Raw genomic sequence first — 57,671 nt, forward strand, 5'->3', positions numbered from 1 at the left:
CGGCAGGCCGATTGGTCGTGCCCGCCGTTGCCGTCCTCAGCCGCTGGCAGGACCGCCGTGCGTTAGAGCGGTCCGTGCAGCCACGGGCCGGAAATCGCCAGCGTGATGCCGGGCGTCTGCACGTTGACGAACAGCGTGCGGCCCGACGGATCCCAGCAGGCGCCGCAGAACTCGCTGTCGCGGTGGTCGCCTTCCGGCACCGACTTGCCGGCGCGCGCGATGTCGCCGGCGGTAAGCGCGATGTTGTTCTTCGCGAAGTAGAACGACTCGCCGCCGCGGGTGAGCCCGATCAGGCGCGAACCCGGCCCGTAGACGTCGGGGCTTTCGCCGCCGTCCTCGCACAGCACCACGCCGCCGCGCGGGCTGACGGTCACGTTGTCCGGGTTGTGCGCAGCCAGCTGGTTTCCGCTGACGAACAGCGCGCGCATGCGCTGCGATTCGAGGTCGAGCACCCAGACCGCGCCGTTGCCGCGACCCCTGCGGCCGGTCGCATCCATGCCGGTCGCCGTGTCGACGATGAACATCCGCCCGTTCGCGTACCAGATGCCTTCGCCACGGGCCATTCGCAGCGCGCCCTCGCTCCAGGCCTGCGCGAACGGGCCGCTGAGCGTGTCGGTGGCCGAGACATCCGGAAAGCCGGCGGGCGCCTGGACGGTGCCGAGGTCCGGATCGGCGATGTCGACCCATTCGAGCGCGACTTCGGTGCCGATCGTCGCCATCGTGAGGTCGGCATTCGGGCGGCCGCGCGCGCGCGCGGCCTGCAGGCGGCCGCCGTTCTCTAGTGAGCCCGGACGGCCGCCGCGGTCGTTCGGAATGAAGCGGTACAGCGCGGACTTGTTGCGGTCGTCCTCGGTCAGGTAGACCACGCCCGTGCGCGGATCGATCGCGACGGCTTCGTGGCTGAAACGTCCCAGCTGCACCAGTGGGCGGCCGGTCGTGCGTTCGGTATCGGGATGCACTTCGAACACGTAGCCATGCCTGCGGCCGGTGCTGGACACCGCATCGGTCTTGATCTCCTCGCAGCTCAGCCAGGTGCCCCACGGCGTCGGGCCGCCGGCGCAGTTGACGAGCGTGCCGCCGAGGCTGGCCTCCATCCCGCGGAACTCGCCGTCGCGCCAGTACAGCGTGGTGGTGCCGCCGCCCGCGCGCGCGCCGTTGCCGAGGTCACCGGTGTCGTACATGCCCGGGGCAAGGATCGGCCTGCCGGCGCCGACCTCGTGGTTGCGGATCAGCACCATCTCGGCGCCGCGCCCCCGGCCGCGCAGGATCAGCGGCGCCCGGCCACGGCCATGGGCGCTCATGACCGCCATGCCGTCGTGGCGGCCCGGGCAGGGCTGGCCGTCGGACATCAGGTCGCCGGTCCAGCCGAACGACTGGTAGCTGAAGCCGTTCGGCAACTGCAGCAGCGGCAGGCCGGTGGTCTGGTCCGCAACTGGCGCGAGCGGGCCGTACGGGCTCGGGATCGGCGCCATGCGCGTCGGGTCGCCGGTCGCGGCGAGTGCCTGGTTCGCGTACAGGCCACCGAGGCTGCCGATCGCGCCAACGGCCATCGCGGCTGCGCTGCCTTTCAGCACCTGGCGGCGGGAGAGGTCGAGTTCTGCCATTGTTGCGGCTCCTGCGGGCTGGGGGAGTCGCGACCGTAGGCGCGCTGCATAACCGCCGTATGACGCTGCGATGTCAGCCGGAGTGGCGGCAGCTAGGATGGCGCCATGAAAGCGAAGCTGATCGCCGTCGGCGAACGTGCGCCGGCCTGGGTGGCCGAGGGGTTTGGCGAGTACCGCAAGCGCCTGTCGCACTGGCTCCCGATGGAGCTTGTCGAGATCGAGCCTGGCCTGCGCGGCAAGGGGCGCGATGCCGTGCGCGCGACCAGCGACGAAGGCGCGCGCGTGCTGGCCGCGCTGCCAAAGCAGGCCACGATCGTAGCGCTCGACGGTCGCGGAAGGTCGTGGTCGTCCGAGCAGCTTGCACAGCGGCTGGAACACTGGCGGACGCAGGGGCGTGACCTTGCCTTGCTGATCGGCGGCCCGGAGGGACATGCGCCGGATGTGCTCGCGCGTGCCGACGAATCATGGTCGCTCGGGCCGCTGACGCTGCCGCACATGCTCGTGCGCCTGGTCGCGGCCGAGCAGCTGTACCGCGCTGCCGCGCTGCTCGCGAACCATCCCTACCATCGCGCGTAGCGAACGAGAGCCAGGCCGTGGTGGGCGCTGCTGTTGCAGGAATCGGCGGCGTCGCGGCGGGTCGTCCGGCCGCGCGGAGCGTCGGCGCTAACCGTACGAACCTCCGGGACGATCGCCCCGCGGTGATGCGTTACCGCTGCATCGATGCCTCAGCCGGCGAGCCGTCGGCGGCTTGTGCGGTCGCGAGCGCCGGTGCCGCTAGGCTCGTCGGCGGGTGCAGCGCGAACGGCACGCCTTCGCGCTGCAGTTCGTGCGCGTCGAACCAGCTCATCGACGCCGCCGGCGTGGCGCTGCCCCGTGCGACGACGTGTTCGGGAAAACCGGCGGCGCGCAGCACCGCGTCGGTTTCGCGGTCGTTGTCCGCGTTGATCTGCTGCGTCATCGCCTCAGGGAACATCAGCGGGCCGTCGAGGCGGCTCTGGTGCAGGCCCAGGCGCGAATCGGCGGTCATCTCGCGTGCGTCGGCGGCGGCCCACATCAACGCGCAGGCGCTCGCGCACTGACCGGCGACGCGGATGCTGATGCCGCGTGCATTGACGAGCCTGGCCACGTGCAGCGCCTGGCGCCGGGTGCCGCCGGGGCTGCGCACGATCAGCCGCCGCACGTCCGGATGCGAGTCGAGCATCGCGCGCACGCGCGCCTCGAAGCGCGGGCCCATCGGGCCGCTCACCTGCAACGCCTGCTGCGTCGCGTCGTACTCGACCATGGCTTCGGCCGGCCGCGTGTCCGCAGGCGTCGCACTACCGGCGGCCGACACGACCGCAGGCGCGGTGATGAGCACTGCCGCGAAGGCGGCGACGAAACGGAACGAAAGCATGGGCGCCGGAACGATGTGGAGCGTCGCGGCCATCGTGGGCGATCGTTCTCGGAACCGAATCGCGGTGCGCGTGATTCGGGAACGGCGACATCGAATGCAGGGTGTTCGCCGTCGCAGTTCTCTCGTAAGTGTGCGACGCAAAGCCCATGCTGAACCCGTGCCATGCGCGAACGCGTCATCCCGGCCAAGCGCGGCCCGGGCGAAGTCGACACGCAGACCGCCGCCAGCACGCCAGCGGCAGTCGGTCATGCGCTCCGGTTAGTGTTCGAGCACGAACGCGACCGGCACCCTCCCCAGCGCAGGCACGGCGCGACCGTCGCGCATCGCCGGCTGGAAACGCCAGGCGCGCTGCACGTGCCGCTGCGCTGCCCGGTCGAGTGCGTGATGGCCGCTGCTGGTCGCCACCGCAACCTCGACCGGATTGCCGTCGATATCGACGTGCACATCGAGCACCACCGTCCCCTGCAGCCGCTTGCGCAGTGCATCGCGCGGATACGGCGGTGGCGGAGCTGTGAGCGCGCGCAGCGCGGCCCCGGCCGTGGGCAGATCACCGGTGCCGCCGCTTTCTTGCACGGCGTCGGCAGGCGGCACGCCCTCGACATCGCCGATCTCCGCGTGGATGTCACCGATCGCAGCGGGCGTCGTTTCGAATGCAGGCACGGCGATGCGCGGCCGGGGGTCGGGCACCGGGGAGGATTGGGTCGGTCGGGTCTCGACAGGCTGAGGCTCGGGCGGCGGTACGGGTCGCGGCTCGAGGCGGCGGATCTCGACGACCTCCAGCTCGTCGCGTGGAGCCTCGTCGGCGATGCGCGGTGCAATCGGCACGAGCAGCAGCAACATCACCAATGCGTTCAACGCGATTGCGCCGCATCCGGCGCCGATGCGTGTGGCGTCGAGCGCCCGAGCGGAACGGATGGAACGGGTCGGGAAGAACAGCGTCTGGGCCATGCAACACCTCCGCGGGTCGTGTGCAGACTCGAACGCGCGAGCGGACGCGGCGGGGTTGAGGCGGACAAAAGAATTTTGAATTGAAAGCGAGTCAGTGGCGCGCCGAGGACTGAGATCGCCGTCGCCGCATGCAGCTCGTGGCGTTGGCATTGACAGGCGACGCAGCAGCGCCGCGGCAGGCGCTTTCAAGGCGGGCGACTCACCCCAGTCATGCACGCCGCTCCAGGATCAATACGTCCTATGCCTCACGCCGCAGGAAAAAAGCACAGCTTCCTGCGCACGAGGCAAGGCGGTGCTGGCGCACGCGGCCCCGCGCTCGACGCTGTCAGCAGCACGGCGCCGCGGATGGCGGCGCCGCCGCGCGGATGGCCGCTCCAACGCGGCACCCGCAACGCATGCGGCCGTTGCCGGCCCGCATGCATCCGCCCTGATCACTCGTCGGTGGGGTTCGGCGTTACTGTGGGGTTGCGGTTCAACCCACCGGCCTCGGGATTCGGCAGGTGGCCGAACTCCGCACCGCGCGCGTCTTCCAGATGCTGCGGCACGTCCTCCTTGCTGCGGGGGTTCGCGTCGTCATAGCCGGGGTTCGCGCCCGGGCGCGGATCGACGGGCGGGGTGGTGGATTTATCAGGGGAGTTCATCGATTACCTGCCAAGTTCGAATACAACGTCGATGTTCTTCGCCAGCACGTTCTCGCCCGGTGACACCGGCGTGTCGGCCATCGCTTTTTCCATGCGCATGTCGGCCATCGGTACCGGGCCAGGGATATCGATGCGTCCGCCTTCGCTGATGCTCACGATCCGGCGCACCCGCATGCCGAGCGCTTCGGCATACATGCGGGCACGGGCCTGGGCTTTTTCGAGCGCACCGCGCCGCGCCTCGTCGAGTGCCGAGTCGCGGTCGGCGATGTCGAAGCTCGGGCCGTTGATCTGGTTCGCGCCGGTCGCAACCAGCGCATCGAGGATCTTCCCCAGCCGCGACAGGTCGCGCACGGTCAGCGTCACGTTGTTGCTGGCCTGGTAGCCGGTGATCGTCGGCGGCGCGTTCTCGGCGTAGCGATACTGCGGGTTGAGGTTGATCCCGCTGGTCTGGATGTCGCGTGCCTCGATGCCGGCGGCCCGGATGGCCGCAACGACCTTCCGCATCTGCTCGGCGTTGTCGCGCATCGCGGCATTCGCGTCGCCGGCCTGGGTGACGACGCCGGTCGAGATCGTCGCGATGTCGGGTGCGCGTCGCACCTCGGCCTGCGCGGACACCGACAGCAGCGTGCCGTCGGTGGTCGGGACCGCAGTGCCCGAGGGCGCCTGTGCCTGGGCGGAACTCATGGCGGTAACTCCGAGTGCAATGGCGAGGACGAGGCGGTGCAGCGGCTTTGGCAACCGGAACATAGGCACTCCGAAGGTGATGGAAGGGTCTGGCCCGTCCGGTGAACGGGCCGTGAGCCCTGACGGGGTTACGAAAGGTGCATGCTCGGGCGTGGAGTCAGCGCAGGTTATGCTTCCGCCGATGCTCTACCTTGCCTCGAAATCTCCACGCCGCCGCGAACTGCTGGCCCGACTGGGCGTCGAGTTCGAAGTGCTCGATGTCGACGTACCCGAGGTGCGCGGCGTCGACGAACCGGTGTTCGATTACGTGCGTCGTGTCGCCATGGAAAAGGCCGAAGCCGGGCTACGCCAGGCCGAGGACGACGCGCTCGTGATCGGCTCGGACACGGAGGTCGCGCTCGGCGGGCGCGTGTTCGGCAAGCCTCGTGACGGTCAGGACGCGCTCGAGATGCTGGCCGAGCTGTCCGGGCGCACGCACCACGTGATCACCGCGGTCACGCTGGCCGGCCGCGTGCGCGTGACGCATGCGCTGGCCGTGTCCGAAGTGACGTTTGCCGTTCTGACCCCGGCCCAGATCGCCGGTTACGTCGCTACCGGCGAGTTCGAGGGTAAGGCGGGGGCATACGCGATCCAGGGCGCGGCCGAGGCATTCATCCGCCGACTTACCGGCAGCTATTCCGGCGTGATGGGCCTGCCGCTTTATGAAACCGCGAAGCTGCTCGGCGATGCCGGGCTTGGTCCGCACGCGGAGGCCGAGCCGGCATGAGCACGCGATCCACACGGCCGACCGCCGAAGCGGCATCGACCGCAATAGCGGGGCCGCATGACTGAAGAGATCCTGGTCAACGTCACGCCGCGCGAAACGCGCGTGGCCGTCGTCGAAAACGGCATGCTGCAGGAGCTGCACATCGAGCGCGGCTGGCGCCGCGGCGTGGTGGGCAACATCTACAAGGGCAAGGTCCAGCGCGTTATGCCGGGCATGCAGGCCGCGTTCGTCGATATCGGGCTGGAGCGCGCGGCGTTCCTGCATGCGGCCGACATCATCAAACCGGCGCCGGTGCCCGAGGGTGAAAGCGACGAGGCGCCGCTGCCGCCGCAGCCGACCCGGCCAATCGCCGAGCTGCTGCGCGAAGGCCAGGACATCATCGTCCAGGTCGTCAAGGATCCGATCGGCAGCAAGGGCGCGCGGCTGACCACGCAGCTCAGCATTCCCTCGCGCTATCTGGTGCTGCTGCCGCGAACGCGCGTCATCGGCGTGTCCGCGCGCATCGAGAACGAGGCCGAGCGCAGCCGCCTGAAAACGCTGGTTGCTGCGCTTGCGCCGGCGGGTGCGTACCTGGGTTACATCGTGCGCACGAACGCCGAAAGCCAACCCGAGGAAGCGCTTGCCGAAGACATCGCCTACCTCAACCGCGTCTGGGCACTGATCGAGGAGCGCTCGGTGAGCGCGCGCGTTGGTGGATGCGTTTACGAGGATCTGAGCCTGCCGCTGCGCGCGGTGCGCGATCTGATACGGCGCGATGTCGAGAAGGTCAAGGTCGACTCGCGCGAGACCAGCGACCGGCTGAAAGCGTTCGCCGCGCAGTACATGCCCGGGCTAGCGGAGAAGATCGAGCATTACGCCGGGGCCCGCCCGATCTTCGACCTGTACGGCGTCGAGGACGAGATCCAGCGCGCGCTGCAGAAGCAGGTGCCGCTGAAGTCGGGCGGTTACCTCGTGATCGACCAGACCGAAGCGATGACGACGGTCGACATCAACACCGGTTCATTCCTCGGTCAGCGCAATCTTGAGGAAACTGTCTACAGAACGAACCTCGAGGCTGCGCAGTCGGTCGCGCGTCAGCTTCGGCTCCGCAATCTAGGCGGCATCATCATTATCGACTTCATCGACATGACCGATGCCGAGCACAAGCGGCAGGTGCTGCGTCAGCTCGAAAAAGCGCTCGCACGCGATCATGCCAAGACCACGGTCTACGATTTTTCGCCGCTGGGCCTGGTCGAGATGACGCGCAAGCGAACGACCGAGAGTCTGGAGCGGCAGCTCAGCGAGCCCTGCCACGAGTGCGCCGGTCGTGGCACGCTGAAGACGCCTGAAACGATCACGTACGAAGTCTTCCGTGAAATCGTGCGGCAGGTGCGCCAGTTCGATGCGCAGCGGCTGCTCGTGATCGCATCGCCGAAGGTGGTCGCGCGCATCACCGAGGACGAGTCGGCCGCGGTGGCCGAGCTCGAGGAGTTCATCGGCAAGTCGATCCGCTTCCAGGCCGACGAGCAGTACGCCCAGGAGCAGTTCGATGTCGTGCTGCTCTAGGGCGGGCACGCTGAAGCGCAATGCGCGTGGATACGGAACCGCAGGCCGCCATGTGACTGGTCGCGTTTCCGGGTGCGGGCGTTCTGCCGCACCTTCGAGCGAAGGCTGATGGTCCTGCTTCGTCGCCACTTGCGCCTCGTTCGCCGCGGGCTGGCATACGCGCTGGTGTCGACGCTGATCCTGGTTGCGGTCGTACTGGCGGTCGCCAACCAGCTGCTGCCGCTTGCCGAACAACACCCTGACCGCGTTGCCGACTGGCTCAGCGATCGATCCGGCCGGACCGTGCGGTTTGATGGGGTGCAGACCGACTGGACCCGCCGCGGGCCGGTCCTGACGCTCGACAACCTGCGCGTGGGCGAGGGCGCGAGGTCGTTCCTGGTTGGCGACACCGAAATGCTCGTGTCCGTCTACGCCGGCCTGCTGCCGGGCCAGCCGCTATCGGAACTGCGGCTGCGCAATGTCGATCTGACGCTGGAGCGTCTGCCGGACGGCCGTTGGCAGGTCCGCGGCCTGCCGGGGCAGCAGCAGGCCACGGGTGATCCGCTCGCCGCGCTCGAGGGCCTCGGCGAGCTGCAGGTCATCGGCGGCCGGCTCGCCGTGCTCGCGCCGGAGCTCGGCATCGAAGCGCGGATTCCGCAGGTGGACATGCGCCTGCGCGTCGATGGTGATCGCGTGCGCGCCGGACTCAAGGCCTTCGTGCGGCCCGGCGGGCAGCCGCTGGACGCCGTGCTGGACCTCGACCGGCGCCGCGGCAACGGCGAGGTGTACGCGGGCGCGCCTGACGCCGATCTAGCCGACTGGTCTTCGTTGCTGCACGTCGCGGGCGTGTCGGTGCGTGACGGCAGCGGCCGGGCAATGGCTTGGGCCAAGCTGCGTTCGCACCGCGTCGAGCAGGTGACCGTGGACGCGGCGCTCGAGGACGTGGTGCTTGCGGGCGCAGCACTGGACGGCGCCGTGCCCCAGGTGCGGTACGCAAACGTCGAGGCCCGGGCGCGCTGGCGTCAGGGACCGGAGGGCTGGTCGCTTCACGCACCCCGCTTGCGCATCGGCGACGCCGAGCGCATGCAGCAGCTGGACGGGCTGGGCGTGGCCGGTGGACGCAAATTTGCGCTGCAGGCCGCGCGGCTGGACGCGGCGCCGCTGGTCGAGCTGGCAACGCTCAGCGACCGCCCGACGCCCCAGTTGCGCCGATGGCTGCGTGCGGCGCAGCCGCGCATGACGTTGCGTGACATCGAAGTCGCCGGCACCTCGGCCGCCTCGATGCGCGTGCAGGCACGTATCGACGGCTTGGGCTTCGCGTCGGTTGCGGGCGCGCCCGGAATGGACGGGCTGGCGGGCCGCTTGCAGGGCTCGCAGGAAGGCTTCGCGCTGCAGCTCGACGGGTCCGATCCGATGCGCTTCGACTGGCCGCGCGCGTTCGATGCCCCACACGTCGCCAGGTTGCGCGGCGAGATCGTCGGTTGGCCGGATGGCGACGGTTGGAAAATCGCAACGCCGGCGCTTCATGTCGACGGCGAGGGATATGCACTCGGCGCACGCGGCGGCCTTGCGTGGCAGGGTGATGGCTCGCGGCCGCGCATCGATCTGGCCGTCGAGGTCGAAGAAGGCTCGCTGCCGGTCGCCAAGCGCTTCTGGGTGCGCCACGTGATGCCTGCGCCGCTCGTGCAGTGGCTGGACACCGCGCTGGTCGGTGGCCGCATCGAGCGCGGGCGCGCGATCGTTTCAGGCGATCTCGACGACTGGCCGTTCAAGGATCACAACGGCCGCTTCGAGGCATCGGCGCATATCGCCGGTGCGACGTTGAAGTTCCAGCCGGAGTGGCCCGCGGCGGAAAACCTCGAGGCCGACGTGCATTTCCTGGGCGACGGCTTCACCGTCGAGGGGCAGGCACGCATCGGCGATGTCCACGTTCAGGCGCTGCGTGGCGGCATCGATCATTACAAGGGCGGCCAGCTGCTCGTGCAGGCCGAGGCGCGCACCGATGCTTCCCGGCTGCTGGCGCTTCTGCGCAACAGCCCGCTCGAGCGGCAGCATCGCGAGACCTTCGCGAACCTCACGGCAAGCGGCCCGGCGGCCGCGACGTTCCAGCTGACCCTGCCGATCCAGCGCGGCGCGAAGGTCGGGATCGAGGGCGCGATCGCGCTGGAAGGCGCGAAGCTGGCGGACCGGCGCTGGAACGTCGCCTTCGACGCCGTACACGGCCGCGCGGAGTACTCACAGGCCGGCTTCCGCGCAGATGACCTCGCCGTGCGTCACGACGGCCAGCCCGGCCGGCTATCGCTGCGGGCCGGCCGGCCGTACGTGCGCGGGCCGGGACATGTTTTCGAAGCCGCACTGGATGCGAGCGTGCACGCGGACGAGCTGATCGACCGCGCACCGGCCGAGCTCGCATGGCTCAAGCCCTATCTGGAGGGCCGCTCCGCATGGAGCGTCGCGGTCGCCATCCCGGAGGGCGGCGGCGGCCCAACGTCGCTGCGGCTGACCTCGAACCTGGTCGGCACGTCGCTCGGTATGCCGGCGCCGTTGCGCAAGCCCGCTGGAGCGGCGCTCGCAACCGTGGTCGAGGCACCGTTGCCAGTCGGCAGCGGTGATGTGCGCGTAACCCTGGGCCAGCTTGCCGCGGTGCGGGCGCGCAGCCAGGGTGGGCAGACCGGTGTACGCGTCGTGCTCGGCCCGACCGGCGCCGTCGAGGCCCCGCCGGCGAGCGGGCTGATCGCAACCGGACGCGCGGCGAACCTCGACGCGCTGGACTGGGTCGCGCTCGTGCGTGGGGATGGCCAGCGTGCCAGTGGCGGCAAAGGCGGGCTCCAGCTGCAGCGCATCGATGTCACCGCGCAGCGACTGGGATTGTTAGGCGGAGTGTTCCCCGATGCGCGCGTGACGGTCGCACCGTCGGGCGCCGGCACGGCCGTGCGCGTCGATGGCCCGGCGCTCGAGGGCGCGCTGACGATTCCCGAGGCGGACGGCGCCGCGATTACCGGGCGGTTCGAACGCGTGCACTGGCGCAGCGCGAAGGCTGCTGGATCGCGCGGTGCGGGCGCCTCGAGTGCCGCGCCGGCTTCGACTACCGGCGCTCCGGCCTTGGCGACCGCCAGCTCGCCTGCGGCGAAGGGAGCGGTCGATCCCGCCGCCATCCCGCCCCTGTCGTTCGACATCGACGATCTGCGCGTTGCGAACGCAAGGCTGGGTCAGGCCCAACTGCGTACCCGCCCCGTCGGACCGGGCCTGCGCATCGAACGGCTGCAGGCGCGCACCGCTGGCCAGCGAATCGACGTTACTGGCGACTGGACCGGCCGTGGCGCGAGCGCGCGCACGCGGCTCGATGCCGCACTCGCAAGTAAGGATTTTGGCGCGCTGATGACCGGGCTGGGCTTCGGCGGGCAGCTCGGCGGTGGCGAAGGCTCGGTCAAGCTCGCCGCGGCCTGGGACGGAAGCCCGGCCGACTTCGGCCTGGCCTCGCTGGACGGCCGGTTGCAGGTCGACGCACGTGATGGGCGGCTGCTCGAGGTCGAGCCCGGCGCGGGCCGTGTGCTCGGACTGCTGAGCCTGGCCGAGTTGCCACGCCGGCTGACGCTCGACTTCCGCGACTTCTTCTCGAAGGGGTTTTCGTTCAACACGCTGGCCGGCACGGTGGTGTTTGCCGACGGCAACGCGCGCAGCGACGATCTGCGCATCGACGGGCCTGCCGCTTCGATCGAGATCGAGGGCGTGGCGAACCTGCGTACCCAGCGCTTCGACCAGACCGTCGAGGTCAAGCCCAAGGCCGGCAACCTGTTGACCGCGGTCGGTGCGCTTGCAGGCGGCCCGGTTGGCGCTGCGATCGGCGCGGCCGCGAATGCGGTGCTGCGCAAACCGCTGGGCGAAATCGGCGCGCGCACGTACCGGGTAACCGGGCCGTGGCGCGAGCCGAAGGTCGAGGTCGTCACGCGCGAGCAGAGCCGCGTGTTGTCTTCCGCCGAGCCCTCCGGTTGAAGCGCGCCACGCGCACCGCCAGATAGGTACGGTGGGTATCCGCCCATCGCGCGAATTGCCGCCACCGTCACCCCGCATCGGCTGTGATCCGGGCGTGTACGTCGACGGTCGACGACGCGGCGCTGCCGCTGTGAATCCTGCTTCCGAATCACCAACCACGGCTTACCGATGACCCTTCCGATCCAGCTCGCCGAATCCCGCCTCCTGCTGCCTGCCGGCCTCGACGCCGGCGACCTCGACCATGCGTTCGGCGCATTGCTCGGGCCGGGCATCGACTTTGGCGACCTCTACTTCCAGCACGCACGACGCGAGAGCTGGACCGTCGAGGACGGCATCGTCAAGGACGGCGCGCACTCGATCGAACAGGGTGTCGGCGTGCGCGCGATCAGCGGTGAGAAAACCGGGTTTGCGTATTCGGATGAGATCAACACCGATGCGCTGCTGGCCGCGTCGAAGTCCGCGCGGGCGATCGCGCGTGAGGGCAACACGCAGGCGCCGGGGCAGCTCGTGCGTGGCGGCGGGCGCGCGCTGTACAGCGCCGACGACCCGATCGATGCGATGCGCAACGAGGACAAGGTCGAGGCGCTACGGCGTATCGACCGGCTCGTACGCGCAGCCGATCCGCGCGTGAAGCAGGTCGTGGTCAGTCTGTCCGGCGGCGTCGACACCGTGCTGATCGCGCGCAGCGACGGCGTGCTTGCCGCGGACGTACGTCCGCTCGTGCGCTTCAACGTGCAGGTGATCGTGGAGCAGGACGGTCGGCGCGAGTCGGGTTACGCCGGCGGCGGCGGGCGCTACGCGTATACCGAGCTGTTGGGCGAGAAGGCCGAGCACCTCGCACGCGAAGCGTTGCGCCAGGCGCTGGTCAATCTCGAAGCGGTCGACGCCCCGGCGGGCATCATGCCGGTGGTGCTCGGCGCGGGCTGGCCCGGCGTGCTGCTGCACGAGGCGGTCGGCCACGGGCTTGAGGGCGATTTCAACCGCAAGGGCACCAGCACCTATTCCGGCCGCATCGGCCAGCGCGTGGCGTCGCCGGGCGTGACGATCGTCGATGACGGCACGCTCGAAGGCCGCCGCGGTTCGCTGAACATCGACGACGAGGGCACGCCGACCAACTGCACGACGCTGATCGAGGACGGCGTGCTGGTCGGCTACATGCAGGACACCCTCAACGCGCGCCTGATGGGCATGGCACCGACCGGCAACGGCCGGCGCGAGTCGTTCGCGCACCTGACGATGCCGCGCATGACGAACACCTACATGCTCGCTGGCCCGCATGACCCGCAGGAAATGATCCGCTCGGTGAAGAAGGGCCTGTATGCCGTTAATTTCGGCGGCGGGCAGGTCGATATCACCTCGGGCAAGTACGTGTTCTCCGCGACCGAGGCCTATCTGATCGAGGACGGCAAGATCACCGCGCCGGTGAAAGGCGCGACGCTGATCGGCAACGGTCCGGAGACGATGCAGAAGGTGCGCATGATCGGTAACGACCTCGCGCTCGACGAAGGCGTCGGCGTGTGCGGCAAGGACGGGCAGAGCGTGCCGGTCGGTGTCGGCCAGCCGTCGCTTCTGATCGACGGGCTCACTGTAGGCGGCACCAAGGCCTGAGGGCCGCGCCCGGTACGAAACGGCCTTGCGGGGCGTGCGACGAGCTAGGAACTGACAGGAGACGGCTGGAGAGTGACAGGCAAAGCGCGAGCGACGGTCTGCAGGCGGCCACCGGTGGCGAAGGCGATTAGGCCGTGGCGCCAGTTGGCGAGCGGCCGCGCGGCGAGTCGCGTGTCGCGCTCAGTCCGAACCGACCCCGTCTTCGTCCCCTTCGTCCGACGCGTCGTCGGCATCGTCCGAACCGCCCGCCGTGATCAACAGGCGCAGCTCCCGGTACAGCTCGCGGTACGCACGCGGCGGCTTGTTGCGCGTGCGCTCGTCGATCGAATTACGCACGAGCTGGCGGATGTGCTGGCGGTCGGCTGCCGGGTGCTCGTCGAGCAGCGCGGCAAGCGCAGCATCGCCCTCGTCGATCAATCGCTCGCGCCAGGCCTCGACGCGGTGCATCGCAGCGACTTCGCGGCGCGCGGCATCACCGTGTTCGTCGAGCGCATCGCGGATCGCCTCCAGTGTCTCGTCGTCCTCGCGTCGCATCTGCTTGGCCAGGTAAGCAAGCTGGCGCTTGTGCGCGATGTGCGCGGTGATGCGCCGGCATTCGCGGATATGCGGCAGCAACGATTCTGGTACAGGCAGTTTGGCAAGCTGCGCATCGGTCAGCGCAACGAGCTTCTGCCCGAGTCCGAGCACTTCCAGCGCTTCGCGCCGGTTCTGGCTGCGACTGGAGTCGAGGAATTCGCCGGTTTCTGGGTCTCTGCCGCGCATGCTGTGGGCCTTCACATTGAGAAATCCGGCCAGGGATCGCCGGTAGCTGCGAACGGACTCGCATGATCGAAAGGATAAGACATTGGACGTGACTACCCCCGCATCCACGGCCTCGGCATCGATCGCGTTCGGCGATCCCCAGGCGCGGCTCGACGCGCTGGCCGACATTTCGCAGCGCCTGCTCGAACGCTGCCGCGAGCGCGGCGCGACGCAGGCCGAGGTGTCGTGCTCGGAAGAGGCCGGCCTCAGCGTTAACGTGCGCATGGGCGAAGTCGAGACCGTGGAATCCACGCGCGACCGCGGCATCGCGGTGACCGTCTACTTCGGCCAGCGCAAGGGCAGCGCCAGCACCGCCGACCTGCGCGAATCCAGCCTCGACGCGACCGTCGAGCAGGCCTGCGCGATCGCGCGCTACACCGAGGACGACCCGGCCGCCGGCCTCGCCGATCCCGCGCTGATGGCGACCGACCTGCGTGACTTCGACACCTGGCATCCGTGGGCGATCGACGCCGACCGCGCGGTCGATCTGGCGCTTGCGTGCGAGAACGCCGGGCGCGAATCGGACAAGCGCGTGGAGAACTCGGACGGCGCGTCCGTAGGCAGCCACGAAAGCCTCGGCGTCTATGCGAACTCGCACGGGTTCATTGGCCGCGAGCGCACCACCCAGCACACGCTCGGCTGCGCCCTGATCGCCGGCCGGGGCGACGACATGCAGCGCGACGGCTGGTACAGCGTGGGCCTCGCCGCGGAGGATCTCGAAGCGGCGTCGGCGATCGGACGCAAAGCGGCCGAACGCGCGGTGTCGCGTCTGTCGCCGCGGCAGGTGCCGACCGGTGAGTACGCGGTGCTGTATTCGGCCGAGATCGCGCGATCGCTGATCGGTCACCTTGTCGGCGCGGTATCGGGCGGAGCGCTGTACCGGCGCGCGAGCTTCCTGCTCGACAGTGTCGGCACGAAACTGTTCCCCGAATGGTTCCAGATCTATGAGCGTCCGTTCCTGCGGCGCGGCCTGCGCTCCAGTGCGTTCGATGCCGAAGGCGTCGCGACGCGCGAGTCCGCGCTGGTCGAGAACGGCGTGCTGCAGCGTTATGTGCTCGGCAGCTACTCGGCGCGCAAGCTGGGTCTTCAGACGACAGGTAACGCCGGTGGCATGCACAACGTGCACGTCGCCGCGAACGCAGGCGATTTCGAATCGCTCGTGAAAACGATGGGCCGCGGGCTGCTCGTCACCGAACTCATGGGGCAGGGCGTCAATACGATCACCGGCGACTACTCCCGCGGCGCGGCGGGCTTCTGGGTCGAGAACGGTCAGCCGCAGTACCCGGTGGACGGCATCACGATCGCCGGCAACCTGCGCGGCATGTTCGAAGCGATCGAAGCCGTCGGCAGCGACGTCGACCCGCGATCGCACGTGCGTACGGGCTCGATCCTCGTCGGCCGCATGACGGTTGCCGGCGAATAGCCCCGTACCGTCTGCGACGGGGCCATGCCATCAGTTGGCTTGCCCCCGTCGCGCATGAGCGCAATATCGGGGACAGGCCGGAGTGGTTCCGGCGGAGGGCTCCGAGATGCATCCGATCGATTCCGCACTGCAGGTACAGCCTGCCGAGAATGAGCGCCTCTGGGCCGCGGGAGCGCACGTGCTCGCGCTGCTGCTTGCGCTGATGACCAGCTGGATCGTCGGCGCGGCCGGCGTGTTGGGCGGGCTGGCCGTCTATCTGGTCAAGCGTGACGATTCGCTGTTCGCGGCGGACCACGCGCGCGAGGCGATCAACTTCAACCTCAGCATGTTCCTGTACACCTGCGCCGCATTCCTGATCGGCGGCCTGCTGATCGGTGCCACCGTACTGACGCTGGGGCTGGGCATCATCGTGACGCTGCCGGCGGGCCTCGTCCTTCTGGCGGCGGTCGCCGCGATCGGCGTGCTGTGGCTGGTCTGCAGCGTGATCGCGACGATCAAGGCGTTCAACGGCGAGCCCTACCGCTATCCGCTGACGATTCGCATGGTGCGCTGACCCTGCAGTGCCGCCTCGCCGTGGTCGAGCGCGAAGCGCGCGTCTTGACCTCGACGCATGTTGAGCGGAGATTGAAATTTCCCACCTGCTGGAGCCGTGCCGTGAGCGAGTACAACGATCCACCGGGCACACCGCCGCCGTACGAGCCCCAGGCTCATGCGCCGAGCAATGCAACATCCGCCGAAGCGCGTCAGTGGGCGATGTTCGCGCACCTGTCAGCGCTCCTCGGGGCCGTGCTGACGGGCGGGTGGGGATGCTTCATCGGTCCGCTGATCATCTGGCTGGTCAAGAAGGACGCCATGCCGTTCGTCGACGACCAAGGCAAGGAAGCGCTGAACTTCAATATCACTGCCGGGGCGATTTACCTTGCGCTGATCCTGCTGACGCTTATGACCTTCGGCATCGGCGTCATCATCGCTGTGCCGATCGGTGTCGTCGTGTTTGTCGTATGGCTGGTGCTGACGATCATCGCCGGCGTCAAGGCGAACGAAGGCGTGGCCTACCGGTATCCGCTGACGTTGCGGCTGATCAAGTAATGAGCGGAGAGCACCGTTCGAAGGCCCGGCATGTCCGGGCCTTCGTCGTTGAGGGCAGGCTCAGTTCGCGCGACGGATCGCGTATTCGCCCAGCGCGGCCAACGGTGCCGCGCGCTCGCCGAATGATGCGAGCGCGTCCGTCATCGCATGGCCGAGTTCGTCAAGTCGCGCGCGTGCCTCCGTCATACCGAGCAGGCCCGGGAACGTGGCCTTCGACTGCGCCGCGTCCTTGCCCGGCGTCTTGCCGAGCGTCGCGCTGTCGCCTTCGACGTCGAGAATGTCGTCGCGCACCTGAAACGCCAGGCCGAGCGCGGCGGCGTAGCGGTCGAGCAGGGCGAGCCTTGCCTCGTCCGCGCCGCCCACCAGCGCGCCCATGCGCACGGCCGCGCGGATCAGCGCGCCCGTCTTTAGTGAATGCAGACGCTCGAGGTCGGCCACGGTCAGCGTTGTCGCCGCGCCGGTCGCATCCAGATCCAGTGCCTGCCCGCCGCACATGCCGCCTGCACCGGCTGCTTCCGCCAGCGTGCGCATCAGTTGCACCGCGACCACCGGCTCGACCGGAGCGAGCGAAAGCGCCTGGAACGCAAGCGATTGCAGCGCGTCGCCCGCGAGGATCGCGGTTGCATCGTCGAACGCCACGTGCACGGTCGGCTGGCCGCGCCGCAGCGCGTCGTCATCCATGGCCGGCAGGTCGTCGTGCACCAGCGAGTACGCATGGATCAGCTCGACCGCGACCGCGGCTCCGTCCAGCCGGGCCGCATCGGCGTCGAACAACGCGCCGGTGGCGTAGACCAGCATCGGCCGCATGCGCTTGCCACCGAGCAGCACCGCATGGCGCATCGCCGCGTGCAGGCGTTGCGGTGATGTATCGGGCGAGGGCAGGGCGACGGCAAGCGCGGCGTCGACACGCGCGCGCCAGGACTCCATCGATGCCTCAACCATCGGTCGTGTTCGGACCGGCCATGCCCGGGAACGGAGCGCGGCTCGATGGATCCTGCGGATCGCTGAGCATGCGTACGCGCAGTTCGGCCTGTTCGAGCGCGGTCTGGCAGTGCCGGTACAGGCCGACGCCGCGCTCGTACGCGGCAAGCGACTCCTCGAGCGTCATGTCGCCATGCTCCATGCGGTCGACGAGTTGCTCGAGCGCAACCAGCGATTGCTCGAAATCGCTGACGGACGCGGCCGGAGCGGGCGAAACGGGAGTCATTTTGCGTGGCATCGTCGAAGTGTGAGCGGCGCAGTGCGGAGGGTCAATCGACCGCATCCGACGGCGGCTGCCAATGCAGCCGCGTCCGATGGTCGCGCAACCAGGTGTCGAGCCGGTGCGAAACGACGAGGTCGCCCGCGGCCAGCAGTTCACCTTCGTCCGTCGATAGCAGCGGCAGGCGCTCGCGCAGCCAGGGCGGGACGCCGAGGTCCTGCAGCACGTGCTTGAGCGCGTGGGAGTGGCCGCGCCCCGGCAACACGATGCGCTCTCCGCCGGCCCGCGCATGCACGATGCAGCGGTCCGGCAGCAGGACGTCGCCCAGCAATCGCAGCTGGCCGCCATCGGGCAGCGCAAGCGCGTCGCGTCCGTCCCACCGTACGCGCCAGTCGAGGGGCAGCGACGCGCGGGCACGGCCCGCATACAGCAGATCGCGCCAGCGGCGCAGCTCCGTGCCCGACCACGCAACCCGCGGGGCCGCGTCCGCTCGCGCTTCAAGCAGCTGCGTGCCCGCCGCCATCGCGAGATGCGCAGGGAGCGGTTGCAGCTTCAATTGCCGCAGCCACAGGCGCAACACACGCGAGCGACGTGCAGGCGCGAGGTCCTGTAAGGCGTCGACACGCAGCACCTGCGCATCGAGCGTGCGCGCGGCCGCCAGCGTACGCGCGTCTTCTTCGAGCAGCAGATCGCTGTCCTGCCGGCACAGCGCCGCGCTTCGCGCGAACGACGCGGCCGCGTGCGGCCAGCGTTCCTGCAGCAGCGGCATCAGGCGGTGGCGCAGGAAATTGCGATCCATCGACAGATCCGCATTGCCGGGGTCGTCGATCCATTCCAGGTGGTGCCGCAGGGCATATGCGTGCAGTTGCGAGCGCGGGATGTCGAGCAGCGGACGCACCACCGGTGCATCGCCGAGCAATCGCATCGCAGGAATCGCGGCGAGCCCATCGACGCCGGATGCACGCAGCGCGCGCAGCAGGAACGTTTCCGCCTGGTCATCGAGATGGTGCGCAAGCGCCAGGCATTCGCCGGGCCGCAGCTCCGAATCGAACACCGCGTAGCGTGCATCCCGCAGCGCCCCTTCGAGCCCACTGCCGTTGTGCACCACCCGGACGCGGCGCACCGCGAGCCGGACGTCGAGCCGTGCACACAAGGCGGTGCAGCGCCGCGCCCAGTCATCCGCATCCGGATGCACGCCGTGGTGCACGTGCACTGCGCGCAGGCCGCGTTCGCGCACCTGCGCTGCCACCGCCAGCAGGTGCAGCAGCACCACCGAATCCATGCCGCCGCTCAGGCCGACGCAGACCGGGCCGGGCGGCAGTTGCGCGATCACATGGTCGGAAAGGGCAGGCGCAGGCATCGGCGCGATGGTGCCATGCTGCGGCGTCCTGCCGGTGCTTTCGGATCGCCCAAAAAAAAGCGGCCTGCGCGATGGATGCGCAGGCCGCCGGGTACCGCATCGGTGAATCAGAACTTGTGCAGCACCTTCACCGAACCATCGACCGCAGCGTCGCTGATATAGCCGACCGCGTTCGGGTTGGCGGCGAGCTTGGCCTTGACCTCGGCATCGCTGCCGACTTCGACCGGCGCCTTCGCCTTACCCGTGAAGATCAGGCGCGACCAGTAGGTCGTCAGTTCCGCGCCGACCTTGCCGAGCACGGTCTTGTCGAACGCATCGCGGGTCGCGCCACCCTTCTGGTAGATCACCTGGGCATTCGGGTCACGGCCGAGGAACACGCGCTTGGCGGCTTCCGCGTCCATCGGTGCAGCCTTGCTGCCCGAGGCGGCGACGACCGCGCCAGCATTCGCTTGGGAGGCGGCCACAAGGGCCAGCGCACCCAGCATCAAACGAAACGATTTCATGTGCGTGCTCCGATCAGAACGTGAAGACAAGGCCGGCGGAGACGAGTTCGGCGTCCCGGTTGCCAGCAATCTCGGTCTCGACATCGGTGTAGTCGAGCTTCAGCGCGACGTTGCTCGCAAAATCCCAACGCACGCCGACGCTCTTGAAGGTTTCGTCAAGCTGCTGGCTGGTGGCCGCCGCGGCGACCGGCAGGAACAGCGGGCTGCGCATCGGGATGCCGGTGAGTACCGACAGGTCCGCACCCGCCGTCTGGCGCCCGTATGTGACGTGCGGCATGACCGTGCCGAAGCGGCGGCCAACGGTGGTGTACCAGTCGGTGCGGTCGATGTTCTCGAGCACCGAATCCTCCACTTCGATTTCCGAGTACTCGGCGACGACGAGCCAGTTGGCCTTGTCGATGCGGAAGCCGACGCTCTTAAACGTGCCCGGGTCGTCGTTGTAGTCGAGCCGGTCCGCCAGCGCGTTCTGACGGAACATGCGCAGGCCGTTCGTCACCTGGTCCAGTACGCTGCCGGTGATGGTCACCTTCGCGGTGAGGTAGGCGGCACGCAGCGACAGCCACTCGTCGTATTCCACGTCCCACGACACGCCACGCAGGTGGCTGAGCTCGCCTGCGAAGCGGTTCTCGGCGATGTTCGCGTCGCCCTCGAAGCGGCCGTACAGGAACTGCGCCTGCGAGAACCACTTACCGAGGTAGGTGTTGTGCGACAGGCTGATGCCATCGGCGTTCGACCACGGCTGGTTGTACATCGCCACCGGCGGGCGGATCCACGGATACGCGTAACCGACGTCGAGGAAGTCCGAATAGCGGTAGAACGGGATGCGCTGGCGGCCGATCTTGGTCGAGAAGCCCTTGCCCAGCTGGATGTTCGCGTACGCCCAAGCGAGTTCCGGCCGGAAGTCTTCGGAGCCTTCGGCGAGGATCTGCGCCGTCGCGGTGACGCGCTCGTTGAGGTCGGCGTCGATCTGGATCGCGAACAGCGACTCTTCTTCGAAATCGACGGTGTCGGTGTAGGTTCGGGCCGGGAAGCGCTCCGAACTGTCCAGCGTCGTGCCCGCGACGATCTGGCCAAAACCGCTGACGCGGACCTCGGCGTGGGCAGCAGTGCCGAAGCTGAGCGCCGCGGCGAGCGCGACGGCAAGGGATGTTTTCACGCAACTCTCCAGGATCAGTGCAAGGGGGCGACGCACCGGTTCCTGTCGAATGACCGCGTGCCTCGTGGAGAGGTTTTCGGCCCACGTTGACAAAGCTTTAACGCAAGCTGGCGTAAGGCGCGCCCGGCGGGCGAACGCACTGTTCCAGAAATTGTTTCAAGTTCGCTTCAGGCCGGCCGTTACCGCGGTCACTGCGGGCCCTCATGCGCCCGCTGCCCGTGCAGGTCGCCCTCATGCTCACCGCTGTCCGCAATCTTCCCCACGCGCTGCTTGCGCAGGCCGTCCGGCCGCTGCGTCAGGTATCGATCCGCGCGAAGGTCATGCTCGTGCCCGGTGCGGCGCTGCTGGGCTTCGTGATCTACGCATTGTTCAGTGTGATGGTTGCGCGCTCGAATGCAGCGACGCTCGAGGGCTTCTCCAGTCGGACGCTGCCAGTGCTGAACGGCCTGTCGACCGCGCGCGCCGAGCAGGTCGACGTACGCGCACTGTTTACGCAGGCACTCAGCGACAGCGATGAGTTCCTCGTCGAGGACGCAGTCGAGAAGAGCACGAACGTCAAGACCGTGCTCGTCGGTCTTGCCGGTACCAACCCCGAGCTCAAATCCAGCCTCAACCCGCTGATCGCGAAATGGGACGCGTACGTGAAGCTGGCAGGCGAGACGGTGACCGCGCAGATCGCAGGCGAGATCCAGATCGAGGCGCTGCAGGAAAAGGCGCAGGCGATCCAGGTCGCGTACGCGGATTTCAGCAAGGGCCTGGCGGAACTCGACAGCGCACAGCAGAAGGCGTTTACCGCGGCGATCGCGGAAGCCTCGCGCTCATCGCAGCAGGCCGCGATGTTCGGTATCGCGCTGGTCGTGGTGCTCGCGGTGCTGGTGATCCTGGCGTCGATCGCGGTCGACCAGGCGATCCGCGGCCCGATCGAAACGCTGCGGCGCGTGATCGGCGAAGTGTCGGCCGGTCGCTTCTCGGTCAAGGTCGAAGCCGAAGGCAAGGACGCGATCGCGATGATGTGCCGCGACTTCTCGGCATTGCTGGGCAATCTCAATGCGGCGATCGCCGAATCGAACCAGGTGCTCGGCGCCGTGGCGCGCGGCGATTTCACCCAGCGGGTGCAGGCCGACCTGCCGGGCGACCTCGCAACGCTGAAGCAGGGCGTCAACGCGGGCGCCGACTCGGTGGCGCGCACGATGCACGCCCTCGATGAAGTGATGGATGCGATCGCACGCGGCGACTTCGCCGCGCGCATGGACGCCTCGATTCCGGGCGAATCGCGCGGCAAGGTCGACGCGGCGATGAGCGGGCTGCAGAGCGCGCTTGGGTCACTGCGCGGCACGATGGCGCATGCGGCAGCGGGCGACTTCACCCATCGAATCGAACTCGACCTGCCGGGCGAGCTCGACGATCTGAAGCAGTCGGTGAATCGCGCGCTGGCTTCACTCGACGAGGCGTTTACCGAAATCCACGAGACCACCGCGGCGCTGGCGGCGGGCGATCTCACCCGTCGCGCGCATGGCGAATTCGACGGCGCGATCGCGGATGTGACCGAAGCGCTCAACAGCGCGCTGGATCACCTGCAGGACGCGCTGCGCGGCGTCGCGATGGCGGCGGACGAGGTGGGCGCAGGCGCACGCGAGATCGCCGACGGTAACGCCGACCTGTCCTCGCGCACCGAACGGCAGGCGATCGCGCTGGAAAGCTCCGCCGCGAGCGTCGGCCAGCTGGTCAGCGCAGTGCAGGCCTCGGCCGAGAACAGCCGCCAGACCCGCCAGATCACGCGCTCGGCCCACGAGCGGGCACGCGACGGCGCCGACGTGGTGCGCGGCGCGGTAACCGCGATGGCGTCGATCACCGATGCCACGCGCCGCATCGCCGACATCATCGGCCTGATCGACTCGATCGCGTTCCAGACCAACCTGCTGTCGCTCAACGCGGCGGTCGAGGCGGCACGCGCGGGCGAGCAGGGCCGTGGCTTCGCAGTGGTGGCCGCCGAGGTGCGCACGCTCGCGCAGCGCACCACGCAGTCGGCGAAGGACATCCGCCAGCTCATCGCCACCGCCGGGCAGCGCGTCGACGACGGCAACCGCCTGGTGACGCGATCGGGCCAGTCGCTCGAGGAGATGGCGGGCTCGTCCGAAGAGATCGCCGTTCTGTCGGCGCAGGCGTCCGACTCGATCGAGGCGCAGGCGCGCAAGCTGCACGATGTCAGCAGCGCGATCAGCCAGCTCGAGGAAAGCAATTTGCAGAACAGCACGCTGGTCGAGGAGGTTGCCGCGGCGAGCGCGTCGCTCAGCGATCAGGCCGCCCGCCTGCGGAGCTCGGTCGCGCGTTTCAGGCTGGATGCCGAACCCGCGTCGGTGCGCGGCGCTATGGCGCCGGGGCTGCGCGTCGTCGCCTGAAGAGGCGCGGCCGCACTCCGGTTGGCAGAAACGCAACGGCGGCCCTGAGGCCGCCGTTCTGCTGTCGGGCATCGGTGTCCAGGGCCCGACGATGACGCTCGCCTCTGGCGAGCGCCCGAGCGCTTACGCCACCTCGTACGCGCCGTAAGCGCGCAGGCGCCGGTAGCGGCGCTCCAGCAGTTCCCCGACCGGCAGCGGTTCCAGCGCGTCGAGCTCGTTGAGCAGCACGCCTTTCAGGCGCTTGGCCATCTGCGTCGGATTGCGGTGCGCACCGCCGAATGGCTCGCGCACGACCTTGTCGACCAGGCCCAGCGAATGCAGCCGGCGCGCGGTCAGGCCCAGCTGCTCGGCCGCGTCCTTCGCCTTGTCGGCGGTCTTCCACAGGATCGAGGCGCAGCCTTCGGGCGTGATGACCGAATACGTGCTGTATTCGAGCATCAGCGTGCGATCGCCGACGCCGATCGCGAGCGCGCCGCCGGAGCCGCCCTCACCGACCACCGTGCAGATGATCGGCACCTTAAGCTCGGCCATCTCCATCAGGTTGCGCGCGATCGCCTCGGACTGGCCGCGCTCCTCGGCATTGATGCCGGGCCACGCGCCTGCCGTGTCAATGAACGTGATCAGCGGCAGGCCGAAACGCTCGGCCATCTTCATCAGGCGCAGCGCTTTCCGGTAGCCCTCGGGCCGCGGCATGCCGAAGTTGCGCTTGATCTTGCTCTTGGTGTCACGGCCCTTCTGGTGGCCGATGATCATCACGCTGCGGCCGTTGATGCGGCCCAGGCCCCCGACGATTGCCTGGTCGTCGGCAAACGCGCGGTCGCCGGCAAGCTCCTGGAACTCGTCGCAGATCACGCTCACGTAGTCGAGCGTATAGGGGCGCGCCGGGTGCCGGGCGAGCTGCGAGACCTGCCAGGGATTGAGGTCGCGGAAAATCTGCGCCGTGCGGATCCGCAGCTTGTCGCGCAGTCCCTGGATCTCCTTGTCGACATCGAGCGCCGAGCCCTGACTGGCTTGGCGCAGCTCCTGGATTTTCGCTTCCAGATCGGCGATGGGCTGCTCGAAATCGAGGTAGTTCGGGTTCATGCGTGGGCCGTGGGCCGGAAAGGGCGGCAGTGTAACGCGGGCACCCCGGCCAAGCCGAGAGGCAGTGATGTGTGGGTGAAACCGGGCAGTCGCCCGGGCGTCCCGTGCTCAGCTCGCCCAGGGCTTGGAGAGGGCGAGTTTCACCGCGCGCACGCCGGGCATCGCACGCAGGGCGCCAACGAGTTCGGCATCGACGCGGACCGAGTTTTCGCCGTCGAGATCGAGCATGCCCGCCGCGCCGTCGCGCAGCACGTCCAGCCGCAGCGGCGTCGGCCCCGGCCGGTGGCGTGCAAGCCGTGCGTCGACGCACTGCCACGCCCCCGCAACGCGCAGGTCGATCCGCAGCGACAGCCGCTGCGCGTGCTTTGCGCAGACCTGGTCGTAATCCCAGCAGCGCTGCGCCTTGAGCGCGAAGCCGCCGCTGAATGCGTCCTCGCGCAGGCCGCCCTGGATGATCAGCAGCCGGTCGCGCGTGATCAGCGATGCGAACTCCTGATAGGTCTCGGAAAAGAACGCGCATTCGAGGCGGCCGCGACCGTCCTCGATCTGTACGAACATCTGGCTGTCGCCCTTCTTGCGCAGTCCGACGACCTGACCGGCGACGACCAGTTCCAGTTCCGGCCGCCAGCCGCTGCGCGCCGATTCGGGGCGGCTCTCCCAGATGCGTTCCAGCTCGCCGAGGTCGTAGCCGACCAGCGCGCGTACTTCATCGCGGTAGGGGTCGAACGGGTGTCCGCTGAGGTAGTGGCCCAGCGTTTCGCGTTCACCGTTGAGGATCTGCACCAGCGGCCATTCGTCGGTCTCGGACAGGTCGAGGTGCAGCGCCGGCGCTTCGGTGTCGAAGCCGCCGAACAGGCTGACCTGGCCCGCGGCCTTTTCCTTCGCAAGCTGCTCGGTCGCCTTGAGTACTTCAGGCAGCTGCAGCATCAGGCTCGCGCGATTGCACCCCAGCGCATCCAGTGCACCGGCCTGCGTCAGTGCCTCGAGCGCGCGCCGGTTGAGCTTGCCGCTGTCCACGCGCTGGCAGAAGTCGAGCAGGTCCTTGAACTCGCCGCCGCGCCGCGCCTCGACGATCGCCTCGCAGGCCCCGCGGCCCACGCCCTTCACCGCGCCCAGGCCGTAGCGGATCGTCTTTGGATCCTTCGCCTCGAACATGTAAGCCGACTCGCCCACCTCGGGCGGCAGTACCGTCAGCCCCATCACCCGGCATTCGTCGAGGAAGCCGACCACCTTGTCGGTGTTGTCCATGTCCGATGACAGCACTGCAGCCATGAACTCGGCCGGGTAATGGCACTTGAGCCAGGCAGTCTGGTACGCGACTAGCGCGTAGGCGGCCGAGTGCGACTTGTTGAAGCCGTACTCGGCGAATTTTTCCATCAAGTCGAAGATCGAACTGGCGGTGCGCGCCTCGATGCCGCGCTCGGCGCAGCCGGCTTCGAACTTCGCGCGCTCCTTCGCCATCTCCTCGGGCTTTTTCTTGCCCATCGCGCGACGCAGCATGTCCGCGCCGCCGAGCGAATAGCCCGCCAGCACCTGCGCGATCTGCATCACCTGTTCCTGGTACACGATGACGCCGTAGGTCGGCGACAGCACGGGTTCCAGCAGAGGATGCGGATAGGAGACTTCGGTGTTGCCGTGCTTGCGGTCGACCCATTCCTTGTCCATCCCCGAGCCCAGTGGGCCGGGACGGAACAGCGCGGCAAGCGCGATGATGTCCTCGAATGTGTCGGGCCTGGCGCGCTTGAGCAGCTCGCGCATGCCGCGTGATTCGAACTGGAACACCGCCACGCCTTCGCCGCGCGCGAAGATGCCGTAGGTCTCGCCGTCGTCGAGCGGCAGTGCGGTGATGTCGAGCGCGTCGACGCCTTCCTTCGCGCGCCGCACGTTGATCGCCTTGACCGCCCAGTCGATGATCGTGAGCGTGCGCAGGCCGAGGAAGTCGAACTTGACGAGGCCCACGGCCTCGACGTCGTCCTTGTCGAACTGCGTGACCGGGCTCTTGCCGCGGCCTTCGCCGTCGTGTTCGGCGAACAGCGGGCAGAAATCGCTGAGCGGGCTCGGCGCGATCACCACGCCACCGGCGTGCTTGCCGGCATTGCGCGTGAGGTCTTCCAGCGACAGCGCGAGGTCGAGCAGGTCGCGCACGTCGTCTTCGGATCGGTAACGCTCGATCAGCTCGCTCGACGCGAGGTTCGGGTCCTTCTTCGCCGCGTCCGACTGGCCGAGCGCGTCATCCAGGCAGATGCCCAGCGTGTTCGGGATCAGCTTCGCAATGCCGTCGACGAAGCCGTACGGATGGCCGAGCACGCGGCCACAGTCGCGCACCACCGCCTTCGCAGCCATGGTGCCGTAGGTGATGATCTGCGAGACGCGGTCGCGGCCGTACTTGCGCGCGACGTAGTCGATGACCTCGTCGCGGCGGTCCATGCAGAAGTCGATGTCGAAGTCGGGCATCGACACGCGTTCGGGGTTGAGGAACCGCTCGAACAGCAGGTCGTACGGCAGCGGGTCGAGATCGGTGATGCCGAGCGCCCACGCCACCAGCGAGCCCGCACCCGAACCACGGCCCGGACCGACCGGGATGCCGTGTTCCTTGCCCCAGTTGATGAAGTCCGCAACGATCAGGAAGTAGCCCGGGAACCCCATCTTGATGATGACGTCGAGCTCGGTCTCCAGGCGCGCGTCGTAGATCTCGCGCGTCTTGCCCGGCGCGATCGGATTCTTCTCCAGACGCTTGGCGAGCCCTTCGCGCGCCGAGCTGCGCAGCCACGATTCGATCGTGTGCTCGCTCGGCACCGGGAACGCCGGCAGCGCGTACTCGCCGAGCTTGAGCTCGACGTTGCAGCGCGTCGCGAGCGCGACCGCGTTGTCGATCGCATCCGGGACATCAGCAAACAGCGCCGCCATCTCGGCCGAGGATTTCAGGTACTGCTGCGCGCTGAATTCGCGCGGGCGCTTGGGATCGTCCAGCACGCGGCCGGTCGCGATGCATACGCGCGCCTCGTGCGCCTCGAAGCCGTCGGCGTCGATGAAGCGCGCGTCGTTCGTGGCCACTACCGGGATGCTGCGCGTGCCGGATGCATACAGCGCGAACGTGTTGAACGCATCCTCGCCGTCGCGGCCGGTGCGGGTGAGCTCCAGGTGCAGTCGATCATCGAACGTGCTGCGCCAGTCCGCGAGCCAGGCTTCGGCAAGCTCGTGCCGGTTCGACAGGGCCAGGCGGCCCGCCAGGCTGCCGCGGCCGACGATCGCGAACAGGCCGTCGTTGTCCTCGCGGACCCACTCGGGCCGGATCGCGACGCCTTCGTTGCGATGGCCTTCCATCCAGGCGCGGGTCAGCAGCCGCGAGAGCGTGAGGTAGCCGGTGCGGTCGCGACACAGCAACGTCATCCGCGATGGCTGCTCGTTGCCGTCGGCAAGGCCGATGTCGGCACCGATGATCGGCTTGATGCCGGCGCCTTCAGCCGCCTTGTAGAACTTGACCGCCGCGAACAGGTTGTCGATGTCGGTCAGTGCAACCGCGGGCTGACCGAGCTTCGCGCAGCGTTTGACGAGCTCGCCGATGCGGATCGTCGAGTCGGCGAGCGAGTACTCGCTGTGCAGGTGAAGATGAACGAAGCGGGCGGAGGACATGCGACAACCGGCAGGACGCGCGCCAGCGTAGCAGCCCCGGCCGGGCCGGCAAGGCTTGACAGGCGCGGTCGGGCGAGCCGCCGCGTCGATCGCGGCGGCGCAAGCCCGAAAGCCGGCAGCCGGTCACACGCATGGCATCGCGATGCTGGTCGCCCCGCGATGCAGGCGTTGAGACCGGATACACGCCTGGCTCACCGGATCCTGAACAGCGAATCGGGTATCCAGCAACGCGCGTAGTGCTCCCGGGCGCGCTCGACCTGGCGCCGCCACAGCTCGATCTCGGCGTGGCGGTCGCGCAGCCAGTCGCTGCGGTGGCGGGCGTCCACGCCGATGAGCTGGTGCTCGCGCCGGTAAGCGCAGAAATCGAGGTAGTCGTCGACCTCCGACGCGAACGCCGGCCAGGCCAGGTCGACCAGCAGCGCGTCGTCGAGCAGGCCGAGCACCGGGATCCGGTCGTCGATGAGGTCGTCGTCGCGGTCGACGTAATCGAGCAGCTTCGTGGCCCGCTGCCGCACCCCGTCGCCCGGCTCCCAGTCTGAGTCGACGAGCATTGCGCCTAGTTCCCCGGCGCGGTCGAGGCGGCGGTCGAGCAGCGTGTGCGCTTCGGCGACCCGCAACGTCGACAGCCAGCGCGCCAGATTCGAAATGCGCTCTGCGTCGGCGCGCACTGCGCGGGGGTTGAGCTCGTGCAGCAGCACATCGAACGCAGTGAGCGCGTCGGGTTGCAGCTGCAGGTGGAAGTCTTCGGATGGCCGGCGCGCGCTGCGGCTATCGGGCAGCGGAGTGGGCGCGGCGGGACGGGCGGTTGCGGACATGCGGCACCTCGATGCACCGGCGGTCCAGGCGGGCGTGTCAGTTCATCGCCAGGTGCAGGTCGATGGTGCGCCCGTGCGCGAGGTCGGTCCCACTCCGGAAGTCAGGGTGAGGTGCGTGCTGGTTGCGGGGAATTCCTTATCCCTCAACGGCTTCCGCAGCCGGCGCGCAACCTGCGCTGAACTCGGCAGTTACGCCCGTGCGGGTCAGCGCCGCGCGCACCGGCGCGAAGCTTCGACGGTGCTGCGGGCAGGGACCGTGCTGGGCCAGTGCGGCAAGATGCGCCGGCGTCGAGTAGCCCTTGTGCTGGTCGAAACCGTACTGGGGCCACTGCGCGTGCATCGCGACCATTGCGCGGTCACGACTGACCTTTGCGAGGATCGAGGCGGCCATGATCGATCGGTCGCGCGCGTCGCCACCGATCCAGGCCTCGGCGGGGCAGGGCAGGCCGCGCGGTAGCGCGTTGCCATCGATGCGTGCGAGCTCGGTGGCGTGCATGACGCCGGCCACCGCGCGCTGCATGCCGGCCATGGTCGCCTGGAAGATGTTGAGCCGATCGATCTCCTCGGCTTCCACCGTCACCACGTGCCACGCGAGTGCGCGCTCGATGATGCGGCCATAGAGCGACTCGCGCCGTGCGGCGCAGAGCTGCTTCGAATCGGCCAGGCCGTTGATCGGCGTCCGGCCCGGCGCAAAGACGACTGCCGCCACGACGACCGGTCCCGCCAGCGGGCCGCGACCCGCCTCGTCGACGCCAGCGATGCGCTGTGCGCCGCGGGCGACCGACAGGTCGAGCGTCAGTTGGGGCACGGACTTACCCATTGCGCGGCTCCACCAGATGGACGATCGCTTCCGCTGCACGCGCCGAAGCGTCGCAGCGCAGCTGTTGGTGCAGTTCGAGGAATCGCGGCTGCAGCGCGGCCGCGGCGTGCCGGTCGCGCAACCAGTGCAGCACCGCATCGGCAAGTGCGGCCGGGGTACACGCGTCCTGCATCAGCTCGGGTACCAGCGATTCGCCGGCCAGTACGTTCGGAAGCGAATAACGGTCGACCTTCAGCAGCCCGAGACCCTTCACCATCCGGTAGGTGGTCGGGGCCAAGCGATACGCGACCACCATCGGCCGCTTCGCGAGCATCCCTTCCAGCGTGGCGGTGCCGGAGGCGAGCAGGATCACGTCGCTTGCGATCATCAGCGTGCGGGCGCGGCCCTGGATCACCCGTAGCGCGGGTGCGAGCGCTGCGGCGTCCGCGTGCGATTCGAGGATGCGTTCGAATGCGGCGGTCGCCTGGGCATTCGCCAGCGGGACCACGATCTGCAGGGCGGGCTCGGCCGCCAGCACGCGCGTGGCGGCGGCCAGGAAATCCGGGGCGAGGCGTTCGATTTCGCCGACCCGCGAGCCTGGCAGCACGGCCAGCACCGGCCGCTGCAGGTCGAGCCCGAGCTCGTGCCGCGCCGCGTCGCGGTCGGGTTCAAGCGGCATCTCGTCCGCCAGCGGATGGCCCACGAAGCGCGCGTCGACGTCGTGGCGCGCGTAGATCGCCGGCTCCATCGGAAACAGACACAGCACGCGGTCCGCGCTGCGACCGATCTTCTCGGCGCGCTTCTCGCGCCAGGCCCAGACGGACGGGCTGACGTAATGAACGGTCGCGATGCCGCGCTGCTTGAGCCAGCGCTCGAGACCCAGGTTGAAGTCCGGCGCGTCGATGCCGACGAACACGTCCGGCTGCCAGTCCAGCAGTCGCCGGCGCAGCGCGCCACGCAACCGCAACAGCCGTGGCAGGTGACGCAGCACTTCGGTCAGGCCCATGACCGCGAGTTCGCTGGCGTCGTACCACGCGTCGAACCCCGACTCGCGCATGCGGTCGCCACCCACGCCTGCGAACTGCGCATCGGGCCAGCGCTCGCGCAGCGCGTCGACCAGCCCGGCACCCAGCACATCGCCCGAGGCTTCGCCCGCGACGAGCGCGACCCGGCGGGGGCTGGCAGGGGATGCGGAAGCGGTCATCGGAGGAGGTCGACTTGGTGGCGGGAGCGGTCAGCGGGCGAGTGGACGCGCGGCGCACGGGATGGGGAACAGCGGGGCGGGGAGCAAGTGTGGCATCACCGGGCCGGCGCAGTTCGCGCTGAGCGCTTCCCGCCATGGGCCGGCGCCGGCACTGCGCTGATCCGATCGAGGATGGCTTTGGAGGTGGATTCCGATATGGACGGTCGCCGTCCGGTTTCAACCGTTCTACCGCTGTGCCGGCTCGGCGGATCGACCGCTCAGCGCAGCAGCGGACGGTCGCCGCTGTCGACAAACTCGAGCACGGCGCGCACGTCGGCGCTTTCGACGGCCAGTTCCATCAGCTTCGTGCGCGCCTCTTCGAGCGGGATGCCGGCGACGTACAGGGCCCGGTACGCCCGCTTGATCGCGGAGATGCGCTCGGCGTCGAAGCCGCGGCGCTTGAGCCCCTCGGCGTTGATGCCGCGCGGCCGGCCGTAGCCCTCCTGCGCGACCATCACGAACGGTGGCACGTCGCCGTTGACGAACGCGCCCATGCCGATGAACGCATGCGCACCGATGCGGCAGAACTGGTGCACGCCCACGAAGCCGCTGAGGATCACATGGTCGCCGACGCTTACGTGCCCGGCGAGCGTTGCGTTGTTCGAAAACACGCAGTGATTGCCGACCACGCAGTCGTGCGCGATATGCGTGTACGCGAGCAGCCAGTTATCGCTGCCGATACGCGTGACGCCACCGCCACTGCCGGTACCGCGGTTGAGCGTGACGAACTCGCGGAACGTGTTGCGGTCGCCGATCTCCAGCTCCACATGTTCGCCGCGGTACTTCTTGTCCTGCGGCTCGCCACCGACCGCGCAGTGCCCGACGAATCGGTTCTCGCGCCCGATCCGGGTCGGACCGGTGACGCTGCAGTGCGTGCCGAAGGTGGTGCCGTCTCCGATCTCGACTTCGGGCCCGATGTAGCACATCGGACCCACCCGCACGTCCTCGCCAAGCCGGGCTCCGGACTCGACGACCGCCGTGGGATGGATCTTCACCGCCATGGCTCAGGCCTGGGCCTCGGCACAAAGGATGTCCGCACATGCGACCTGCTCGCCGTCCACGCGCGCGACGCCGACGTACATCGCCATGTTGCGGATCATGCGCTTGAGCTCGACCTCGAGCTCCAGCCGGTCGCCCGGCACCACCATCTTCGAAAACTTCGCGCCGTCGACCTTCACCAGGTAGTACAGCTTGTCGGTCTTCGGGCCGCCAGGCTCGCCCGCGTCGTGCAGCGCCAACCGCGACAGCTGCGTCAACAGACCGCCCGCCTGCGCCAGTGCTTCGATCACGAGCACGCCTGGCATCACCGGATGCCCCGGGAAGTGGCCATTGAAAAACGGCTCGTTCGCGCTGACGTTCTTGTATGCCAGCACGCGCTTGTTCGGCTCGAGTGCGGTGACCCGGTCGACGAGCAGGAACGGATAGCGGTGCGGCAGCAGTTCGTTGATCTTCGGAACGTCGATCGGGAGTTGCAGGCTCATGTCAGTCCTTGTCGGTCGCGTCGTCACGACGCGACGAGGGGTCTTGCACGGCATCGTCGGGATGGCCGTCGGGTTCTTTGGATGGGCGCGCCGTGGCCGCGCCGATGCGCCGCGCCATGCGGTCGAGCTGTTTGAATCGCGCCGCGTTGCGGCGCCAGCTGCGGTTGTCCATCAGGGGCAGGCCGGAAGAATACTCGCCCGGCGTCCGAATCGAATGGGTCACGAGGCTCATCGACGTGATGACCACCTTGTCGCACAGCTCCAGGTGCCCGAGCACGCCGGCGCCGCCGCCGATCAGGCAGTAGCGCCCGATCCGGGCGCTGCCTGCGACGGCGGAGCAGCCGGCCATGGCGGTGTGATCACCGATCACGACGTTATGCGCGATCTGGATCTGGTTATCGAGCCGCACGTCGTTGCCGAGCACGGTGTCTTCGATTGCGCCGCGATCGATCGTCGTGTTCGCGCCGATCTCGCAGTCATCACCGATTACGACGCCGCCCAGCTGGGGCACCTTAAGCCAGTGCCCGCCCTCCATCGCGATGCCGAAGCCTTCGGCGCCGATGACCACCCCGGGGTGCAAGAGCACGCGCTGGCCCAGCCGCACCCGCGTGACCAGGGTGACGCGCGCGACGAGCTGGCTGCCTGCACCGACGACGCAGTCGTCGCCGATCACGCAGCCCGGGCCAATGACGGCCCCCGCCTCGATACGGCTGCGTGCGCCAATGCTGACGAACGCGCCGACATGGGCGTCGGGCGAAATCTCGGCGCTTTCGTCGACGTCCGCCGACGGGTGGATACCAGCGGGACGTTCCGGTTTCGGCTCGAACAGCCCCGCCAGCTTCGCGAACGCGACATACGGGTCGCGCGCAAGCAGCGCCGTGCCCCCGTAATCGACCGCGTCCTCCGCACGCATCACCACGACGCCCGCATCGCTCTGCGCGAGCTGGGCTCGATATTTGGGGTTAGCGAGGAACGCCAGCTGGCCCGCTGTGGCACGGGCCAGCGTGCCCACGCCGCGCAGCTCCGTGGCGGCGTCTCCCTGCAGTTGCAGCCCGAAGCGCTCGGCGAGCTCGCCGGCGCTGTATGAGAAGACCGTCACCGAAGCCGCCGGCGCCGTCGATCAGAACGTGCCGCCGAACGTGAACTGCAAGCGCTCGATATCGTCCGTATCGTCCTTGCGGAGCGGATACGCATAACTGATCGAGATCGGACCCATAGGAGAGCGCCACAGGATGGACGCGCCCGCGGACGCGCGCAGCTCGCCCGCGTCGAAGCTATCGAAATCGCGATAGACGTTGCCGAAGTCGAGGAAGGCCGACACGCGGGCAGCCGGCGTGTCGAGCAGGGTGGGGAAGAAAACTTCCAACGAACCGACCGTCTGCAGCGAGCCACCGATCGGCTGCGCAAACCCGCTCGCAGCAATGTCGCGCGGGCCGAGCGTGTTGTCGGTGAAGCCGCGTACGCGCCCCTGCGACGATACGCCGCCGGCATAGAAGTTTTCGAAGAACGGAAGCCCGTCGGCGCGGATCGTCCTCACGTAATCGGGAGATGCCGTGGTGCATTCCTCTTGGGGCGTGATCGTCGGGTTCGGGTTCTGCTGCGTCGGCGCGATGAAGCAGATGTCGCGTACGAACTCGTCACCGTAGCTGTCGCCGTAACCGATGCGGCCCCGCGTGTTGAGTACCAAGTGCCTCGACAACGGCCAGAACTTCGAAATCTCGTAGGTGAACTTGTAGTACTCGACGGTCGAGCCGGGGAGTGCAACCTCCGCACCCAGCCGCTGGTACATGCCCGCGGTAGGCGTCAGCGCATGGTTGAGCGAATTGCGCGCCCAGCCGACCTCAGCACGTACGGTGTGGAAGGTCCGGTTGCCGACCGCATCAATGTAGTCGATCGCCGACTGGGGGGTCGCGCCCGGGAACGTGAACAGTTGGTCGCTTTCGACACCGAGCTGCGCCGAGACCGAGTCCGTCTCGGTCAGCGGGATGCCTAGGATCACCTGCCCCAGGCGCGTCGTGCGCGAGAACTGCGCCGTGTTGAAGTCCGAGTTATCGAACTCGCGCCACGCCAGGTTGTACCCGAGCGACACGCCCGAGTCGGTGAAGTACGGATTGAGGAACGAGAACTCGTAGCGCTGCAGATACGCGTTGCGGTTCGCCTCGATGGAGACCCGGTTGCCGCTGCCGAGGAAGTTGTTCTGCGACAGTTGCACCTGCGTGGTGACGCCCGAGAGCTGCGAGTAGCCCACGCCAAACACGAAGCTGCCCGAGGTGGTTTCCTTGACGTTCACGATCACGTCGACCTGGTCGGGGCTGCCCGGCACCGGCTGCGTCTCGACGTCGACCGTTTCGAAGTAACCCAAGCCCTGCAGGCGGATCTTGGAACGATCGAGCGCGGCCTGCGAGTACCAGCTCCCTTCGAACTGTCGCATCTCGCGGCGCAGCACTTCGTCCGAGGTGCGCGTGTTGCCCTTGAACGCGATGCGACGCACGTTGACGCGAGGGCCCGGCACGACCTGCATGGTGATGCCAACCGTCTTGGCTTCGCGGTCGACGTCCGGGATCGCGTTGACCTGTGCAAACGCGTAGCCGACGTTGCCGAGCGTCGCGGTAATCGCGTCGGAGCTGATCTCCAGCAGGCGGCGCGAGAAGATCTGGTCCGGCTGGACGAGGATGCGCTTTTCGATCTCTTCCTTCGGAAGAATCGTGTCGCCGCTGACCTGCACGCTCGAGACCTTGTACTGCTCGCCCTCGGTTACGCCGGCGGTCAGGAACATGTCCTGACGGTCCGGGCTGATCGAGACCTGCGTCGAGTCGACGCTGAAGTCGACGTAGCCGCGATCGAGGTAGAACGAGTTCAGGCGCTCGAGGTCGCCGGAAAGCTTCTCGCGCGAGTACTGGTCGTCGCGGCGGTACCAGCTCAGCCAGTTGCTCTCGCGCGATTCCCAGGTGTCGAGGATTTCCTCATCCTGGAACTTCTCGTTGCCGACAAGATTGATGTGGCGGATCTTCGCGGCCTTGCCCTCGGTGATCGCGATCGTCAGGTCGACGCGATTGCGGTCAAGGCGAGCCACCGTCGGCTTGATCTCGACGTTGTACTTGCCACGGTTGTTGTACTGCTTGACGAGCTCCTGCGTCACGCGGTCGAGTGCAAGCCGGTCGAAGGTGTCGCCCTCTGCGAGGCCGATGTCCGCAAGGCCCTTGGTCAAGTCCTCCGTCTTGATGTCCTTGTTGCCGGTGATCGTCAGTTTGTTGATCGCCGGGCGCTCGGTCACCGTGACGACGAGGATGTTGCCCTGCTGGTCCAGACGCACGTCTTCGAAGAAGCCGGTCTTGTACAGCGCGCGGATCGCTTCGGCGGCGCGGGTGGGGTCAAGCGTGTCGCCGCGCTCGACGGGCAGGTACGTAAATACCGTGCCGGCGGAAATGCGCTGCAGGCCATCGACGCGGATGTCGCTCACCGTGAACGGATCCACCGGCTGGGCGCCCGCCGGGACGGCAAGGGCCGAGGCGAGGGCGAGGGCAAGCAGGCGGCGGGAGAGGAGTCGCGTCATCATTACGTCCGATTGGGAGTCATGGACGTCCAGCACGGCGGGGCCGGTCGGGACGTCGGGGGCGTAGCGGTGGTCTTGGCGTCGTAGTCAGCGGGCTGCCGCAGCGGGATGCGGGCGGCGTCAGCGCACCAGGTTGTTGACGATGTCGTTGTAGAACGCGAGCCCCATCAAGCCGGCGATCAGCGCCAGGCCGACATACTGGCCGGCGGCCATGACCCGCTCGCTGACCGGCGAGCCCTTGACCAGCTCGATAAGGTAATACAGCAGGTGACCGCCGTCCAAGATCGGGATCGGCAGCAGGTTGAGGATGCCCAGGCTCAGCGACAGCATCGCGAGCATGGAGAGGAACCAGGCCGCGCCGTGGGATGCGTACGCGTTCGCAGCCCGGGCGATCGTGATCGGTCCCGCGACGGTGTTCTCGACCGACACACGGCCGCTGAATGCCCGGCCAATCATCGCGACCAGCTCGCCGGCCTGGTGTGCTGTCTCGCGCAGCGCGGCCGGTACGGCCGCGACCGGGCCGTGCCGCAGGACGGCATCCTTGACCGGCGGCGCCGGCATGGCTGCGCCAACGCCGAGCACCCATTCCGACCCGTCCTCGACGCGCATGGGCGAGATCTCGAGCGCCAGGCGTTCGTCGTGGCGGTCCACCTCGACCATCGCAGGCGCCCCGCGCTCGCCGAGCCTGCGCACGAGCCCGGGGATATCGTTCCAGGCCGAAACGGGCGTGCCGTCGATCGCCGTGACCACGTCGCCCTCAACGAGGACGCCAGCCGCCGGCGTGTCGGGTAGCACCCGCCCGACCCGCGCGGGGACCAGCTCATGCCGCCCCGTCAGCCCGACGGCGTCGAGGACACGTCGCTCGTCGAAGGTTTCGGGCAAGCGAGAAAGCGGCAACTGCCGCACAGCCTCCCCTCCCTCGGCGCGCTCGATCCGGACTTCCACGTCGCGCCGGTCCAGCGCGAGCGGGATCAGCGCCATCTGGACCTCGGTCCAGGTGGGCGTTTCGCGTCCGTCGATCGCAAGGACGCTATCGCCCCGGTCAAGTCCAGCCTGTGCCGCGAGGCCTTCGACGTGGCCCACCACCGGGGCGTAATCGGGGCGGCCGATCACGAACATCAGCCAGAGCAGCGCGACGCATAGCAGTAGATTCGCGACCGGCCCGGCGGCGACGATCGCAATCCGGCGCCATACGGGCTGCCGGTTGAATGCGCGCGGCAGCTCGTCCGCCGGCACCGCGGCTTCGCGCTCGTCGAGCATCTTGACGTAGCCGCCGAGCGGAATCGCCGCAACCATGTATTCCACGCCATCGCGGCCGCGGTGCGTCCAGAGCGGATTGCCGAACCCGACCGAAAACCGCAGCACCCGGACGCCGCACCGGCGCGCGACCCAGTAGTGCCCGAATTCGTGGAACGTGACCAGCACGCCCAGACTTACGATCAGCCACCAGATCGAGCCGAGGATTTCATTCATGCGCGCGGGCTCATCGGGTGGGCTTACAGGGCGTGCGCATGTGCGGCCCGTTCGACGAACCGCCGGGCCTGTGCGTCGGCATCGCGCAAGGCATCGAGCGAACCGGCGGAAGAGGAGGGGAGCGCGGCGAGGGCTTGCTCGACCAGCGCAGGGATCGCTAGGAAACCGATACGCCCCTGAAGAAACGCTGAAACGGCCGTTTCGTTCGCCGCGTTGAGCACCGCCGGTGCCGTGCCGCCGCTGCGCAGGGCCTCGAATGCGAGGCCCAAGCACGGGAACGCCTCAAGGTCCGGTGCTTCAAACTCGAGCCGGCCGCCCTGCGCCAGCAGGTCCAGCCCGGCGACCCCCGATGCGATGCGCTCGGGCCAGGCGAAGCCGACCGACAGCGCCGTGCGCATGTCCGGCAAGCCGAGCTGGGCGAGCGTGGAGCCATCGACGAACTCGACGAACGAGTGCACGAGGCTTTGCGGGTGGACGAGTACATCGATCCGCTCGGCTTCGACACCGAACAGATGGTGCGCCTCGATGACCTCGAGACCCTTGTTCATCAGGGTCGCGGAATCGACGGAGATCTTCGGACCCATCGACCACTTCGGATGGGCAGCGGCCTGTTCGGGCGTGACGTCGTGGAGTTCTTCGCGGCGCCGACCGCGGAACGGGCCGCCGGACGCAGTCAGGATGATCCGCGCAAGGCCCGCATGCGCCGCGGCGTCCGGCAGGCACTGGAAGATCGCATTGTGCTCGCTGTCGACCGGCACGATCGTGGCGCCCGCATCGTGCGCGGCCTGCATCAGCAGTTCGCCGGCCAGCACGAGCGATTCCTTGTTCGCCAGCAGGATGCGTTTGCCGGCGCGGGCGGCCGCGAGCGTCGACGATAGGCCCGCTGCGCCGACGATGGCGGCGACCACGGCCCGGCAGGCGTCGCTGCCGACGAGTTCGTCCAGCGCCGCGTCGCCCGCATGCGGCAGCGTATCGAGCCCCGCGCCGCGCAATCCGTCGCGCAAGTCGGCGAAGCGCTGCGGGTCGGCGATCACGGCGTGGCGTGGCCGGTGCCGAACGCACAGGGCCACCAGCGCCTCGACGTTCTGGCCGGCGGCGAGCACGGTTGCGCGCAACCGCTGCGGATGGCGGGCGATCACGTCCAGCGCGGACGTGCCGATCGAGCCCGTGGCTCCGAGCACTGCGACGTCGAGCATGTCCGGGTGCGTCCTCAGAACTCGAGCAGTGCCTTGCCGAGCGCGAAGACCGGCAAGGCGGCGAGCACGCCGTCAATGCGGTCGAGGATGCCGCCGTGGCCCGGGATCAGGCGGCCGGAATCCTTCACCCCCACGTGGCGCTTGAGCATGCTCTCGAAGAGATCGCCGATCACCGAGAACAGCACCGCGGCGAGCGCGACAAGCGCGACCTTCGGCAGGTCCCCCGTGGTCGCGCCGGCCAATATTCCGAAGCCGACGCCAGCCGCAACGCCGGCCACGACGCCGCCGAGCATGCCTTCAATCGTCTTGTTCGGACTGATCGTCGGGGCGAGTTTGTGTCGGCCCAGTGCCCGGCCAGTGAAGTACGCGCCCGTGTCCGCGGCCCAGACGATCGCCAGCGCGGCCAGCAGCCAGCGATGGCCGCCGGGCTGTTCGGCGTGGATCCATGCCAGCGCGCACCACGCGGGAATCACCGCCAGCGCTGCTGCGGCGAGCTTGAATACGCGCGCGAAGCTCTCATGGTCGCTGCCGAAACGGCTGCGGCCCAGCCAGAGCAGTGCAACAAGCCACCAGACCACGCCGACGATCGCGGCGACCTGGTAGAGCACCAGCGTGTAGCCCTCGCGCCAGCGCGAGGCCCAGACGATCGCGACCATGACACCCAGATGGGCCACCAACAACACGCTGCGGGCGAGGGTGTCCTCGATTTCGGCCAGGTCGAACCACTCCCAGAGCCCAGCCAGCAGCACGACGGTCACCAGCGCCACCATCCACGGGGTCGGCAGCAGCAGGATCGCGGCGACCGCGACCGGGGCCATCACCAGGGATGCGAGCAGGCGGGTTTTCGTCATCGGGTCTTCGTCATTCGCGGTTCTGGTCGGACTGGGCGGCCACCTGGGCGCCGGTCAGTCCGAAGCGGCGCTCGCGCATCGCATAGGCGTCCAGCGCTCGCTGCAGTGTCACCGCATCAAGCTCCGGCCACAACAATTCGGTGAACCACAGCTCCGTGTAGGCAAGCTGCCACAACAGGAAGTTACTGACCCGGGTGTCGCCACCGGTACGGATGAACAGGTCCGGTGGGGGCAACTCGGACAGGCAGATCCGCGAGCCGAGCAGCGCTTCGTCGATGTCTTCCGGGTCCAGCCTTCCGGCGGCGACGTCGCGCGCCAGCGAGCGCGCCGCTTGGGCGATGTCCCAGCGGCCGCCGTAACTCGCGGCGACGGTGAGCTGCAGCTGCGTGTTGTCGGCTGTGCGGCGCTCGGCCTCGTCCATGCGCGCACGGATCACGTCGCCGAAGCGCTCGCGCTCGCCGATGAAGCGCACGCGCACGCCACGGCGGTCGAGCTCGTCGACCTCGCGGTCGAGCGCGGTCATGAACAACTTCATCAGCGCGCCGACCTCGTCCTCCGGCCGGCCCCAGTTCTCGCTCGAGAACGCGAACAGCGTCAGCGCTTCGATGCCGCGCTCGAGGCAGAACTCGATGCAGAGGTTGACCGTTCGCGCGCCGGCGCGATGGCCGATGGCGCGCGGGCGCCGACGGCGCTCGGCCCAGCGGCCATTGCCGTCCATGATGACGGCGAGGTGCCGCGGGATGCGCCGGGGCGCGCTGACGTGCTGGGAAGACATGGCGCCGGTTGCACCTGGAAGGACGGGGTGGGACGACAGTCCCTCGGCGTGCCACGCCGGGCGGATGGGCGGGGCTTGCGGCCCCGCACGCGGCGGAAAGCTGAGGCCGGGCCGTGGACCCGGCCGATGGCGTCAGACCGCCATCAGCTCCTGTTCTTTCGCCTTGACCACCTCGTCGACGCCCTTGATCGCGTCGTCGGTGATTTTCTGGATCTCGGTCTCGCTGCGGCTCGCCTCGTCCTCGGTGATCTGCTTGTCCTTCAGCAGTTCCTTGACCTGATGGTTCGCGTCGCGGCGGATGTTGCGGATCGCGACCTTCGCATCTTCGCCACCGGAGTGAACGACTTTGGTCAGCTCCCGGCGGCGCTCTTCGGTCAGCGCCGGGAGGTTCAAGCGAATCACGGTGCCCGCGGTGTTCGGGGTCAGGCCGAGGTCCGACGCGAGGATCGCCTTTTCGACCGGGCCGACCATCTGCTTTTCCCACGGGGTGATCGTGAGCGAGCGCGAGTCGGTGACCGCAACGCTCGCGACCTGCGACAGCGGCATGTCGGAACCGTAGTAATTGACCTTGATGTGATCGACGAGTGCGGTCGATGCACGGCCCGTCCGCACCTTGACCAGATCGTGGCGGAACGCTTCCACGCTCTTTGCCATGCGGGTCTGCGCGTCTTTTTTGATGTCGTTTAGCATCGCCGGCTCCGGTGGGTAGGCAGGGAGCCGGCGATTATATGCGAACGCCGCGGTGGTGCTTTCGCGAGTGTGGCCACTCGCGGCGCTCAGTGGTGAGGCGCGCGATCATGACGATCGTGCTCGCAATGCGAGCCGTGCTCGATCTGCATCGTCACGTGGTTGATCCCGAAGCGCTCGTCGAGCGTATGCGTTACGCGGTCGATGAAAGCATCGTGGTCGTCGGCGCCGGGGCGTACCAGGTGCGCGGTCATCGCGATCTCGCCGGCCCCGAGCGACCAGATATGCAGATGGTGCACGGCCTCTACGCCGGGCTGGGACGAAAGAAACGCGAGCACGTCGCCTTGGTCGATCGAGCGTGGAACCGCATCCATCGCCGCGTCGAAGCTCTCGCGCAGCAGGCCGAACGCGCCGAGCGCGATGACGACACCGATCAGCAGCGCCGTGGCCGGGTCCAGCCACGACCAGCCGAATACCGCCATGCCCAGCCCCGCCAACACCGCCGCGAGTGACACCGCGGCGTCCGCGACGAGGTGCAGGAACGCGCCACGACGATTGAGGTCGTGCTCGTGCCCCGAACGCAGCAGCCAGGCCGCGCCGAGGTTCACTACGATACCGAGCGCGGCGACCAGCACGACGGGAAGCGCAGGGATCTCCGGCGGCGCGTCGAAACGGCGGACGGCCTCCCAGCCGAGCGCGCCGGAAAACGCCACCAGCAGCAGCGCGTTCCCAAGAGGTGACAGCAGCGTCGCGCGCCGCCAGCCATACGTGTGCCGCGCCGTGGGCGGGCGTCGGGCGAGCACCGCAGCGGCCCATGCAAGGCCAAGCCCCAGCACGTCGCCCAGGTTGTGAAGCGCGTCGGACAGCAACGCGAGCGAGTTCGTCGCGAAACCGTATCCGGCTTCGAGGGCCGTGTACGCGAGGTTGACCAGCGTGACGGCCGCGAATGCCCGCGTGCCGTCGTGCGCGTGGTGGTGTCCGGAGTGATGCGAATGCGCCATGCTGGCATCGTGGCATGGGCTGCGGGCCGGACACTATTGCATCCGGTAGCAGCTCAGTCAGGCGGCAGCGCGGCCCTGGACCAGCGTGCCGATGTTCTCGCCACGCAGGATCCGCAGCAGTTCGCCCGGGTGGCTCATGTTAAAGATGCGCAGTGGCAGCTCGCTGTCGCGGGCCAATGCGAACGCTGCCGTATCCATGACCTGCAGGTCACGGCTCAGGACTTCGTCATAGCTCAGGCGGTCGAAGCGCACCGCGTCGGCGTGCTTGTGCGGATCCTTGTCGTACACGCCGTCGACCTTGGTCGCCTTGAGCAACAGGTCGGCCCCGATCTCGATCGCGCGCAGAGCAGCGCCGGAATCGGTGGTGAAGAACGGGCTGCCGACGCCGGCGGCAAAGATCACAAGCCGGCCCTTCTCGAGGTGGCGGATCGCGCGGCGGCGGATGTAGTCCTCGCACACATCGTTGATCTTGATCGCGCTCATCACCCGCGCCTTCGCGCCGAGCTTCTCGAGCGCGTCCTGCATCGCGAGCGCGTTGATGACGGTCGCGAGCATGCCCATCTGGTCGCCGGTCACCCGGTCCATGCCGCCTGCGGCCAGGCCGGCACCGCGGAAGATGTTGCCGCCGCCGATCACGAGGGCTACCTGCGCGCCGGCGCTCTGCGCCTCGATGACCTCGTGCGCGAGGCGGTTGATCACCTTCGGATCGATGCCGTAGTCCTCATCGCCCATCAGCGCCTCGCCGGAGAGTTTCAGGAGGACGCGGTGGTAGGCGAGTTGGGACATGGCGATCTCGGGGGGAGGGCGGCAAACCGCGGCATTGTAAGGGAACGGGCGGGCGCAGTCGCAATCCGGGACGTGCGAAACGCTCACGCGCAGCGGATGCGGCGGGTGGCTAAAGGTGCGCCCGGCAGCTGAAAGTCCCGGTGCACCGTGTGAAGCAATTCAAAAGCTGGGCCCTGCGCTCCAAAGTGTGACGCGCGGCTGGCGTTTCGCCCTATTTTGAAATATAGATACCGCGGCAGTTGCGCTCCGCCCGGTGGGCGGCCGACTGCAGTTTGCCGGCGCACCGCCAAGTGCTCGATCGCAGTGGGGCTGCATCGACGCATGACCGAGGGGCGGTCAGGGGTGCCGGATCTACCATTCCAGGGGATGCAATGAAGACGATTGAAACGGCCGGTCGCGGTCGTGGGAATAGGTTCGCGCGCTCGACGCTGTCGGCGGCGATCGCGAGTGGTCTGGCGCTGGCAGCTGTTCTGCCGGCATCGGCGCAGAGTTATCAGGACCCCGGTCGCCTGGGCGACCCGGCAAGCTGGCGCACCGCGGAGTTCCAGGCCGACTGGGGTCTTGCAGCGATCGGCGCTGAATACGCGTATGCCCGGGGCCTGACCGGCCGCGGCGTGCGTCTCGGCGTCTATGACACCGGTGTCGCCCTGCAGCACGGCGAGTTTGCCGGGCGCAACCACGGCGCGATCAGCATCGGCATGGCCGGCTGCCAGAACACGACCATCGTGCGTGGTCCGGGCAACTGCTTCTTTACCGACGGCCGGGTGTCGGAGATCGACGCCTATTACCTCGGGCGCACGATCCCGTCGAACCTTTCGTTCGGCGGCACGGGCGCCCGTCTGATCCTGCAATACAACGCGCATGGCACGCACGTTGCCGGCACGATGGCCGCCAACCGCAACGGCACCGGCATGCATGGCGTCGCGTTCGGTGCCGACCTGACCTCTGCCCGGCTGTTCTTCAATCGCGTCGTCGAGTACTACGTCGATGGAAGCGGTCGCATCGTGACGCGCACGAACACGACGGGGCCGGACACGGCCACGACGGTGTCGATGTTCAACCAGCTGGGCGCCGCCGGCGTCCGCGCCATCAACCACAGCTGGGGCCTTTCGTCCGAGCCGACGACCCGCACCGCGCTTGACGCGATCTATCGCAATACGGCCAACGCCGACTATTTGCGCACGGCGTTCGTCAATCCGACGCTGCGTTACCAGACTATCCAGGTATGGGCCGCGGGTAACAACAGCGGCAATATCGCCGGCATCTACGCGACCCTGCCGCGTCTGGCTCCCGAAGTCGAGCCGTACTGGCTGAGCGTGGTCAACCTCGCCCAGAACGGCAGCCTCTCGGCGAGCTCGAGCATCTGCGGGTTCAGCGCGAACTGGTGCATCACGGCGCCGGGAACCGGCATCGCCTCGTCCGTCGTGACCGGCACCATCACCGGCCGCGTGATCGAAGGCGCCGACGGCAGCATGCGACTGCTGATCGACTCCGAGCGCCCGGAGTACGGCTACGCGAACTACACCGGTACCTCGATGGCCGCGCCGCACGTGACGGGCGCACTCGGCCTGCTCATGGAGCGCTTCCCGTACCTCAACAACGCGCAGGTCCGCGATGTGCTGCTGACCACGGCGCGTGACCTCGGGGCGCCCGGCGTCGATCCGATCTACGGCTGGGGCCTGATGGATCTGCGTCGCGCGATCGAAGGCCCGGGTCAGATCCGCGTCGATACGAACGTGGTGATGAACCAGCGCGCGGGCGGCGCCCAGACCTGGGACGGCGCCGCATGGGACAACTGGACCAACAACATCGGCGGTCCGGGGCGCCTGACAAAGTCCGGCATCGGCTGGTTGCGCCTCAGCGGAACGAACAGCTTCAACGGTTTGACCGTCAACGACGGTGTGCTGGAGCTGTCCGGCACCAACCGCCTTGGCAGCACCATCATCAACGGTGGTTGGGGCCTCGTCAGTCGCACCGGCGTACTCGCCAACGCGGTGACCGTGAATAGCGGTACGTTCGTCGTCAACGGCGTGCAATCGGGTGGACTGCTGACGGTCAACCGTGGCGGCGCGCTTGCTGGCACCGGCACGGTCGGGACAACTGTGGTCAACGGCACCGTGGCGCCCGGTAATTCGATCGGCACGCTGACGGTCAACGGCAATTACACCCAGCAGGTCGGCTCGATCTTCGAGGCCGAAGTCAACGGGCTGGGCGCTTCCGACCGCATCAACGTCACCGGCCGGGCAAATCTGCTCGGCGGCACCGTGCGTGTGCTCGCCGGGCCGAACGACTATCTGCTGGGCCAGCGTTACACGCTGCTGACCGCGGCGGGCGGCGTTGCCGGCGCCTTCCAGGCCGTCGACTCGAGCGCGTTCTCTCCGTTCCTGCGGTTCAGCCTGGGCTATGCCCCGAACAGTGTTGCGATGGACGTGAGCCGCGGCCGTGCGCTGGCGACCGCCGCCGGTACGCAGAACCAGAGTGCAGTGGCTGCTGCGGCGGACGCGCTGCCAATGACGCATGTCCTTGCGCAGCGACTCACGCAGCTGTTCCCTGCGCAGGCGCCGGCCGCATTCGACGCGCTTAGCGGCGAAGTGCACTCGAGCACGTCCGCGATCCTGGTCGACGAGGCGCGCCACGTGCGCGAGGCGGCGCTCGCGCGCGCCATGCCGCTGCGCTCGCCTTCGGGCGACGATTCGGGCATCACGGCCTGGGCGCAGGTGACGGGCGGCGGCGACGCGCTTCGCAGCGACGGCAATGCCGCGCGTGCGGATTCGCAGAGCAGCAGCCTGCTGGTCGGTGTCGATCACGCAGCCGCCGGCGGCTGGCGGTTCGGTGCGCTCGCCGGCAGTGGGCGCTCCGACCTCCAGGTCGAGGACCGGGCGTCGCGCTCGAACGTCGATAGCCGACACTTCGGTGTCTACGCCGGTAACGCATGGGGTGCATTCCAGATGCGCGCCGGTGCGACCTACGCCCGCCACGACGTCGATACCGAGCGCACGGTGGCGTTCCCGGGCTTCCAGGATCGCAACCGCGCCCGCTATGACGCGAGCTCGGTGCAGGCCTTCGTCGAAGGTGGCTACCGCGTGGAGCGCAGCGACTGGGCGGTCGAGCCGTTCCTGCAGCTGGCCAGCGTGGCGGTCGATTCGGACCGCTTCGTAGAAACCGGCGGGGCCGCGGCGCTCTCGGGTCAGACGGAGGAGACGCGTGCAGGGCTGGCGACTGTCGGCATGCGATTCGAGCGCGGCCTGAAAGCGGCCGGACAGGACGCGAGCTGGCTGTTCGTTCGTGGCGGGATCGGCTGGCGTCATGCGTCCGGCGACCTCAACGCCGCGACGACCGCCGCGTGGAGCGGAGGTTCGGCATTCACCGTGGAGGGCGCTGGAATCGCCGAGTCCGCCGCGGTGGCGAACCTCGGCCTCGGTGCCTGGGTCACGGAAAGCAGCCTGCTCGAGCTGGGCTACAGCGGCCAGTTCGACGACGAGGCGCGCAATCACGGTGTCAACCTGCGTTACTCGGTCGGTTTCTGATTCGACCGGGTGGGTCTGAAAAAGGGGCGGCGAAAGCCGCCCCTTTTTTTTGTGCAGATGAAATGGCGACCCGCGCGGATGCCGATGCCGGCGGGCGGGCGATGTGCCACGGGCCCGGCCGTCACATAGGGCGCAGTTCGACGGTAAATCTCGCCGCAAATCCGTTTTGCCCGGCCAAACAAAAAGGCCGCGCAGAGCGCGGCCTTTCTGCAACTGACCTGGCGGTACGGCTTACGCCAGACCGGCCTGCTTCATCACTTCCGCAGCGAAATCGTCGGTCTGCTTTTCGATGCCTTCGCCAACCGCGAGGCGGACGAAGTTGACGACTTCGGCGCCGGCGGCCTTCAGTGCCTGCTCGACGGTCTGGTTCGTGTCCAGCACGTAGGCCTGGCCGGTGAGGCAGATCTCGTTGACGGTCTTGGCGATCTTGCCGGCGATCATCTTCTCGAGGATCTCCTGCGGCTTGCCGGTGTCCTTGACCTGCGCGAGGGCGATTTCCTTCTCGCGCTCGACGAACTCGGCCGGCACGTGGGCAGGCGAGATGTACGGCGGATTCATCGCGGCGACGTGCATCGCGAGACCGCGTGCCAGTTCGGCATTGCCGCCCTTGACCTCGACGATCACGCCGATGCGGCCGCCGTGCACGTACGCGGCAACGGTGTTGTCGCTGTCGATGCGCGCGAGGCGACGCACCTGCACATTCTCGCCAACCTTGGCGATCACCGCGGCGCGGGATTCCTCGACCGTCTCGCCGGACGGCAGCTTGGTCGCCTTGAGCGCCTCGACGTCGGACGCTTCGAGCGCGGCCTGGCCGACCGAGTCGGTGAAGCCGATGAAGTTGCCGTCCTTCGCTACGAAGTCGGTCTCGGAGTTGATCTCGACGAGAACCGCCTTGCCCGGGGCCTGCGCAGCGACAATGCGGCCTTCGGCAGCAACGCGGCTGGCCTTCTTGTCGGCCTTCGCGAGGCCCGTCTTGCGCAGCCAGTCGGCTGCGGCTTCGATGTCGCCGTTGTTCTCGGTCAGGGCCTTCTTGCACTCCATCATGCCGGCGCCGGTGCGCTCGCGGAGTTCCTTGACCTGGGATGCGGTGATTTCTGCCATGGGGTTACCTCGTGTCGTGGGTCGCTGCGACCACCGGCTGCGGCCCGAAATAAACGGACGCGCGGAGCGGGGCGATCGTGCGAGGAAAAGGGTGCGGACGGAGCCGCCAAGCAGACGCGGCCGCGCATGGTCGCGCGGCCGCATGGCAGGGCGGTGACTTACTGGGCCGGCGCGTCGACAGCGGCGGCGGGTGCGTCGGCAGCGGCCGGCGCATCGACAGCGGCCTTCTTCGGCGCGCCGCGGCCACGGCCCTTGCGCTCGTTGCCGCCTTCGCCTTCACCTTCGACGAACTCTTCCTCGCGCACGGTCGCGGCCTGCGGCGCGGCGGCCTTGCCCTCGAGCACGGCATCGGCGGCGGCGGACGCGTACAGCTGCACGGCGCGGATCGCGTCGTCGTTGCCGGGAATCGCGTAGTCGACCAGTTCCGGGTCGTAGTTGGTGTCGACGACGGCGATGACCGGGATGCCGAGCTTCTTGGCTTCCTTGATCGCGATGTCCTCATGGCCGATGTCGATCACGAAGATTGCGTCGGGCAGTCGGTTCATGTCCTTGATGCCGCCGAGCGACGCCTGGAGCTTGTCGCGCTCGCGGCGCATCTGCAGCACTTCGTGCTTGACCAGCTTCTGGAACGTGCCGTCGGTCTCAGCCGCCTCGAGGTCCTTCAGGCGCTGCACCGACTGCTTGACCGTGCGGAAGTTGGTCAGCGTACCGCCCAGCCAACGCTGGTTCATGTACGGCATGCCGCAACGCTCGGCCTCGTCCTTGATCGCGTCGCGCGCGCTGCGCTTCGTGCCCAGGAACAGGATCATGCCGCGGCGCTGCGCGACGCCCGAGATGAAGTTCATCGCGTCGTTGAACAGCGGAACCGTCTTCTCGAGGTTGATGATGTGGATCTTGCCGCGGGCGCCGAAGATGTACGGGCCCATCTTCGGGTTCCAATAACGGGTCTGGTGGCCGAAGTGGACGCCCGCTTCGAGCATCTGGCGCATGGTGATCTGGGGCATTGCAGAAACTCCAGGAGATGGAATCCGCACCGCCGGACAGGTGAAGGCGGGCTGCTCCGGCAAGCCGAAGCGGGGATTCCGGGGTTGGGCCTCCCTGCTGCGTCCGTGGCCGAACTTCACACCTCATGGTGGAAGCACCCCGGCACGGGATAAGGCAGCAGGTGTGTATTCGCCGATGGCGTCCGGCGTGGACGGTAGCGGGACGGCTGTCCGCGCAGCCGCACAATTCTATCCACAGGCGCCCCAGCGGGCAACCGCGGCATCCAAGTTAGCCGGAGCGACGCAAGCGCGAGCGTGGTATCGACCGGGCGCTGGCCCTGCCGCCGCATCGTGCAGGGCCCGGTTTGCGGATGGCAGGGCATAATGGTGGGATGGCCATCACCATCAAAACCCCCGAGCAGATCGAGCGCATGCGCGTCGCCGGCCGCTTGGCCGCCGAGGTGCTGCAGGTCGTCGCCCCGCATGTGAAACCCGGCGTGACGACCGAGGAACTCGATCGCATCTGCCACGACCACATCGTCCGAATACAGGGCGCCGTGCCGGCGAACGTCGGCTACAAGGGCTTCCCGAAGACGGTCTGCACCTCGGTCAACAACGTGATCTGCCACGGGATTCCGAGCGAATCCAAGGTCCTCAAGGACGGCGACATCGTCAACATCGACGTCACCGTGATCAAGGACGGCTGGCATGGCGATACCAGCCGCATGTACCTCGTCGGCAACCCGTCGGTAATGGCGCGCCGCCTGGTGGACGTTACCCGCGAGGCGATGTTCCGCGGGATCCGCATGGTGAAGCCGGGTGCCACGCTCGGTGATATCGGTGCGACGATTCAGGCCTATGCGGAGTCCGAGCGTTTCAGCGTCGTCCGCGAGTACTGCGGCCACGGTATCGGGCAGGTCTACCACGAGGATCCGCAGGTGCTGCATTACGGCCGTGCCGGCGAAGGGCTGGTGCTGAAGCCCGGCATGACCTTCACGATCGAGCCGATGATCAACGAGGGAACGCGCCATACGAGGGTGCTGCCGGATGGCTGGACCGTCGTGACCAAGGACCGCAAGCTCTCCGCGCAGTGGGAACACACGATCGCGGTGACCGAGGACGGCGTCGAAATCCTGACCCGCCTGCCTGGCGACGATAACGATCTGTGAGTACTTCCGGCGCCGGTCCGGCGCCGGCCGATGCAGGGGGCGGCTTGCCTGCAGGGCTTTCGCCGGACGCAGCCATCGATGATGCAGCCTGGGCGGTCGCAGCACGCGAGGCCCTGCAGTCCGCAGCCGCCGCGATGGAGCGGGGCCTTGATCCCCAGGCCGACATCGACCGCGTGCTCGCGACGCGTACGCAGGTGGCGGATGCCCAGTTGCGCAGTGCGTGGCAGCGCTGCATTCCGGAAGACGCGCCGCTGGCGCTGTTCGCGGTCGGCGGTTACGGGCGCGGGGAACTGTTCCCGCATTCGGACGTCGACCTGCTCGTACTCGCCGAGCCGGAAGCGCAGGCCGCGCATGCCGAGGCGCTGGCGCGTCTGTTCGCATTGCTGTGGGACGCCGGCCTGCCGGTCGGCCATGCGGTGCGCTCCCGCGCGCAGTGCGTCGAGGCCGCGGCCGACATCACCGTATTGACGGCCCTGCTCGAGGCGCGACCGCTTGCGGCCTGCGCCGATGCGGTTCAAACGCTGCAGTCGGCGACCACGTCAGGGCGCATCTGGCCTGCACAGGCGTTTTTCGAGGCCAAGCGCGAGGAACTCCGCGCACGGCACGCCCGTTTCGGTGACACCGCCGACAACCTCGAGCCGAACCTCAAGGAAGGCCCGGGCGGGCTGCGCGACATCCAGACGCTGCGCTGGATGGCGCTGCGCGTGTGCGGTACGTCCGATCTCGAATCGTTGGTCGCGCTCGGGCAACTCGGGGCTGACGAGTTCGCAACGCTGGAGCGACAGCGCCTCCTGCTCTCGCGCCTGCGCCTGGGGCTGCATCTGGTCGCGGGCAAGCGCGAGGAGCGGCTTCGGTTCGACTACCAGAAGCTGCTCGCCTCGCGACTGGGCTATGACGACACGGCCGACAGCCTCGCCGTCGAGCAGATGATGCAGGGCTTCTATCGCGCGGCTGCGCTGGTGCTGCGCATCGGCGAGCGGGTGCTGCAGCGTTTCGAGGAACAGATCGAAGGCGAGGCATCGCCGCGGCCGATCGACGCCCACTTTGAACTGCGCCGTGGTTACCTCGCGGCGCGCGACGGCGCCTGGCCGCAGCGGCCGTCGGAGGTGTTCGCGCTGTTTGCGACCTGGGCCGGATGCGTGGATGTGCGCGGGCTGCATTCGCGTACGGCGCGTGCGCTGGCTGAAGCCTTGCCGCAGGTGCCGGCCTACACGGAAGCCGACCCGGCATTGCGCCGGCAGTTCGTGCAGCTGCTGCGCGGGCCGCAGCCGGTCGAAACGCTGACGCGCATGGCGCGGCTTGGCGCGCTCGGGCGCTGGATTCCCGCATTCTCGAACGTTTCGGGTCGGATGCAGTTCGACCTGTTCCATGTGTTCACGGTCGACCAGCACACGTTGGCGGTACTGAAGAACCTGGCGTCATTCGCCTCCGGCAAGCCTGACGAACGCTTCGCGCTTGCGCACGAGGTCTGGCCGAAGCTGCGAAAGCCCGAACTGCTGTTGCTCGCCGGCCTGTTCCACGACATCGCAAAAGGTCGGGGCGGTGACCATTCCGAACTCGGCGCCGTCGACGCGCGCGAGTTCTGCGCGGCACACGGGTTGTCGGAAGGCGACACCGCATTGGTTGAATGGCTGGTGCGGCGGCATTTGCTGATGTCGATCACCGCGCAGAAGCAGGACATCGGTGATCCGGAAGTCATCCACCGATTCGCGACCGCCGTGGCGGACCGCGAGCGGCTCGACCACCTCTATCTGCTGACCTGCGCCGATATCGCGGGCACATCGCCGAAGCTCTGGAACGCGTGGAAGGACCGCCTCCTCGCCGACCTCTACACCTCGACCCGTCTTGCACTGCGGCGCGGGCTGGAAAACCCGGTCGCGGCGCACGAGCGCAGTGCCGAGACGCGCTACGCCGCGGCGGCGATGCTCGGTGCGCTCGGGATTCCGGAGGCCCAGATCGAGACGCTGTTCGCCCGCATGCCTGAAATCGGCTTCCAGCGTGGACGGGCAGATCAGATCGCATGGCAGGCGGCATCGCTGCGCGGCACCGCGGCCGGCGATACGCGTGTGCGGGTGCGCCCGCTCGCGGGCTCGACCGGCGCTCTGGAGGTGTTCGTGCATTCGCCGGACCGCGAAGGCCTGTTCGCCGCGATCGTCGCGACGCTCGACCGCGCAGGCCTGGCGATCCAGCAGGCGCGCGTCCTCGACGGGCCGCAGGGCGCCGTGTTCGACACGTTCGAGGTGGTGCCGGCACAGTCGCACCTGAAACCTGCGGCGGACGACGTCGAGCGCAGGCTCGCGGCGGCGCTTGCAGGCGACCTCGAGGCGGTACGGCCGACGCGCAGGACGCAGCCGCGCCACCTGCGTCATTTCCGCATCGCGCCGCAGATCGGCTTCGATGCGGCCGGACCGGGCCGGACGTTGTTGAGTCTGGTCTGCACCGACCGCCCCGGCCTGCTCGCCGACGTCACCCAGGTGTTACGCGACCAGTCGCTGAGCGTCCACGACGCACGCATTGCAACCTTCGGCGAGCGCGCCGAGGACGTATTCCAGATCACCCGCACCGACGCGGACGGCGAACGCCGGCCGCTTGACCATGCACAGCAACAGGCATTGCGCGAAGCCCTGCGCGATTGCCTCGACGGAGAACTGCGATGAGCCCGCCCGAAACCACTGCCCCGACCGCCGGCGCGACCGATGCGTCGTCGACGCAGGATGCATCCGCGAACGCCCAGCTGCGTGCCGTCATCGACGACGCATGGGAGCGCCGGACGTCGCTCGCATCCGGCGAGGTCGAGGGCTCGACGCGACCTGCGGTCGAGCGGGTCATCGCGGGGCTCGAGAGCGGTGCGTTCCGTGTCGCCGAGCCAGACGGGCAGGGCGGCTGGACGGTCAACGAGTGGTTGAAGAAGGCGGTGCTGCTGTACTTCCGCGTCAACGACATGCGCGTGGTCGAGGCCGACCCGGCGCCGTTTTGGGACAAGGTGCCAGCGCGGTTCGAAGGCTATGGCGAGAGCGAGTTCCGCAAGCTCGGCGCACGCGTGGTGCCGGGCGCGATCGCGCGGCGCGGCAGCTTCATCGGCAAGGACGTCGTGCTGATGCCGAGCTTCGTGAACATCGGCGCGCACGTCGGCGAGGGCACGATGGTCGATACCTGGGCGACGGTCGGTTCGTGCGCGCAGATCGGCAAGCACTGCCATCTCTCGGGCGGTGCGGGGATCGGCGGTGTGCTCGAGCCGCTGCAGGCGACGCCGACGATCATCGAGGACCACTGCTTCATCGGTGCGCGCTCGGAAGTCGTCGAAGGCTTCGTAGTCGGCCACCACAGCGTGATCGGCATGGGCGTTTTTCTCGGCCAGAGCACGCGCGTGTACAACCGCATGACCGGCGAGATCAGCTACGGCTCGGTGCCGCCGTACAGCGTAGTGGTGTCGGGTCAGTTGCCGGCGAAGGACGGTTCGCACTCGCTGTATTGCGCGGTGATCGTCAAGCAGGTCGATGAGAAGACGCGGTCGAAGACGAGCATCAATGACCTGCTGCGTGGTCTGGCGGACTGAGGCTTCCCTAGCGGGGTGCAGGCGCATGGCTGCAAGCGCGACACGCCGCAAGTACGTCCATATAGGCTCTTCGGCGGCATCCATGCCGCCGAAGGTCGCGCCCGCAGCCACGCACCTGCACCCAACGGAGTTCGCCGCGTCATGACGGTTCTTTACGGCCTCAGCAACTGCGACACCTGCCGCAAAGCCCGCAAGTGGCTCGACCGCTTCGGCATCGCACACTCATTCGTCGACTACCGCGACCAGCAGCAGCCGCCCGAAACGCTGGTGGAGTGGAAGGACAGGCTTGGCGGCTGGGACGCGATGATCAACAAGTCATCGACGACATGGCGCACGCTGCCGGACAGCCGCAAGTCCCCGCAGTCGGACGCCGAGTGGAAGCTGCTGCTGCGTGAATACCCGCAGCTGATCCGCCGGCCGGTGGTCGTGACCGAAGATGGCGAAGTCACGCAGGGCTTCAGCGACAACGGGTTCAGGAAGCGGTTCGGAGTCGGCGCATGAGCGAGGTGCTGGACCTGACGCGTGCGCTGATCGAACAGCGATCGGTGACGCCCGATGACGCCGGCTGCCAGGCGCTGATCCGGACCAGGCTCGAGCGCGCCGGCTTTGAATGCGAGCAACTGCCATTCGGCGAAGTCGACAATCTCTGGGCCGTCCACGGCAGCGATGGCCCCACGCTCGTTCTGCTCGGGCATACCGACGTGGTGCCGCCAGGCCCGCGCGAAGCCTGGGCCAGTGACCCGTTCGTGCCCGAGATTCGCGATGGCGTGCTGTACGGGCGCGGCGCGGCCGACATGAAGGGCAGCGTGGCTGCGTTCGTGGTCGCGCTCGAGCGCTTCGTCGCGGCGCACCCGGAGCATCGCGGGCGCGTGGCGTTGTTGCTGACCTCGGACGAGGAAGGCGATGCGATCGATGGCGTACGCAAGGTGGCCGAGGTCTTCCGCGCGCGCGGCGAGCGGCTGGACTGGTGCATCACCGGCGAACCGTCGTCGACCGCCGAGCTCGGCGATCTGCTGCGCGTGGGTCGTCGCGGCACGTTGTCGGCGACGCTGACCGTGCGCGGCATCCAGGGGCACGTCGCGTATCCGGACAAGGCGCGCAATCCGATCCACCAGGCGTTGCCTGCGCTCGCTGAACTCGCGGCGCGGCGCTGGGACGAAGGTTACGAGTCGTTCCCGCCGACCAGCCTGCAGATCAGCAACGTCCACGCCGGTACCGGCGCGAACAACGTGATTCCCGGTGAGCTGCAGGTGCTGTTCAACCTGCGCTTCAACCCGAACTGGCAGGCGGCGCAGCTCGAAGCCGAATGCGAGACGGTGCTCCGCAGGCACGGGCTGGAGTACGCCGTGCACTGGCACCGCGGGGGCGAGCCGTTCTACACGCCCGAAGGCCCGCTGCGTGCAGCGGCGCGTGACGTGCTGGCCCGGTTCGCGGGGCGGCCTCCGGAGGAAAGCACCGGTGGCGGCACATCTGATGCACGCTTCATCGCCCCGCTGGGCGCGCAGTGCGTCGAGATCGGTCCCGTGAACGCGAGCATCCACAAGGTTGACGAGCATGTCTCGGTCGCGGATCTCGAAGCGCTGCCGGATGTTTATCTGGCGATGATGGAACGCCTGCTTACGGACTGAGTCTGCAGGCGTCGGGCATTCGCGGCGTTCCTCGCCGGCGTCTGCATACGCTCAGCTGGCCCACACCTGCGGATCGCGCGCGTCCCGCGCCGATAAGCTCCGCGGCGAGTGCCGGCGCGTCCCCTTTTAGCGCGCCGCCGACGCGGGCGACAGCTGCATCGAGTACCGCGTCGGGCCCGGCAGAAACGGCGAGGGACGGCCGTGCACCCAGTCGTCGTGGCCAGCGCCCCAGAACGGCGAAAGCAGGTGTCCGCTCTGTCCGCCGGGCATCTGGATGATGCCTTCACGCTCGTTGCCCGGTGATACCACCATGCGCTGCGACGCGCCGGAATCCGGCCCCTGCACGCGCGGCATATGGGTGTCGCCGCGCAGGGGTTCGGCGGGCATGCACAGGATGCCGTGCGTGAATACCGGCAACGCCCGTGCCATCGGGTGGCAGATGCGCGCGGTGTTGCGCTCGCCCCAGGTGCGGGCCGACAGCGGCCCGGCTTCGGCCAGTTCGTTGCGAACGTCGCGCGCGGCGTCCTCGAGCAGCGCATCCCAGCTTTTGAAGCGCGGGGGCAGCAGGTGGGCGGGGCGTTGCTGCAGCATCGGCCAGACCGCGCCTTCGAGCTGCGGCAGCGACGGCATCTCGAAGGAGTCGCCGAGCGCGGCCTGTGCCGGCGCGGTCAGCCCGTCGGCGATACGCTCCAGCACTTCGAGCCTCCACGCGCGCACGATGCGGTAGCTCGTCGAGTCAGCGACCGCGTGCGTCGGCCAGTTCGCGTCGGCCGACGCCAATGCATCGAGCGCGGGTGTGCCCGTGCTTGCCGCGGCCTGACGCAGCAGCTGCCACCAGCGTTCGAGAAATAGCGTGCGGTCATCGAGCTGGATCGCGAGCAGGTCCTCTTCGTCGAGTTTCGACTTGGCGAACAGGGCGTCGCGAATCTGCTGGCCACGGGCGCCGAGCACGTAGCCACCGTCGCCGATGCGTGCGAGCGCCGGGCCATCGGCGACGCGCGAGTTCGCCGTCCACAGGCGGCCGTGGGCCGGGTCGACGATGCGCGGGTTCGTGGAGTTGGAGAGCGACCACGGAGGACAGCCTGCTGACTGCACCGCGACAAAGCTGCGCGGGTCGCTCCCAGCGGACGCATCGCACACCAACGTGCGCGCCGGCATCGGCCCGAGCAGACGCCACCCGATGCGTCCCGTGCGGTCGCCGACGAGCAGGTTCTGCGCGGGGATCGCGACGTTGTCGGCAGCACGCATCGCCTCGTCCACTGAAGCAACACGCGCGAAGTCCGCCAGCCCCATCGTCAGTGCACCAGGTAGATGCGCCACCCAGCGCAGCGCGAACGCATCGCCGTTCGCTTCGCGATGCAGCACCGGGCCCCAGGGCGTTTCCTCCACCGGCAGCAGCACGTCTTCGGCGCCTGCCACGCGGATGCGCTCGACATGCGTGGTCGTGCGGCACTGCGGCGGCTGCGGACGCGCGCCGCATCCGGACAGCCGCTGCCAGTCCAGCCAGTCGCCGTAGCTGTTCGTGAATCCCCAGGCCACATGGCCGTTGCTGCCGACGACCACCACAGGCTGGCCGGGCAGCGTGAAACCGCCGACATCGACGCGGCCGCCCGGTGCGGCCGGGTCGGGATAGCGCAGCTGGGCGCGGAACCAGATGTTCGGTGCGCGCAGGCCGAGGTGCATGTCGTCGGCGACGATCGAACGTCCGTCCTCGGTCAGTGCTCCGGAGACGGCGAAGTTGTTGCTGCCTACTTCCGATACAGCAGGCAGGCGTGGTGTCGGCCGTTCGACATCGTTCTCCAGACGGCGCAGGTCGACCTCGTCTGCCGAAGGCAGCTTTGCATCACCGACCGCGCCACCGCTGAGCGGCGCATCCCAGCTGCTGCCCGGATGCGTGAGCAGCGCATACAGCGCAGGTGGCAGGTGCGGGCGGATGCGGGCGAGCGCGAGTTCGCGCGAGTTCGCGGAGTCCTGCAGGTCGAAATACATCGCCATTGCGACCAGCGGTGAGTCCTCCACGCGCCACGGTTGCGGCAGCGTCCGCAACAGCAGGTAGGGCCACGGACGCACCGCGAGGTCGGCGAGCCCGGCATTCACGCCTTCGGTGTAGGCCTGGAGCATCTCGCGCTGCGGTCCGGAGATCGCGGCGAGATCGAGCCGCACCCGCGAGCGCATGCGGTGCACCCGTTTAGCCCGGTCCGCATCGATCGCGACCGGGCCGAACAGTTCGGCCAGCTCGCCTGCCGCCGTGCGACGCAGCAGGTCCATTTCGAAGTAGCGCTCCTGCGCATGCACATAGCCGAGTGCGCGCGCCGCGTCGGCCTCGTTGGCCGCATCGATCGTGACCACACCAAGCGCATCGCGCTGCACCGACACCGGGGCCGACATCCCAGGCACCGCGACCTCGCCCTCGAGCTGCGGCAGGCTGCCGCGCAATAACCACCAGGCGAGGACCGCCGCTGCAAGAAGCACGACGAAAAGCGCGATCGCCGCTCGGGCGGGCCAACTACTGGGGCGAAGGTTCGGCATCGCCGCAGCTTAGTCGAGGCTGGCGCGGGCGCCCATGGGTGTGTCGGTCCGACACGCATCGTCGCGATCGGACGTTGCAATTGCGGCAGTTGCACAGCCGAGGCGCACGGCGCAGGATCGGCCCATGCCTGCCGCTTCCAGCCCCGTTTCGATGACGTCCGCCGCGCTCGACCGCGCGCAGGGATGCGTCGTGGCTGCACCGCAGGTCGACACCAACAATCCGCGCAATAACAACGTCAGCCCACCGCAGGCCGGCGACTAGCGCACACGTTCCATCGCTATCGCTCCCAAAGGCCTGCACTGCGAAGTGCGGGCCTTTTTGTTTTCACGGTTCCGACTCCACCACTGCCGACAACGAGGTTCCCCGATGTGCTCGATCCTGTGTGCGTTCGACCTGCGCCCCGGCGCCGATCTGCGGATGCTGCGTCCGCTTGCCATGTCCCTGTCCGCCAGCCAGCGGCATCGCGGCCCGGACTGGTCCGGCGTCCATGCCGATGCCCAGGCACTGCTGGTGCATGAGCGATTGGCCATCGTCGACCCGGCCGGCGGTGCGCAGCCGTTGCGCTCGGCCGATGGCGAGCTTGCGCTGGCGGTGAATGGGGAGATCTACAACCACCGCGACATCAGGGACAGGCTCGAGCAGGCGTATGCGTTCGGCAGCGGCTCGGATTGCGAGGTCATCAATGCCCTGTACCGCAGCGGGGGCGAC

The 57,671-nt window shown here is 68.4% G+C and carries 46 protein-coding genes and 1 pseudogene (1 of these 47 only partly in view); 17 read left to right on the top strand and 30 right to left on the bottom strand.

The features are described 5' to 3' along the window. Positions 1-62: 62 nt before the first annotated feature. Positions 63-1,604: an alkaline phosphatase PhoX gene (locus tag ACFFGH_RS14160; protein WP_386669306.1), complete on the bottom strand. Its 1,542-nt coding sequence runs from the start codon at positions 1,602-1,604 to the stop codon at positions 63-65. Between the two features lie 105 nt (positions 1,605-1,709). On the opposite strand from ACFFGH_RS14160, the gene rlmH reads away from it, so the two are divergent. Continuing rightward, on the top strand, positions 1,710-2,180 hold the full coding sequence (gene rlmH / locus ACFFGH_RS14165) for a 23S rRNA (pseudouridine(1915)-N(3))-methyltransferase RlmH (RefSeq protein ID WP_386669308.1): 471 nt from the start codon (positions 1,710-1,712) through the stop codon (positions 2,178-2,180). 130 nt (positions 2,181-2,310) lie between these two features. Here the strand turns inward: rlmH and ACFFGH_RS14170 are convergent, their stop codons facing one another. From ACFFGH_RS14170 to ACFFGH_RS14185, 4 genes are all read right to left on the bottom strand, one after another. Further along, positions 2,311-3,030: a hypothetical protein gene (locus ACFFGH_RS14170; RefSeq protein ID WP_386669310.1), complete on the bottom strand. Its 720-nt coding sequence runs from the start codon at positions 3,028-3,030 to the stop codon at positions 2,311-2,313. A 225-nt stretch (positions 3,031-3,255) separates the two neighbouring features. After that, positions 3,256-3,945 (bottom strand): energy transducer TonB, encoded by a 690-nt coding sequence (locus ACFFGH_RS14175; protein ID WP_386669312.1) that lies wholly within the window; start codon positions 3,943-3,945, stop codon positions 3,256-3,258. Positions 3,946-4,376: 431 nt separating this feature from the next. After that, entirely contained in the window at positions 4,377-4,586 is a 210-nt protein-coding gene (locus ACFFGH_RS14180) for a hypothetical protein (protein ID WP_386669313.1), read from the bottom strand. 3 nt (positions 4,587-4,589) lie between these two features. Continuing rightward, the gene (locus tag ACFFGH_RS14185) at positions 4,590-5,333 is read right to left on the bottom strand and encodes an SIMPL domain-containing protein (RefSeq protein WP_386669315.1); all 744 of its coding nucleotides are present in this window, start codon (positions 5,331-5,333) and stop codon (positions 4,590-4,592) included. 118 nt (positions 5,334-5,451) lie between these two features. On the opposite strand from ACFFGH_RS14185, the gene ACFFGH_RS14190 reads away from it, so the two are divergent. The 4 genes from ACFFGH_RS14190 to tldD all read left to right on the top strand — a co-directional run bounded on the left by ACFFGH_RS14190 (position 5,452) and on the right by tldD (position 13,161). After that, positions 5,452-6,036, top strand: coding sequence for a Maf family protein (locus ACFFGH_RS14190; RefSeq protein WP_386669317.1), 585 nt, complete (start codon positions 5,452-5,454; stop codon positions 6,034-6,036). A 57-nt stretch (positions 6,037-6,093) separates the two neighbouring features. After that, a complete protein-coding gene (gene rng, locus ACFFGH_RS14195; RefSeq protein ID WP_386669319.1) occupies positions 6,094-7,581 on the top strand; it encodes a ribonuclease G in 1,488 nt (495 codons plus the stop codon). Positions 7,582-7,689: 108 nt separating this feature from the next. Next, a complete protein-coding gene (locus ACFFGH_RS14200) occupies positions 7,690-11,553 on the top strand; it encodes a YhdP family protein (protein WP_386669322.1) in 3,864 nt (1,287 codons plus the stop codon). Between the two features lie 168 nt (positions 11,554-11,721). After that, positions 11,722-13,161 (top strand): metalloprotease TldD, encoded by a 1,440-nt coding sequence (tldD, locus tag ACFFGH_RS14205; RefSeq protein ID WP_386669324.1) that lies wholly within the window; start codon positions 11,722-11,724, stop codon positions 13,159-13,161. A 180-nt stretch (positions 13,162-13,341) separates the two neighbouring features. On the opposite strand, the gene yjgA is transcribed toward tldD, so the two are convergent. Beyond that, a complete protein-coding gene (gene yjgA / locus ACFFGH_RS14210; RefSeq protein ID WP_386670218.1) occupies positions 13,342-13,923 on the bottom strand; it encodes a ribosome biogenesis factor YjgA in 582 nt (193 codons plus the stop codon). A 121-nt stretch (positions 13,924-14,044) separates the two neighbouring features. On the opposite strand from yjgA, the gene pmbA reads away from it, so the two are divergent. From pmbA to ACFFGH_RS14225, 3 genes are all read left to right on the top strand, one after another. Beyond that, entirely contained in the window at positions 14,045-15,385 is a 1,341-nt protein-coding gene (pmbA, locus tag ACFFGH_RS14215; protein WP_386670220.1) for a metalloprotease PmbA, read from the top strand. 106 nt (positions 15,386-15,491) lie between these two features. After that, a complete protein-coding gene (locus ACFFGH_RS14220; protein ID WP_386669327.1) occupies positions 15,492-15,938 on the top strand; it encodes a DUF4870 domain-containing protein in 447 nt (148 codons plus the stop codon). A 101-nt stretch (positions 15,939-16,039) separates the two neighbouring features. Further along, complete coding sequence (locus ACFFGH_RS14225) at positions 16,040-16,474, top strand: DUF4870 domain-containing protein (protein WP_386669329.1); 435 nt, start codon at positions 16,040-16,042, stop codon at positions 16,472-16,474. Between the two features lie 60 nt (positions 16,475-16,534). On the opposite strand, the gene ACFFGH_RS14230 is transcribed toward ACFFGH_RS14225, so the two are convergent. The 5 genes from ACFFGH_RS14230 to ACFFGH_RS14250 form a co-directional block, all read right to left on the bottom strand. Further along, positions 16,535-17,416 carry a polyprenyl synthetase family protein gene (locus tag ACFFGH_RS14230; RefSeq protein WP_386669330.1) on the bottom strand — a complete coding sequence of 294 codons (882 nt, stop codon included), beginning with the start codon at positions 17,414-17,416 and terminating at the stop codon, positions 16,535-16,537. Next, positions 17,409-17,681, bottom strand: coding sequence for an exodeoxyribonuclease VII small subunit (locus ACFFGH_RS14235; RefSeq protein ID WP_386670222.1), 273 nt, complete (start codon positions 17,679-17,681; stop codon positions 17,409-17,411). Before ACFFGH_RS14235 ends, ACFFGH_RS14230 begins: the two co-directional genes overlap by 8 nt. Before the next feature lie 43 nt (positions 17,682-17,724). Further along, positions 17,725-19,035 carry a tRNA lysidine(34) synthetase TilS gene (tilS, locus tag ACFFGH_RS14240; protein WP_386669332.1) on the bottom strand — a complete coding sequence of 437 codons (1,311 nt, stop codon included), beginning with the start codon at positions 19,033-19,035 and terminating at the stop codon, positions 17,725-17,727. A 107-nt stretch (positions 19,036-19,142) separates the two neighbouring features. Beyond that, complete coding sequence (locus tag ACFFGH_RS14245) at positions 19,143-19,538, bottom strand: type 2 periplasmic-binding domain-containing protein (protein ID WP_386669334.1); 396 nt, start codon at positions 19,536-19,538, stop codon at positions 19,143-19,145. 13 nt (positions 19,539-19,551) lie between these two features. Next, complete coding sequence (locus ACFFGH_RS14250) at positions 19,552-20,694, bottom strand: hypothetical protein (RefSeq protein WP_386669336.1); 1,143 nt, start codon at positions 20,692-20,694, stop codon at positions 19,552-19,554. A 203-nt stretch (positions 20,695-20,897) separates the two neighbouring features. On the opposite strand from ACFFGH_RS14250, the gene ACFFGH_RS14255 reads away from it, so the two are divergent. After that, positions 20,898-23,093: a methyl-accepting chemotaxis protein gene (locus tag ACFFGH_RS14255; RefSeq protein ID WP_386669337.1), complete on the top strand. Its 2,196-nt coding sequence runs from the start codon at positions 20,898-20,900 to the stop codon at positions 23,091-23,093. Between the two features lie 123 nt (positions 23,094-23,216). Here ACFFGH_RS14255 and ACFFGH_RS14260 read toward each other — a convergent pair whose 3' ends face one another. The 16 genes and pseudogenes from ACFFGH_RS14260 to pyrH form a co-directional block, all read right to left on the bottom strand. After that, complete coding sequence (locus ACFFGH_RS14260; protein ID WP_386669339.1) at positions 23,217-24,176, bottom strand: acetyl-CoA carboxylase carboxyltransferase subunit alpha; 960 nt, start codon at positions 24,174-24,176, stop codon at positions 23,217-23,219. A 108-nt stretch (positions 24,177-24,284) separates the two neighbouring features. Continuing rightward, complete coding sequence (gene dnaE, locus ACFFGH_RS14265; protein ID WP_386669342.1) at positions 24,285-27,809, bottom strand: DNA polymerase III subunit alpha; 3,525 nt, start codon at positions 27,807-27,809, stop codon at positions 24,285-24,287. A 191-nt stretch (positions 27,810-28,000) separates the two neighbouring features. Continuing rightward, complete coding sequence (locus ACFFGH_RS14270; RefSeq protein WP_386669343.1) at positions 28,001-28,624, bottom strand: hypothetical protein; 624 nt, start codon at positions 28,622-28,624, stop codon at positions 28,001-28,003. A 136-nt stretch (positions 28,625-28,760) separates the two neighbouring features. Beyond that, positions 28,761-29,444 (bottom strand): ribonuclease HII, encoded by a 684-nt coding sequence (rnhB, locus tag ACFFGH_RS14275; protein WP_386669345.1) that lies wholly within the window; start codon positions 29,442-29,444, stop codon positions 28,761-28,763. Next, a complete protein-coding gene (gene lpxB / locus ACFFGH_RS14280; RefSeq protein ID WP_386669347.1) occupies positions 29,437-30,627 on the bottom strand; it encodes a lipid-A-disaccharide synthase in 1,191 nt (396 codons plus the stop codon). Before lpxB ends, rnhB begins: the two co-directional genes overlap by 8 nt. A 257-nt stretch (positions 30,628-30,884) precedes the next feature. Then, entirely contained in the window at positions 30,885-31,667 is a 783-nt protein-coding gene (gene lpxA, locus ACFFGH_RS14285) for an acyl-ACP--UDP-N-acetylglucosamine O-acyltransferase (RefSeq protein ID WP_386669349.1), read from the bottom strand. A gap of 3 nt (positions 31,668-31,670) precedes the next feature. Then, on the bottom strand, positions 31,671-32,147 hold the full coding sequence (gene fabZ, locus ACFFGH_RS14290) for a 3-hydroxyacyl-ACP dehydratase FabZ (RefSeq protein WP_386669352.1): 477 nt from the start codon (positions 32,145-32,147) through the stop codon (positions 31,671-31,673). Positions 32,148-32,250: 103 nt separating this feature from the next. Continuing rightward, positions 32,251-33,246 (bottom strand): annotated as a pseudogene (lpxD, locus tag ACFFGH_RS14295) (UDP-3-O-(3-hydroxymyristoyl)glucosamine N-acyltransferase); the annotation flags it as partial. A 21-nt stretch (positions 33,247-33,267) separates the two neighbouring features. Beyond that, the gene (bamA, locus tag ACFFGH_RS14300) at positions 33,268-35,700 is read right to left on the bottom strand and encodes an outer membrane protein assembly factor BamA (RefSeq protein ID WP_386669354.1); all 2,433 of its coding nucleotides are present in this window, start codon (positions 35,698-35,700) and stop codon (positions 33,268-33,270) included. Positions 35,701-35,820: 120 nt separating this feature from the next. After that, positions 35,821-37,173: an RIP metalloprotease RseP gene (gene rseP, locus ACFFGH_RS14305; protein ID WP_386669356.1), complete on the bottom strand. Its 1,353-nt coding sequence runs from the start codon at positions 37,171-37,173 to the stop codon at positions 35,821-35,823. Positions 37,174-37,196: 23 nt separating this feature from the next. Then, entirely contained in the window at positions 37,197-38,369 is a 1,173-nt protein-coding gene (locus ACFFGH_RS14310; RefSeq protein WP_386669359.1) for a 1-deoxy-D-xylulose-5-phosphate reductoisomerase, read from the bottom strand. 14 nt (positions 38,370-38,383) lie between these two features. Next, positions 38,384-39,220, bottom strand: coding sequence for a phosphatidate cytidylyltransferase (locus ACFFGH_RS14315; RefSeq protein ID WP_386669361.1), 837 nt, complete (start codon positions 39,218-39,220; stop codon positions 38,384-38,386). Between the two features lie 10 nt (positions 39,221-39,230). Next, a complete protein-coding gene (gene uppS, locus ACFFGH_RS14320) occupies positions 39,231-39,995 on the bottom strand; it encodes a polyprenyl diphosphate synthase (protein ID WP_386669364.1) in 765 nt (254 codons plus the stop codon). A gap of 132 nt (positions 39,996-40,127) precedes the next feature. Continuing rightward, positions 40,128-40,685 carry a ribosome recycling factor gene (frr, locus tag ACFFGH_RS14325; protein WP_386669366.1) on the bottom strand — a complete coding sequence of 186 codons (558 nt, stop codon included), beginning with the start codon at positions 40,683-40,685 and terminating at the stop codon, positions 40,128-40,130. Between the two features lie 86 nt (positions 40,686-40,771). Further along, positions 40,772-41,683 carry a cation diffusion facilitator family transporter gene (locus ACFFGH_RS14330; protein WP_386669368.1) on the bottom strand — a complete coding sequence of 304 codons (912 nt, stop codon included), beginning with the start codon at positions 41,681-41,683 and terminating at the stop codon, positions 40,772-40,774. Between the two features lie 57 nt (positions 41,684-41,740). Next, positions 41,741-42,469, bottom strand: a complete 729-nt coding sequence (gene pyrH, locus ACFFGH_RS14335; protein ID WP_386670223.1) for a UMP kinase — start codon at positions 42,467-42,469, stop codon at positions 41,741-41,743. Positions 42,470-42,840: 371 nt separating this feature from the next. On the opposite strand from pyrH, the gene ACFFGH_RS14340 reads away from it, so the two are divergent. Continuing rightward, the gene (locus tag ACFFGH_RS14340; RefSeq protein ID WP_386669371.1) at positions 42,841-45,996 is read left to right on the top strand and encodes an autotransporter domain-containing protein; all 3,156 of its coding nucleotides are present in this window, start codon (positions 42,841-42,843) and stop codon (positions 45,994-45,996) included. Between the two features lie 231 nt (positions 45,997-46,227). Here ACFFGH_RS14340 and tsf read toward each other — a convergent pair whose 3' ends face one another. Both tsf and rpsB read right to left on the bottom strand, forming a co-directional pair. After that, positions 46,228-47,097 carry a translation elongation factor Ts gene (gene tsf / locus ACFFGH_RS14345; RefSeq protein WP_386669372.1) on the bottom strand — a complete coding sequence of 290 codons (870 nt, stop codon included), beginning with the start codon at positions 47,095-47,097 and terminating at the stop codon, positions 46,228-46,230. Between the two features lie 158 nt (positions 47,098-47,255). Continuing rightward, positions 47,256-48,101 carry a 30S ribosomal protein S2 gene (rpsB, locus tag ACFFGH_RS14350; RefSeq protein WP_386669374.1) on the bottom strand — a complete coding sequence of 282 codons (846 nt, stop codon included), beginning with the start codon at positions 48,099-48,101 and terminating at the stop codon, positions 47,256-47,258. Positions 48,102-48,472: 371 nt separating this feature from the next. Between rpsB and map the strand changes: the two genes are divergently transcribed. The 5 genes from map (at position 48,473) to dapE (ending at position 54,433) form a co-directional block, all read left to right on the top strand. Next, positions 48,473-49,249, top strand: coding sequence for a type I methionyl aminopeptidase (map, locus tag ACFFGH_RS14355; RefSeq protein ID WP_386669376.1), 777 nt, complete (start codon positions 48,473-48,475; stop codon positions 49,247-49,249). 44 nt (positions 49,250-49,293) lie between these two features. After that, entirely contained in the window at positions 49,294-51,906 is a 2,613-nt protein-coding gene (gene glnD, locus ACFFGH_RS14360) for a [protein-PII] uridylyltransferase (protein WP_386670225.1), read from the top strand. Continuing rightward, a complete protein-coding gene (gene dapD, locus ACFFGH_RS14365; protein ID WP_386670227.1) occupies positions 51,861-52,805 on the top strand; it encodes a 2,3,4,5-tetrahydropyridine-2,6-dicarboxylate N-succinyltransferase in 945 nt (314 codons plus the stop codon). Before glnD ends, dapD begins: the two co-directional genes overlap by 46 nt. Positions 52,806-52,946: 141 nt before the next feature. Further along, complete coding sequence (locus tag ACFFGH_RS14370) at positions 52,947-53,306, top strand: Spx/MgsR family RNA polymerase-binding regulatory protein (protein WP_386670229.1); 360 nt, start codon at positions 52,947-52,949, stop codon at positions 53,304-53,306. Continuing rightward, positions 53,303-54,433, top strand: coding sequence for a succinyl-diaminopimelate desuccinylase (gene dapE / locus ACFFGH_RS14375; protein WP_386669378.1), 1,131 nt, complete (start codon positions 53,303-53,305; stop codon positions 54,431-54,433). The genes ACFFGH_RS14370 and dapE overlap by 4 nt, the downstream gene beginning before the upstream one ends. Positions 54,434-54,559: 126 nt before the next feature. Here the strand turns inward: dapE and ACFFGH_RS14380 are convergent, their stop codons facing one another. Beyond that, a complete protein-coding gene (locus ACFFGH_RS14380) occupies positions 54,560-56,962 on the bottom strand; it encodes a penicillin acylase family protein (RefSeq protein WP_386669380.1) in 2,403 nt (800 codons plus the stop codon). A gap of 124 nt (positions 56,963-57,086) precedes the next feature. Here ACFFGH_RS14380 and ACFFGH_RS14385 point away from each other — a divergent pair, with 124 nt between their 5' ends. Beyond that, positions 57,087-57,224, top strand: a complete 138-nt coding sequence (locus ACFFGH_RS14385) for a hypothetical protein (RefSeq protein ID WP_386669382.1) — start codon at positions 57,087-57,089, stop codon at positions 57,222-57,224. A 105-nt stretch (positions 57,225-57,329) separates the two neighbouring features. After that, positions 57,330-57,671: the 5' portion of an asparagine synthase B gene (gene asnB, locus ACFFGH_RS14390; RefSeq protein ID WP_386669383.1), read on the top strand. Its footprint extends 1,392 nt past the window's final position; only the first 342 of its 1,734 coding nucleotides appear in the window; it begins with the start codon at positions 57,330-57,332; its stop codon lies off the right edge, out of view.

Source organism: Lysobacter korlensis (assembly GCF_042434515.1).

Coding starts and splice junctions, on each gene's coding strand:
- tilS (WP_386669332.1), bottom strand. CDS start 19,035: ATGCCTGCGCCTGCCCTTTCCGACCATGTGATCGCGCAACTGCCGCCC.
- ACFFGH_RS14260 (WP_386669339.1), bottom strand. CDS start 24,176: ATGAACCCGAACTACCTCGATTTCGAGCAGCCCATCGCCGATCTGGAA.
- ACFFGH_RS14310 (WP_386669359.1), bottom strand. CDS start 38,369: ATGCTCGACGTCGCAGTGCTCGGAGCCACGGGCTCGATCGGCACGTCC.
- ACFFGH_RS14180 (WP_386669313.1), bottom strand. CDS start 4,586: ATGAACTCCCCTGATAAATCCACCACCCCGCCCGTCGATCCGCGCCCG.
- ACFFGH_RS14220 (WP_386669327.1), top strand. CDS start 15,492: ATGCATCCGATCGATTCCGCACTGCAGGTACAGCCTGCCGAGAATGAG.
- ACFFGH_RS14255 (WP_386669337.1), top strand. CDS start 20,898: ATGCGCCCGCTGCCCGTGCAGGTCGCCCTCATGCTCACCGCTGTCCGC.
- lpxB (WP_386669347.1), bottom strand. CDS start 30,627: ATGACCGCTTCCGCATCCCCTGCCAGCCCCCGCCGGGTCGCGCTCGTC.
- rpsB (WP_386669374.1), bottom strand. CDS start 48,101: ATGCCCCAGATCACCATGCGCCAGATGCTCGAAGCGGGCGTCCACTTC.
- uppS (WP_386669364.1), bottom strand. CDS start 39,995: ATGTCTTCCCAGCACGTCAGCGCGCCCCGGCGCATCCCGCGGCACCTC.
- pyrH (WP_386670223.1), bottom strand. CDS start 42,469: ATGTCCCAACTCGCCTACCACCGCGTCCTCCTGAAACTCTCCGGCGAG.
- ACFFGH_RS14175 (WP_386669312.1), bottom strand. CDS start 3,945: ATGGCCCAGACGCTGTTCTTCCCGACCCGTTCCATCCGTTCCGCTCGG.
- tsf (WP_386669372.1), bottom strand. CDS start 47,097: ATGGCAGAAATCACCGCATCCCAGGTCAAGGAACTCCGCGAGCGCACC.
- ACFFGH_RS14270 (WP_386669343.1), bottom strand. CDS start 28,624: ATGTCCGCAACCGCCCGTCCCGCCGCGCCCACTCCGCTGCCCGATAGC.
- ACFFGH_RS14190 (WP_386669317.1), top strand. CDS start 5,452: ATGCTCTACCTTGCCTCGAAATCTCCACGCCGCCGCGAACTGCTGGCC.
- ACFFGH_RS14330 (WP_386669368.1), bottom strand. CDS start 41,683: ATGGCGCATTCGCATCACTCCGGACACCACCACGCGCACGACGGCACG.
- dapE (WP_386669378.1), top strand. CDS start 53,303: ATGAGCGAGGTGCTGGACCTGACGCGTGCGCTGATCGAACAGCGATCG.
- ACFFGH_RS14340 (WP_386669371.1), top strand. CDS start 42,841: ATGAAGACGATTGAAACGGCCGGTCGCGGTCGTGGGAATAGGTTCGCG.
- frr (WP_386669366.1), bottom strand. CDS start 40,685: ATGCTAAACGACATCAAAAAAGACGCGCAGACCCGCATGGCAAAGAGC.
- map (WP_386669376.1), top strand. CDS start 48,473: ATGGCCATCACCATCAAAACCCCCGAGCAGATCGAGCGCATGCGCGTC.
- fabZ (WP_386669352.1), bottom strand. CDS start 32,147: ATGAGCCTGCAACTCCCGATCGACGTTCCGAAGATCAACGAACTGCTG.
- rlmH (WP_386669308.1), top strand. CDS start 1,710: ATGAAAGCGAAGCTGATCGCCGTCGGCGAACGTGCGCCGGCCTGGGTG.
- ACFFGH_RS14185 (WP_386669315.1), bottom strand. CDS start 5,333: ATGTTCCGGTTGCCAAAGCCGCTGCACCGCCTCGTCCTCGCCATTGCA.
- ACFFGH_RS14385 (WP_386669382.1), top strand. CDS start 57,087: ATGCCTGCCGCTTCCAGCCCCGTTTCGATGACGTCCGCCGCGCTCGAC.
- lpxA (WP_386669349.1), bottom strand. CDS start 31,667: ATGGCGGTGAAGATCCATCCCACGGCGGTCGTCGAGTCCGGAGCCCGG.
- yjgA (WP_386670218.1), bottom strand. CDS start 13,923: ATGCGCGGCAGAGACCCAGAAACCGGCGAATTCCTCGACTCCAGTCGC.
- dnaE (WP_386669342.1), bottom strand. CDS start 27,809: ATGTCCTCCGCCCGCTTCGTTCATCTTCACCTGCACAGCGAGTACTCG.
- ACFFGH_RS14370 (WP_386670229.1), top strand. CDS start 52,947: ATGACGGTTCTTTACGGCCTCAGCAACTGCGACACCTGCCGCAAAGCC.
- rseP (WP_386669356.1), bottom strand. CDS start 37,173: ATGAATGAAATCCTCGGCTCGATCTGGTGGCTGATCGTAAGTCTGGGC.
- rng (WP_386669319.1), top strand. CDS start 6,094: ATGACTGAAGAGATCCTGGTCAACGTCACGCCGCGCGAAACGCGCGTG.
- ACFFGH_RS14245 (WP_386669334.1), bottom strand. CDS start 19,538: ATGAAATCGTTTCGTTTGATGCTGGGTGCGCTGGCCCTTGTGGCCGCC.
- ACFFGH_RS14230 (WP_386669330.1), bottom strand. CDS start 17,416: ATGGTTGAGGCATCGATGGAGTCCTGGCGCGCGCGTGTCGACGCCGCG.
- ACFFGH_RS14315 (WP_386669361.1), bottom strand. CDS start 39,220: ATGACGAAAACCCGCCTGCTCGCATCCCTGGTGATGGCCCCGGTCGCG.
- ACFFGH_RS14160 (WP_386669306.1), bottom strand. CDS start 1,604: ATGGCAGAACTCGACCTCTCCCGCCGCCAGGTGCTGAAAGGCAGCGCA.
- tldD (WP_386669324.1), top strand. CDS start 11,722: ATGACCCTTCCGATCCAGCTCGCCGAATCCCGCCTCCTGCTGCCTGCC.
- bamA (WP_386669354.1), bottom strand. CDS start 35,700: ATGACGCGACTCCTCTCCCGCCGCCTGCTTGCCCTCGCCCTCGCCTCG.
- ACFFGH_RS14380 (WP_386669380.1), bottom strand. CDS start 56,962: ATGCCGAACCTTCGCCCCAGTAGTTGGCCCGCCCGAGCGGCGATCGCG.
- ACFFGH_RS14170 (WP_386669310.1), bottom strand. CDS start 3,030: ATGGCCGCGACGCTCCACATCGTTCCGGCGCCCATGCTTTCGTTCCGT.
- ACFFGH_RS14235 (WP_386670222.1), bottom strand. CDS start 17,681: ATGACTCCCGTTTCGCCCGCTCCGGCCGCGTCCGTCAGCGATTTCGAG.
- rnhB (WP_386669345.1), bottom strand. CDS start 29,444: ATGGGTAAGTCCGTGCCCCAACTGACGCTCGACCTGTCGGTCGCCCGC.
- ACFFGH_RS14200 (WP_386669322.1), top strand. CDS start 7,690: ATGGTCCTGCTTCGTCGCCACTTGCGCCTCGTTCGCCGCGGGCTGGCA.